This window comes from Variovorax sp. PEI5, assembly GCF_056679935.1.
Map to the genome: position 1 here is coordinate 1700053 of NZ_CM155257.1, position 56158 is coordinate 1756210.

Annotated in this window: 56 protein-coding genes and 1 other RNA gene (2 of these 57 running past the window's edge); 42 read left to right on the plus strand and 15 right to left on the minus strand. The window is 66.0% G+C overall.

What is annotated here, in order from left to right; translation table 11 throughout:
• The 21 genes from AC1MLT_RS07815 to xth all read left to right on the plus strand — a co-directional run.
• Positions 1 to 663: the 3' portion of a HupE/UreJ family protein gene (locus AC1MLT_RS07815; RefSeq protein WP_296737694.1), read on the plus strand. It extends 75 nt beyond the left edge of the window; the window shows 663 of its 738 coding nt (coding positions 76-738); its start codon lies off the left edge, out of view; its stop codon occupies positions 661 to 663.
• 20 nt (positions 664 to 683) lie between these two features.
• The gene (locus AC1MLT_RS07820; RefSeq protein ID WP_296737691.1) at positions 684 to 1337 is read left to right on the plus strand and encodes a transmembrane anchor protein; all 654 of its coding nucleotides are present in this window, start codon (positions 684 to 686) and stop codon (positions 1335 to 1337) included.
• 269 nt (positions 1338 to 1606) lie between these two features.
• Entirely contained in the window at positions 1607 to 2530 is a 924-nt protein-coding gene (locus AC1MLT_RS07825; protein WP_296737679.1) for a LysR family transcriptional regulator, read from the plus strand.
• Entirely contained in the window at positions 2527 to 2775 is a 249-nt protein-coding gene (locus AC1MLT_RS07830) for an EexN family lipoprotein (RefSeq protein ID WP_296737677.1), read from the plus strand. The genes AC1MLT_RS07825 and AC1MLT_RS07830 overlap by 4 nt, the downstream gene beginning before the upstream one ends.
• A 221-nt stretch (positions 2776 to 2996) precedes the next feature.
• The gene (locus tag AC1MLT_RS07835; RefSeq protein WP_296737896.1) at positions 2997 to 4988 is read left to right on the plus strand and encodes a conjugal transfer protein TraG; all 1992 of its coding nucleotides are present in this window, start codon (positions 2997 to 2999) and stop codon (positions 4986 to 4988) included.
• On the plus strand, positions 4985 to 5437 hold the full coding sequence (locus AC1MLT_RS07840) for a CopG family transcriptional regulator (protein ID WP_296737674.1): 453 nt from the start codon (positions 4985 to 4987) through the stop codon (positions 5435 to 5437). Before AC1MLT_RS07835 ends, AC1MLT_RS07840 begins: the two co-directional genes overlap by 4 nt.
• On the plus strand, positions 5434 to 6477 hold the full coding sequence (gene trbB, locus AC1MLT_RS07845) for a P-type conjugative transfer ATPase TrbB (protein ID WP_296737672.1): 1044 nt from the start codon (positions 5434 to 5436) through the stop codon (positions 6475 to 6477). Before AC1MLT_RS07840 ends, trbB begins: the two co-directional genes overlap by 4 nt.
• Positions 6474 to 6848 carry a TrbC/VirB2 family type IV secretion system protein gene (locus tag AC1MLT_RS07850; protein WP_296737669.1) on the plus strand — a complete coding sequence of 125 codons (375 nt, stop codon included), beginning with the start codon at positions 6474 to 6476 and terminating at the stop codon, positions 6846 to 6848. Before trbB ends, AC1MLT_RS07850 begins: the two co-directional genes overlap by 4 nt.
• Complete coding sequence (locus AC1MLT_RS07855; protein ID WP_296737666.1) at positions 6845 to 7129, plus strand: VirB3 family type IV secretion system protein; 285 nt, start codon at positions 6845 to 6847, stop codon at positions 7127 to 7129. The genes AC1MLT_RS07850 and AC1MLT_RS07855 overlap by 4 nt, the downstream gene beginning before the upstream one ends.
• Positions 7130 to 7150: 21 nt before the next feature.
• A complete protein-coding gene (gene trbE / locus AC1MLT_RS07860) occupies positions 7151 to 9625 on the plus strand; it encodes a conjugal transfer protein TrbE (RefSeq protein WP_371434466.1) in 2475 nt (824 codons plus the stop codon).
• Positions 9622 to 10350 (plus strand): P-type conjugative transfer protein TrbJ, encoded by a 729-nt coding sequence (gene trbJ, locus AC1MLT_RS07865; RefSeq protein WP_296737652.1) that lies wholly within the window; start codon positions 9622 to 9624, stop codon positions 10348 to 10350. The genes trbE and trbJ overlap by 4 nt, the downstream gene beginning before the upstream one ends.
• Positions 10351 to 10360: 10 nt before the next feature.
• Positions 10361 to 10660: an EexN family lipoprotein gene (locus AC1MLT_RS07870; protein WP_296737649.1), complete on the plus strand. Its 300-nt coding sequence runs from the start codon at positions 10361 to 10363 to the stop codon at positions 10658 to 10660.
• On the plus strand, positions 10657 to 12033 hold the full coding sequence (trbL, locus tag AC1MLT_RS07875) for a P-type conjugative transfer protein TrbL (protein ID WP_296737646.1): 1377 nt from the start codon (positions 10657 to 10659) through the stop codon (positions 12031 to 12033). Before AC1MLT_RS07870 ends, trbL begins: the two co-directional genes overlap by 4 nt.
• Positions 12034 to 12045: 12 nt before the next feature.
• Positions 12046 to 12750 carry a conjugal transfer protein TrbF gene (gene trbF, locus AC1MLT_RS07880; protein WP_371434465.1) on the plus strand — a complete coding sequence of 235 codons (705 nt, stop codon included), beginning with the start codon at positions 12046 to 12048 and terminating at the stop codon, positions 12748 to 12750.
• A complete protein-coding gene (gene trbG / locus AC1MLT_RS07885) occupies positions 12747 to 13745 on the plus strand; it encodes a P-type conjugative transfer protein TrbG (RefSeq protein WP_371434464.1) in 999 nt (332 codons plus the stop codon). Before trbF ends, trbG begins: the two co-directional genes overlap by 4 nt.
• A 2-nt stretch (positions 13746 to 13747) precedes the next feature.
• The gene (locus AC1MLT_RS07890; protein ID WP_296737631.1) at positions 13748 to 15040 is read left to right on the plus strand and encodes a TraB/TrbI/VirB10 family type IV secretion system protein; all 1293 of its coding nucleotides are present in this window, start codon (positions 13748 to 13750) and stop codon (positions 15038 to 15040) included.
• Entirely contained in the window at positions 15037 to 15312 is a 276-nt protein-coding gene (locus AC1MLT_RS07895; RefSeq protein WP_296737623.1) for a DUF2274 domain-containing protein, read from the plus strand. The genes AC1MLT_RS07890 and AC1MLT_RS07895 overlap by 4 nt, the downstream gene beginning before the upstream one ends.
• Positions 15313 to 15372: 60 nt before the next feature.
• Positions 15373 to 15657 (plus strand): helix-turn-helix transcriptional regulator, encoded by a 285-nt coding sequence (locus AC1MLT_RS07900; protein WP_296737620.1) that lies wholly within the window; start codon positions 15373 to 15375, stop codon positions 15655 to 15657.
• Between the two features lie 102 nt (positions 15658 to 15759).
• Positions 15760 to 16749, plus strand: coding sequence for a hypothetical protein (locus tag AC1MLT_RS07905; protein WP_296737618.1), 990 nt, complete (start codon positions 15760 to 15762; stop codon positions 16747 to 16749).
• Entirely contained in the window at positions 16743 to 17522 is a 780-nt protein-coding gene (locus tag AC1MLT_RS07910; protein ID WP_296737612.1) for a hypothetical protein, read from the plus strand. Before AC1MLT_RS07905 ends, AC1MLT_RS07910 begins: the two co-directional genes overlap by 7 nt.
• A 150-nt stretch (positions 17523 to 17672) precedes the next feature.
• The gene (gene xth / locus AC1MLT_RS07915) at positions 17673 to 18461 is read left to right on the plus strand and encodes an exodeoxyribonuclease III (RefSeq protein WP_481034798.1); all 789 of its coding nucleotides are present in this window, start codon (positions 17673 to 17675) and stop codon (positions 18459 to 18461) included.
• Positions 18462 to 18486: 25 nt separating this feature from the next.
• Here the strand turns inward: xth and ntrC are convergent, their stop codons facing one another.
• The 11 genes from ntrC to ggt form a co-directional block, all read right to left on the minus strand.
• Positions 18487 to 20112 (minus strand): nitrogen regulation protein NR(I), encoded by a 1626-nt coding sequence (gene ntrC, locus AC1MLT_RS07920; protein ID WP_481034799.1) that lies wholly within the window; start codon positions 20110 to 20112, stop codon positions 18487 to 18489.
• A gap of 25 nt (positions 20113 to 20137) precedes the next feature.
• Entirely contained in the window at positions 20138 to 21214 is a 1077-nt protein-coding gene (glnL, locus tag AC1MLT_RS07925; RefSeq protein ID WP_481034800.1) for a nitrogen regulation protein NR(II), read from the minus strand.
• Between the two features lies 1 nt (position 21215).
• On the minus strand, positions 21216 to 21737 hold the full coding sequence (locus AC1MLT_RS07930) for a hypothetical protein (protein WP_481034802.1): 522 nt from the start codon (positions 21735 to 21737) through the stop codon (positions 21216 to 21218).
• Between the two features lie 168 nt (positions 21738 to 21905).
• Positions 21906 to 23321 carry a type I glutamate--ammonia ligase gene (gene glnA, locus AC1MLT_RS07935; protein ID WP_481034804.1) on the minus strand — a complete coding sequence of 472 codons (1416 nt, stop codon included), beginning with the start codon at positions 23319 to 23321 and terminating at the stop codon, positions 21906 to 21908.
• 148 nt (positions 23322 to 23469) lie between these two features.
• Positions 23470 to 24270: a competence/damage-inducible protein A gene (locus AC1MLT_RS07940; RefSeq protein ID WP_481034805.1), complete on the minus strand. Its 801-nt coding sequence runs from the start codon at positions 24268 to 24270 to the stop codon at positions 23470 to 23472.
• Positions 24267 to 25193: an EI24 domain-containing protein gene (locus AC1MLT_RS07945; RefSeq protein ID WP_481034806.1), complete on the minus strand. Its 927-nt coding sequence runs from the start codon at positions 25191 to 25193 to the stop codon at positions 24267 to 24269. Before AC1MLT_RS07945 ends, AC1MLT_RS07940 begins: the two co-directional genes overlap by 4 nt.
• A gap of 36 nt (positions 25194 to 25229) precedes the next feature.
• Positions 25230 to 26174 carry a sterol desaturase family protein gene (locus tag AC1MLT_RS07950; RefSeq protein WP_481034808.1) on the minus strand — a complete coding sequence of 315 codons (945 nt, stop codon included), beginning with the start codon at positions 26172 to 26174 and terminating at the stop codon, positions 25230 to 25232.
• A 51-nt stretch (positions 26175 to 26225) separates the two neighbouring features.
• Entirely contained in the window at positions 26226 to 27041 is an 816-nt protein-coding gene (locus AC1MLT_RS07955; RefSeq protein WP_481034809.1) for a polysaccharide deacetylase family protein, read from the minus strand.
• Complete coding sequence (locus tag AC1MLT_RS07960) at positions 27038 to 28084, minus strand: YncE family protein (RefSeq protein ID WP_481034810.1); 1047 nt, start codon at positions 28082 to 28084, stop codon at positions 27038 to 27040. Before AC1MLT_RS07960 ends, AC1MLT_RS07955 begins: the two co-directional genes overlap by 4 nt.
• A 71-nt stretch (positions 28085 to 28155) precedes the next feature.
• Positions 28156 to 28893: a 16S rRNA pseudouridine(516) synthase gene (locus tag AC1MLT_RS07965; protein WP_481034811.1), complete on the minus strand. Its 738-nt coding sequence runs from the start codon at positions 28891 to 28893 to the stop codon at positions 28156 to 28158.
• Between the two features lie 21 nt (positions 28894 to 28914).
• Complete coding sequence (gene ggt, locus AC1MLT_RS07970; protein WP_481034813.1) at positions 28915 to 30660, minus strand: gamma-glutamyltransferase; 1746 nt, start codon at positions 30658 to 30660, stop codon at positions 28915 to 28917.
• Between the two features lie 57 nt (positions 30661 to 30717).
• Here ggt and AC1MLT_RS07975 point away from each other — a divergent pair, with 57 nt between their 5' ends.
• Positions 30718 to 31011 carry a hypothetical protein gene (locus AC1MLT_RS07975; RefSeq protein ID WP_481034815.1) on the plus strand — a complete coding sequence of 98 codons (294 nt, stop codon included), beginning with the start codon at positions 30718 to 30720 and terminating at the stop codon, positions 31009 to 31011.
• A gap of 169 nt (positions 31012 to 31180) precedes the next feature.
• On the opposite strand, the gene ssrA is transcribed toward AC1MLT_RS07975, so the two are convergent.
• The 4 genes from ssrA to ompA form a co-directional block, all read right to left on the minus strand.
• Positions 31181 to 31565: a transfer-messenger RNA gene (gene ssrA / locus AC1MLT_RS07980) on the minus strand.
• A 12-nt stretch (positions 31566 to 31577) separates the two neighbouring features.
• Positions 31578 to 32246, minus strand: a complete 669-nt coding sequence (locus AC1MLT_RS07985) for an HAD family hydrolase (protein ID WP_481034816.1) — start codon at positions 32244 to 32246, stop codon at positions 31578 to 31580.
• Positions 32243 to 32953 (minus strand): bifunctional 2-polyprenyl-6-hydroxyphenol methylase/3-demethylubiquinol 3-O-methyltransferase UbiG, encoded by a 711-nt coding sequence (gene ubiG, locus AC1MLT_RS07990; RefSeq protein WP_481034818.1) that lies wholly within the window; start codon positions 32951 to 32953, stop codon positions 32243 to 32245. The genes AC1MLT_RS07985 and ubiG overlap by 4 nt, the downstream gene beginning before the upstream one ends.
• A gap of 143 nt (positions 32954 to 33096) precedes the next feature.
• The gene (gene ompA / locus AC1MLT_RS07995) at positions 33097 to 33756 is read right to left on the minus strand and encodes an outer membrane protein OmpA (protein ID WP_481034819.1); all 660 of its coding nucleotides are present in this window, start codon (positions 33754 to 33756) and stop codon (positions 33097 to 33099) included.
• A gap of 226 nt (positions 33757 to 33982) precedes the next feature.
• Between ompA and gyrA the strand changes: the two genes are divergently transcribed.
• From gyrA to AC1MLT_RS08095, 20 genes are all read left to right on the plus strand, one after another.
• Complete coding sequence (gyrA, locus tag AC1MLT_RS08000; RefSeq protein WP_481034821.1) at positions 33983 to 36646, plus strand: DNA gyrase subunit A; 2664 nt, start codon at positions 33983 to 33985, stop codon at positions 36644 to 36646.
• Entirely contained in the window at positions 36643 to 37236 is a 594-nt protein-coding gene (locus AC1MLT_RS08005) for a DUF2059 domain-containing protein (RefSeq protein ID WP_481034823.1), read from the plus strand. Before gyrA ends, AC1MLT_RS08005 begins: the two co-directional genes overlap by 4 nt.
• 14 nt (positions 37237 to 37250) lie before the next feature.
• Entirely contained in the window at positions 37251 to 38369 is a 1119-nt protein-coding gene (serC, locus tag AC1MLT_RS08010; protein WP_481034939.1) for a 3-phosphoserine/phosphohydroxythreonine transaminase, read from the plus strand.
• 46 nt (positions 38370 to 38415) lie between these two features.
• The gene (gene pheA, locus AC1MLT_RS08015; RefSeq protein ID WP_481034824.1) at positions 38416 to 39549 is read left to right on the plus strand and encodes a prephenate dehydratase; all 1134 of its coding nucleotides are present in this window, start codon (positions 38416 to 38418) and stop codon (positions 39547 to 39549) included.
• A complete protein-coding gene (locus AC1MLT_RS08020) occupies positions 39546 to 40466 on the plus strand; it encodes a prephenate dehydrogenase (protein ID WP_481034825.1) in 921 nt (306 codons plus the stop codon). Before pheA ends, AC1MLT_RS08020 begins: the two co-directional genes overlap by 4 nt.
• Positions 40467 to 40473: 7 nt before the next feature.
• A complete protein-coding gene (locus tag AC1MLT_RS08025) occupies positions 40474 to 42495 on the plus strand; it encodes a bifunctional 3-phosphoshikimate 1-carboxyvinyltransferase/cytidylate kinase (protein WP_481034826.1) in 2022 nt (673 codons plus the stop codon).
• A 211-nt stretch (positions 42496 to 42706) separates the two neighbouring features.
• Positions 42707 to 44392, plus strand: coding sequence for a 30S ribosomal protein S1 (rpsA, locus tag AC1MLT_RS08030; protein ID WP_481034828.1), 1686 nt, complete (start codon positions 42707 to 42709; stop codon positions 44390 to 44392).
• Positions 44393 to 44476: 84 nt separating this feature from the next.
• Entirely contained in the window at positions 44477 to 44809 is a 333-nt protein-coding gene (locus AC1MLT_RS08035; RefSeq protein ID WP_481034829.1) for an integration host factor subunit beta, read from the plus strand.
• A 27-nt stretch (positions 44810 to 44836) separates the two neighbouring features.
• Positions 44837 to 45169: a LapA family protein gene (locus tag AC1MLT_RS08040; protein WP_481034830.1), complete on the plus strand. Its 333-nt coding sequence runs from the start codon at positions 44837 to 44839 to the stop codon at positions 45167 to 45169.
• The gene (gene lapB / locus AC1MLT_RS08045; protein WP_481034831.1) at positions 45159 to 46379 is read left to right on the plus strand and encodes a lipopolysaccharide assembly protein LapB; all 1221 of its coding nucleotides are present in this window, start codon (positions 45159 to 45161) and stop codon (positions 46377 to 46379) included. Before AC1MLT_RS08040 ends, lapB begins: the two co-directional genes overlap by 11 nt.
• 187 nt (positions 46380 to 46566) lie before the next feature.
• Positions 46567 to 46899: a ComEA family DNA-binding protein gene (locus AC1MLT_RS08050; protein ID WP_481034833.1), complete on the plus strand. Its 333-nt coding sequence runs from the start codon at positions 46567 to 46569 to the stop codon at positions 46897 to 46899.
• 184 nt (positions 46900 to 47083) lie between these two features.
• Positions 47084 to 48106, plus strand: coding sequence for a TRAP transporter substrate-binding protein (locus tag AC1MLT_RS08055; protein ID WP_481034835.1), 1023 nt, complete (start codon positions 47084 to 47086; stop codon positions 48104 to 48106).
• Positions 48107 to 48153: 47 nt separating this feature from the next.
• Complete coding sequence (locus AC1MLT_RS08060; RefSeq protein WP_481034836.1) at positions 48154 to 48687, plus strand: TRAP transporter small permease; 534 nt, start codon at positions 48154 to 48156, stop codon at positions 48685 to 48687.
• A gap of 7 nt (positions 48688 to 48694) precedes the next feature.
• Entirely contained in the window at positions 48695 to 50008 is a 1314-nt protein-coding gene (locus tag AC1MLT_RS08065) for a TRAP transporter large permease (RefSeq protein WP_481034837.1), read from the plus strand.
• A gap of 44 nt (positions 50009 to 50052) precedes the next feature.
• Positions 50053 to 50430 (plus strand): fluoride efflux transporter CrcB, encoded by a 378-nt coding sequence (crcB, locus tag AC1MLT_RS08070; RefSeq protein ID WP_481034839.1) that lies wholly within the window; start codon positions 50053 to 50055, stop codon positions 50428 to 50430.
• A 75-nt stretch (positions 50431 to 50505) separates the two neighbouring features.
• Positions 50506 to 53535 carry a monovalent cation/H+ antiporter subunit A gene (locus AC1MLT_RS08075; protein ID WP_481034840.1) on the plus strand — a complete coding sequence of 1010 codons (3030 nt, stop codon included), beginning with the start codon at positions 50506 to 50508 and terminating at the stop codon, positions 53533 to 53535.
• Positions 53535 to 53879, plus strand: coding sequence for a Na+/H+ antiporter subunit C (locus tag AC1MLT_RS08080; protein ID WP_481034841.1), 345 nt, complete (start codon positions 53535 to 53537; stop codon positions 53877 to 53879). The genes AC1MLT_RS08075 and AC1MLT_RS08080 overlap by 1 nt, the downstream gene beginning before the upstream one ends.
• Positions 53876 to 55582 (plus strand): monovalent cation/H+ antiporter subunit D, encoded by a 1707-nt coding sequence (locus AC1MLT_RS08085; RefSeq protein WP_481034843.1) that lies wholly within the window; start codon positions 53876 to 53878, stop codon positions 55580 to 55582. The genes AC1MLT_RS08080 and AC1MLT_RS08085 overlap by 4 nt, the downstream gene beginning before the upstream one ends.
• Positions 55582 to 56073 (plus strand): Na+/H+ antiporter subunit E, encoded by a 492-nt coding sequence (locus tag AC1MLT_RS08090; RefSeq protein WP_481034940.1) that lies wholly within the window; start codon positions 55582 to 55584, stop codon positions 56071 to 56073. Before AC1MLT_RS08085 ends, AC1MLT_RS08090 begins: the two co-directional genes overlap by 1 nt.
• Positions 56070 to 56158 carry the 5' end (the start) of a K+/H+ antiporter subunit F gene (locus AC1MLT_RS08095; protein WP_481034844.1) on the plus strand. 190 nt of this gene lie beyond the right edge of the window, so the window shows 89 of its 279 coding nt (coding positions 1-89); the start codon lies at positions 56070 to 56072; its stop codon lies beyond the right edge, outside the window. The genes AC1MLT_RS08090 and AC1MLT_RS08095 overlap by 4 nt, the downstream gene beginning before the upstream one ends.

A 56158-nucleotide genomic window follows, 5' to 3' on the forward strand; every position in this document is an offset into this window, starting at 1 on the left:
ACCTTCTTCATCTGTCTTTTCGTTGGCAGCACAGAGGCCTTCGCCCACGCAGTCACCGAAGGCGACAAGGGCTATATCCAGGAAATTTCGGGCGTCAATCTGCTGCCCTTCGTGTACCTGGGCGCCAAACACATGATGACCGGGTATGACCACATCCTGTTCCTGTTCGGCGTGATCTTCTTCCTCTATCGGATCAAGCACATCGGCATCTACGTGAGCCTGTTTGCGTTGGGTCACTCAACCACCATGATCCTGGGCGTTTACTTCAACGTCGGGATCAACAGCTACCTGATCGACGCGATCATCGGTCTGTCCGTCGTCTACAAGGCCTTGGACAACATTGGTGCATTCCAGCGGTGGTTGGGGTTCCAGCCAAACACCAAGATTGCGACCTTGGTGTTTGGCCTGTTCCACGGCTTCGGTCTGTCCACCAAGATCCTTGAGTACGAGATCTCGCCCGATGGACTGGTGCCCAACCTGCTCGCCTTCAACGTGGGCGTGGAAATTGGACAACTGCTGGCATTGACGGTCATCCTGATCGGCATGAGCTACTGGCGCCGCACACCCAGTTTCATCCGCAACGCCTACACCGCCAATGTCGCCATGATGAGTGCTGGCTTCATTCTTGTGGGCATGCAGCTCACTGGCTACTTCGTGTCCTGAACACCCAAGGAATCTGAACCATGTACAACAGTGAAACCCCTTTGCGCGCCGAGCTGCCGTCCTCCAAGCAGTTGTTGCGTTCCACCATCCTGGCCGCGATCTCGGCCGTCGTCCTCCTCGTTGCCGTCGTGCTGCCGTCTGAGTACGGTATCGACCCCACGGGTGTGGGCCGCATTCTGCGCCTGACCGAAATAGGCGAGATCAAGACCCAGTTGGCGGCGGAAGCCGCAGCCGACACTGCTGCCGCATCTGGCAACTCCCTGGTGGCATCGGCCCAAGCGCAGCAACCCCCGGCGGATGCCCGCAGTGCGCCGACGCAGGCCGTTGCTCCCGCAGCCAAGCCTGCCGTTCAAGAGGCACCGTGGCGCGATGAAATGACGTTCGCCCTGACACCAGGCCAAGGCCTGGAAATCAAGATGCGCATGATCGAAGGGGCGAAGGCGGACTACACCTGGGTGGTACAGGGTGGCCGGGTCAACTTCGATACCCACGGCGATGGTGGCGGAAAAAACATCAGCTATGAGAAGGGGCGCGACGTGGCCGCCGATGACGGTCAACTCGTGGCGGCATTCACCGGCAATCACGGCTGGTACTGGCGCAACCGCGGAAAGGCCGACGTGAAGGTCGTGTTGCGCACCCGCGGCGAATACACCGACATCAAACGCGCCATGTGAAAACAGGGGCGCCTCACATTTTCAGTTGCGGCGCCCCGTCGTTCGACCTCAAACACCCCCAAGATCATGCTGAAAACACAAAACGCCTTCGTCAAAACCCTTTTGACCATCTGCCTGCTGGCCGCGCTGGCCGGCTGCGAGAAAACGCCTTCTCAAGGAGGCTCTGAGTCGTCCGGTCACGGACATAGTCACGAGTGAAGGCAACGCAACAGCGCCTTTCCTGATGCCACATCAGGATCACGATTGCTTCGACGTTGAGGTACATGCATATGGAACTTCGCCACCTTCGGTGCTTCATTGCTGTAGCGGAAGAACTCCACTTCGCCCGCGCAGCCGAGAAATTGCACATCGAGCAGTCGCCGCTGTCGCGGGCGATCAAAGAACTGGAGCAGCACCTTGCCGTGCAATTGTTCGAGCGCACGACACGCCGCACGAGCTTGACCTGGGCGGGCAAGGTTTTTTTGGATGAAGCCCTTCGCATCTTCGCTTGCATTGACCAAGCCAAGGCTAGCGTAAAGACAGCAGCCACCGGCTACCACGGCCGCCTGCGCATCGCGGTGTCTGACGGCATCGCCCAGCCACATATTTCAGATCTTCTGGCACAGTGTCGAATGGAAGAACCAGAGGTGGAGATTCGACTTTCCGAAGTTCCCCTATCGCAGCAGATCAAAGGGTTGAATAGCGATTTTTTCGATGCCGGTTTCGCACAATCCAATGAAGTAGGCGAAGGTATCACCGCCGAGCCCGTCTGGAGTGATGCACTTGTGGTTGCTGTACCAGCGCGCCATCCTTTGCTGGTACACCGTCGCATTCCTTTGCGCGAGGTATTGCGCTACCCCTTGGTGCTGTGCCACCCCGATAGCTGCGAGGGCTTCTGGAAGCAGCTCAAACAGATTCTGCGAACCGTGGACGCAAAACTCATCGTGGCTGATCGTGTGCCCTCATTGGACTTGATGATGACGCTGGTAGCAGCGGGCTATGGGCTGGGCTTCGCCACGGCGGCGCACATTGCGGGAGCCCGCAATCCCGACGTGATTGCCCGGCCGCTGGCAGGTCGATCGCCGATGCTGACCACCTACCTGCTGCGGCCGGACAGCGAACCTTCGGAGCAACTGAGCCGGTTCATCGACAGGGTGAGCCCCTTGGACGGGCCCGCCGCCAGTTCCATCACCCAACGAGAGGTCATGCCATGAAGACGATTCCTGTATTGACGCTTGCCATGCTGCTGGCGGCGTGCGGCCAGTCCGCGCCAACCGAGACGGTCGATTCATTGGCTGCCAACCCCGAACGATTGAAGGAACTGCGCCAGCAATGCAAAGCCGACCGCGCGAAGCTTGGGGATGTGCTGTGCAACGCGGTGGCCGAAGCGACGAGGAAGCGCTTCATGGGCGATGGCAAAGTCCCCTATACGCCACAGAAAGAGCCACCGAAGTTCTGATTACCGGCCCATCACCAAAAATCTTCCACCAAATCTCCATACACGCCGCAATGCGCATCTGCTTGCGGCGTTTTTCTTGTCTACGCCCCTGCTTGCAATCTTTCCTTTTCTCCTTGGATTGTGCCGATAACGGTCTTTGACCGGCACTGATCCGACACCGAACCTCGCATATGCGGCACGTCTTCGTGCTTGCGATGTGCAGGAGAAATTCGGAGGTCGGCATGCAGGGAACCAGTGTGTTGTTCGGTCAGGTGCTGACGGTGTTCGGCATCGTCATTGCCGGCGTGTGGGGCGCCACGCAGTGGACGGCGGCTGCACTGGGCTTTCAGCTACGCCTGGGCACGCCCTGGTTCGACTTCTTCGGTACACCCGTCTACCACCCGTGGCGCCTATTCGAGTGGTGGTTCTTCTTCGATGCCTACGCGCCGAAGGTCTTCGACATCGGTGGCGCCATCGCGGGCGGCAGCGGCCTGGTGGCCGTGGTGGTTGCGATCGGTATGTCGATCTGGCGCTCACGGCAATCGAAGCTGGTCACGACCTATGGTTCCGCGCGCTGGGCCGATACCAAGGAAATCCGCAAGGCCGGGCTAACCGGCTCGACCGGTGTCTTTCTCGGCCTGCACGACGGTCAGTACCTGCGCCATGAAGGCCCCGAACACGTCCTGACCTTCGCGCCCACGCGCTCGGGCAAGGGCGTGGGCCTGGTGGTGCCGACGCTGTTGTCCTGGCCCGCATCGGCCGTGATCCACGACATCAAGGGCGAGAACTGGAACATCACCGCTGGCTGGCGTTCGCGCTTCTCGCACTGCCTGCTGTTCAACCCTACTGATGCGAAGTCGGCGGCCTACAACCCGCTGCTGGAGGTGCGGCGCGGAGCGCATGAAGTGCGCGACGTGCAGAACATCGCCGACATCCTGGTCGATCCCGAAGGCGCCCTGGAGAAGCGCAACCACTGGGAGAAGACCTCGCACGCGCTGCTGGTCGGTGCCATCTTGCATGTGCTCTATGCGAGCGAAGACAAGACGCTGCGCGGGGTCGCCAACTTTCTATCCGATCCGGCGTGCCCGTTCGAAGTGACGTTGCACCGAATGATGAGCACGCGGCATTTGGTTGATGCCACGCATCCTGTGGTCGCATCGGCTGCGCGCGAAGTGCTCAACAAAAGCGAAAACGAGCGCTCGGGTGTGCTGTCCACAGCCATGAGTTTTCTTGGCCTGTACCGCGACCCCACGGTGGCTGAGGTCACCTCGCGCTGCGACTGGCGCATTGCCGACCTCATTTCGGCCGAGCATCCGGTGTCGCTGTACCTCGTGGTGCCGCCTTCGGACATCAGCCGCACGAAGCCGCTGATCCGACTGATCCTCAACCAGATTGGCCGGCGGCTCACCGAATCTCTGGACGGCTCCGATGGCGTGGAGCGCAAGCACAAGCTGCTGCTGATGCTCGACGAGTTCCCGGCACTGGGCCGACTGGACTTCTTCGAGTCGGCCCTGGCCTTCATGGCCGGCTACGGCCTGCGCGCCTTCCTGATCTCGCAATCGCTCAACCAGATCGACAAAGCCTACGGCCAGAACCATTCGATCCTGGACAACTGCCATGTGCGTGTGACCTTCGCCACCAACGACGAACGCACCGCCAAACGCATCTCCGAGACGCTGGGCACCGCCACCGAGCTGCGCGCGCAACGCAACTATGCAGGGCATCGTCTGGCGCCCTGGCTGGGCCACCTGATGGTGTCGCGCCAGGAAACGGCAAGGCCTTTGCTGACGCCGGGCGAAGTGATGCAACTGCCGTCGGATGAATCGGTGGTGATGGTGTCAGGTCATGCGCCGATCAAAGCCAAGAAATTGCGCTACTACGCGGACGCCAATTTCAAGCGCCGTATGTTGCCGCCGCCTGTGCTCGCGCTGGGCGGATATGCGGATGTCCCACCGGCACGCGCAGACGACTGGAGTGCATTGGCTGTCCCTGCCATACCGGCCGCTTCTGCGATGGCTGGGCTGGGCGGATCGGCCGATGACGGCGGCCCGCGCCAGCAGCCGGAGCTGTCCGAAGTCGCCACCTACAGCCCTGAAGCCGAACAGCCCAGCAGCGACCTGTCGCTGCTCGATGACGACGACTTTGCGCTTCCCCTCCCGAGCCAGCTTGATCCGACGCTACAGCGCAGGGCCCGGCTGGCATCCCTCGACCCTGACGACGGAATCCAGCTATGACCCAAGCTCGCCTGAATCTCTTCATCCAACCCGACCATGCCAAGCGCCTGGACGAGCTGGCCGCCAAGAAAGGCGTGTCCAAGTCCTCCATTGTCGCGGCAGCACTGGCCTCCTGGCTGTCGCCGGACGCTGGCGACCAGCGCGAGGCAGCGACGGCCAAACGGCTGGATCGGCTGTCGCGCCAGTTCGAACGACTGGAGCGTGACCAGAACATCCAGATCGAAACGCTGGCACTGTTCGTCCGCTACTTTCTCACCGTGAGCACACCGGTGCCGGAAGCACATCAGGAAGCGGCCAAGGCCCAGGGCAAGGCGCGCTTCGAGCAGTTCGTCGAACAGCTCGGTCGCCACCTGCTGCGCGGTCGCAGCCTGGTCAAGGACGTGGTTCAAGAGATTCAACCGGATACAGCGAAGCTCGCGGAAGCCGCACTGCAGGAGGACGGATCATGAGCACCGTCCCGAAGTTGCCTCCGGAATCGCCACCCGAGCTGCCACGCTCGTCCGCTGCGACTTCGCTGGACCGGCGCATCCGCATGCTGCGCACCGCCATGGGGCCGCTGATTGCCGCCGCGCTCGATGACCCGGACGTGGTGGAGATCATGCTCAACCCGGACGGCTGCCTATGGATCGACCGGCTTTCGTCGGGACGTTCGCCAGTGGGTGTGTCACTGTCCGAGGCCGATGGCGAACGCATCATCCGGCTGGTCGCAGCCCACGTCGGTACGGAAGTCCATCGCGGCCAGCCGCTGCTGACAGCCGAGTTGCCCGAGACCGGCGAGCGCTTCGAGGGCATCCTGCCGCCCGCCGCACCGGGGCCAGCCTTCGCGCTACGCAAGCGCGCCGTGAGCATCATCGGCCTGGATCGCTATGTCGCCGATGGCATCCTGACCGAGGAGCAGGCCGAGTTCCTGCGCCGCGCGGTGCGCGAGCGGCAGAACATCGTCATCGCCGGTGGCACCAGCACCGGCAAGACCACGCTGGCCAATGCGCTGCTGGCCGAGATCGCCGCCACGGGCGACCGCGTGCTGGTGCTTGAAGACACGGTAGAGCTTCAGTGCGCCGCTCGCGATCACGTATCGCTGCGCACGCGGTCTGGCGTGGTGTCGATGGCGGAGCTGGTGCGCGCCACGATGCGCCTGCGCCCGGATCGCGTGATCGTCGGCGAGGTGCGCGGCGGTGAAGCACTGGACCTCATCAAGGTCTGGGGCACCGGGCACCCAGGTGGCATCGCCACCATCCACGCCAGTTCTGCCCATGGTGCCTTGCTGCGCCTGGAACAACTGATTCTGGAAGTCGCCTTGACCCCGCCACGCGCCCTGATCGCCGAGGCGGTGAATGTCGTCGTCTTCATTGCCGGACGCGGCCGCGCCCGCCACGTCCAGACCATCGCCCGCATCACCGGTTTCGACGGGCACGGCTACCAGCTCGACGACGCGCTTGCGCCGCCGCTGCCCTCGCTTTCCTCAACCACCCCTGGAGAACTGCCATGACGCATGCCCATATCCCTGCCTCCCGTACTTCCGCAAATCCGCATCCACGGCTCCACTCGCTTCTGCAACCAGCACAACAAGGGCTGCTGCTGGGTGTCCTGATGCTGTGCCTGGCGACGACCGCGCAGGCGGCGGGTTCCAGCATGCCCTGGGAAGGGCCGTTGACCTCCATTCTGGAATCGATCCAGGGGCCTGTGGCCCGGATCGTGGCGGTGATCATCATCATTTCCACCGGACTGGCACTCGCCTTCGGTGACACGTCGGGCGGCTTTCGAAAGCTGATCCAGATCGTGTTCGGCCTGTCCATCGCGTTCGCCGCGTCTTCGTTCTTCCTGTCGTTCTTCAGCTTCTCCGGCGGGGCCGTCGTATGAGCGCGGGACCCGATGGCAGCAGCGAGTTCGCACCGGGCTTTGAGGTGCCGCTGCATCGCTCGCTCACCGAGCCAATTCTGCTGGGTGGCGCGCCGCGCACCGTGGCGATTGCCAATGGCACGCTGGCCGCCGCCGTCGGGCTGGGCCTGCAGCTGTGGATTCCCGGTCTGGTGCTCTGGATCGTCGGCCACTCGCTGGCGGTCTGGGGCGCACGGCTCGATCCGCAGTTCATGGCCGTGTTTGCGCGGCACATCAAACACCGCGCGCTGCTGGACGTTTGAGGCGAACAGGGAGAACACGCCATGATGAATCTCGCGGAATACCGCAAACGGCCTGCGCTGCTAGCCGACTGGTTGCCCTGGGCTGGGTTGGTCGCACCCGGCGTGGTACTGAACAAGGATGGATCGTTCCAGCGCACGGCACGCTTTCGGGGGCCGGACCTGGACAGCGCCACGCAGGGCGAACTGATCGCTACGTCGGCTCGATTGAACAACGCACTGCGCCGGTTGGGTTCGGGCTGGGCCTTGTTCGTGGAAGCCGAGCGGCGCGCCGCCGCTGGCTACCCGCGCTCGGAGTTTCCCGAGCCGCTGTCGTGGCTGGTGGACGAGGAAAGGCGTGCGACCTTTGAAGAGGACGCCAGCCACTTCGAGAGCAGTTACCACCTGACGCTGGTGTACCTGCCTGCCGAAGAATCCCGCGCCCGCGCCGCGAAGCTGCTGTATGAGAACACGCCGCAGGGCGGCGTGGACTGGCGCGAGCGGCTGGAGACCTTCATGTCGGAGACGGATCGCTTCTTCGACCTGCTTGATGGCGTGATGCCCGAGATCGTGTGGTTGGATGACAGCCAGACGCTCACCTACCTCCATGCGACCATTTCCACACGCCGCTATCGCGTGGGCGTGCCCGAACATCCCTTCCACATCGACGCCTTGCTGGCGGACTCCGCGCTGGTGGGCGGCCTCGCACCGATGCTGGGCGACCAACACCTGCGCGTGGCGTCGGTGCGGGGCTTTCCGACCTCGACCTGGCCCGGCTTGTTGGATGACTTGAACCGCCTGGGTTTCGCCTACCGATGGTCCACACGCTTTCTGTGCATGGACAAGGCGGAATCAGAGAAGGAGCTGGGGCGCCTGCGACGCCAGTGGTTCGCCAAGCGCAAGAACGTCGTGGCCTTACTGCGCGAAGCCATCTTCCAGCAGGAAAGCCCGCTGGTCGATACCGACGCCTCGAACAAGGCATCGGACGCCGATGCCGCCTTGCAGGAACTGGGCAGCGATCAAGTCGCCTTCGGCTATGTCACCGCGACCGTGACGGTGCTTGATGCCGATGTCGGCGCGGCCGACGAGAAGCTGCGGCGGGTGGAGCGCGTCATCCAGGGCCGGGGCTTCGTCACCATTCCCGAGACCTTGAACGCGGTCGATGCGTGGCTGTCGTCCATCCCTGGCAACGCCTACGCCAACGTCCGCCAGCCCATCATCTCGACCCTGAACCTGGCGCATCTGATGCCGGTGTCGGCGGTGTGGGCCGGGCCGGAGAAGAACGCGCATCTCGATGGTCCGCCGTTGATCGTCACCCGCACCGATGGCGCAACGCCGTTCCGGCTGGTGACGCATATCGGCGACGTGGGCCATACCTTGGTGGTCGGGCCGACGGGCATGGGCAAGTCGGTATTGCTTGCGACGCTGGCCATGCAGTTCCGCCGCTATGCCGGCTCGCGCATTTTCGTGTTCGACATGGGGCGCTCGATGCGCGCCACCATCCTGGGACTCGGCGGCGAGCAGTACGACCTGGGCGCCGATGGCGACATTGCATTCCAGCCGCTGGCACGCATCGATCAGGAGCGCTACCGAGCCTGGGCCGCCGAATGGCTGGAAGGCCGCTTGCTGCATGAAGGCGTGACCGTCGGCCCGGATGAGAAGGCGGCGATCTGGTCGGCGCTCGGGAGTCTGGCCGGAGCGCCTGTAGAGCAGCGCACGCTAACCGGCTTGTCCGTTCTGTTGCAGAACAACGCGCTGCGCCAAGCCTTGCAGCCCTATGTGCTGGGCGGCGCCCACGGCAAGCTGCTGGACGCGGATTCGGATCGCCTGGGCTCCGGCTCCGTGCAGTGTTTCGAGATGGAAGAACTGATGCACAGCAAGGCAGCGGTGCTGGCCGTGCTGGGCTACCTGTTCGCCCGCTTCGACGAACGTTTCGACGGCGCGCCGACCCTGCTGATCCTCGACGAGGCTTGGCTATTTCTCGATGACCCGGTATTTGCCGCGCGCATCCGCCAGTGGCTCAAGACGTTGCGCAAGAAGAACGTCAGCGTGATCTTCGCCACGCAGTCGCTGGCCGACATCCAGAACTCCAGCATCGCCCCGGCCATCGTGGAGAGCTGCGCCAGCCGCATCTTCCTGCCGAACCCGCAGGCGACCGAACCGCAGATCAGGACGATCTACGAAGGCTTCGGTCTCAATCGCCGGCAGATCGACATCGTCGCCGAGGCGGTGCCCAAGCGCGACTACTACTACCAGTCGCGGCTGGGCAACCGGCTGTTCGACCTGGATCTGGGACCGGTGGCGCTGGCCTTTGCCGGTGCTTCGTCACCGCAGGACCAGCGCGACATCGACGCGGTGCGCGACGACGTGTCGTCTTCCACCCCGTCCTTTGCTTCGTCCGCTGCGTCGTCGTCCAGTTTCACCGCCGCCTGGCTGCGCCATCGCGGCCTCGACTGGGCCGCCGATCTTGTTCCGTCCTTTCCATCCCCTTCGTCCATTCCACAGGAGCACACGCCATGAAGAAGACCTTGCTTGCCCTTGCCGCTGCCGCGCTGTTGGGCGCCTTGCCCGTCGCCCATGGGCAATGGGTGGTGATCGACCCCACCAACCTGGCGCAGAACATCATGACCGCCGCCAACACGCTGCGGCAGATCAACAACCAGATCACGCAACTCCAGAACGAAGCGCAGATGTTGATGAATCAGGCGCGCAATCTGGCGAAGCTGGATTTCGATGTGGTCAACCGCTTGCGCTCCACACTGACGGCCACCGAACGCCTGATCGCCGAGGCGCAGGGATTGGCCTACGACGTGCAGAACATGGACCGGGAATTCGCCCGGCTGTACCCGGACCAGTACGCCGCCACCGTCAGCGGGGACCGCATGGCGCAGGATGCCCGTCAGCGCTGGAAGCACACGCTCGACGGCCTGCACACCGCCATGCGGATGCAAGCGCAGGTCTCGCAGAACCTGGCCTCCGACGAAGGCGTGCTGACTGACCTGGTGAGCCGCAGCCAATCGGCCACCGGTGCGCTGCAGGCGGCGCAGGCCACGAACCAACTCCTGGCCTTGCAGGCCAAGCAGTCGATCCAGGCACAGCAGTTGCAGATCACGCAGGACCGCGCGGCCTCGCTGGAACTGGCACGGCAAGCGGCGGCGACCGAACGCGCCCGCGAGGTGCGGCGGCGCTTCATCGGCACCGGCACGCCGTACACGCCGCATGCCGTCGATTTCTACGGCAACTGAGGGGCATGCCATGAAACCCCTCTTCGCCGTGGTCACGGTGGTCGCGGTGCTGGTGCTGGCGGGCTGCAAGCCGCCGGCACCAGCCTATGGCATCGATGCACTGGTGGCCGATCCGGTGCGGCTCAAGGCCGTGCGCCAGCAGTGCCAGGCGGATCGCGCGAAGACAGGGGACGCCGCTTGCCAGGCGGCGGCCGAGGCCTTTCGCCGCCGCTTCTTTGCCGGAACGGCCGGTCCCGATGAATACCGCACGCTGGCTGAGCTGCCGCCGATTCCGCCGAGCTTCGATGTCCCCGTGGAGGTGACGCCATGAATGATGTCACGGTCATCGACCGCTTCCTCAACGTCTTCTCGACCTACATCGATTCCGGTTTTGGATTGCTGGGCAGTGAAGTCGCCTTCCTGACCGCCACGCTGGTGGTGATCGACATGACGCTGGCCGGTCTGTTTTGGGCCATGAGCCATGCATCGGGTCAGGGCGACGACATCATGGGCAAGCTGATCAAGAAGGTGCTGTACGTCGGTGCCTTCGCCTACATCATCGGCAACTTCAACATGCTGGCGGGGATCGTGTTCCGATCTTTCGCCGGGTTGGGGCTGGTGGCGTCGGGCTCCACCATCACGCAGGCCGAGTTCCTGCAACCCGGCAGGCTGGCCAAGGTGGGCATCGATGCCGGCGCGCCAATCCTGGAGCAGATCGGCGACATGGCCGGGTTCCCCGAGGTGTTCGTGAACCTCGATCCCATCGTGGTGTTGTTCCTGGCGTGGCTGGTTGTGGTGATGAGCTTCTTCGTGCTGGCGATCCAGCTTTTCATCACGCTGATCGAATTCAAGCTGACCACGCTCGCCGGCTTCGTGCTGGTGCCGTTCGCACTCTGGAACAAGACCTCGTTCCTGGCGGAGAAAGTATTGGGCAACGTAGTGTCCTCGGGCATCAAGGTGCTGGTGCTCGCCGTGATCGTCGGCATTGGTACCGGCTTGTTCGCCGAATTCCAGGTGGTGCCCGACGAACCCTCCATCGACCATGCCCTGGTGGTGATGCTGGCATCGCTCACGCTTCTGGCGCTGGGGATCTTCGGTCCGGGTGTTGCCACCGGCCTGGTATCCGGTGCGCCGCAATTGGGTGCGGGCGCAGCCGCTGGCACGGCCCTGGGTGTGGCCGGCACCGCCGTCGCCGCTGGCGCGGTCGCGACGGGAGTGGGTGGCGCCGTCGTGGCCGGTGCGCGCATGGCGCCGGCTGCCGCCAAGATGGCTGTGAGCGGTGCCCGCGCCGCCTCTTCCACGGCCAGCAGCGCGAAGTCGGCGTTCCAGGCCGGCTCCGCTGGCGCAGGCGGCGGCATCAAGGGCGCAGCCGCTGGCCTGGGCAACGTCGCCAAAACTGGTGCGCAGTCGGTCGGACAGAAGGTCGCCGCCGGAGCCCAGTCGATGAAGGCGCGGGCTGCTGCCGCAATCACACCTGATGCCTCTTCGTCCGGTGCGGGCGGTGCGGGTGCTGCCGGCGGCCCAGCCGCCCAAGGCGGCGCCGAAGCAACCTCCACCAACACCGAGCAACCCGCGTGGGCCAAGCGCCTGCATCGCAAGCAGCAGATCAGCCATGCCGCCACGACCGTCGCCCACACGCTGCGCGGTGGGGACGGCGGCGGCGCTGGCTCCGCGCCCAGTCTGCGCGACCCCTCGGATTCCTAAGGAGAAGACTTTATGCGATTCAAACGACCCCAGGTGCGCTACGCGGACACGCCGCAGCCCGCCACCCCGTACCAATCCGCCGAACAGGTCTGGGACGACCGTATCGGTTCGTCTCGCGTGCAAGCCAAGAACTGGCGGCTGATGGCCTTTGGTTGCCTCACGTTGGCCCTGCTGATGGCCGGTGGCCTGGTGTGGCGCTCGGCACAGTCCATCGTCACGCCCTTCGTGGTGGAGGTGGACAGCGGCGGGCAGGTGCGCGCTGTCGGTGAAGCGGCCACACCGTACAAGCCCAACGATGCGCAGACGGCGCACCACTTGGCGCGCTTCATCAGCCTTGTGCGCTCGCTGTCCATCGACCCCATCGTCGTGCGGCAGAACTGGCTCGACGCCTACGACTACACCACCGACCGCGGCGCGGCGGTGCTCAACGACTACGCACGGGTGAACGATCCCTTCGCCCGTATCGGCAAGGAGTCGGTGACGGTGCAGATCACCAGCATCGTGCGCGCCAGCGATGCGTCGTTCAACGTGCGCTGGACCGAGCGCCGCTATGTCAACGGTGCGGCCGCCGGGCTGGAGCGATGGACGGCGGTGGTTTCCATCGTCCTGCAAACACCGCGCACCGAAGAGCGCCTGCGCCGCAATCCGCTGGGCATCTACGTCAATGGGTTGTCGTGGAGCCGTGAACTCGATTCTTCCGAAGGAACCAAACCATGAAACCGACTTTGCGCATTTCCGTATTCGTGTCTCTGCTGGCCGCCCTTGCGGGCTGCGCCACACAGGGCAAGCCGCCGCCGACCATCACCCTGGACGAGCCGGTCGCGGCACAGGTGTTGCCCGAATTACCCACGCCCATCGAGGTGGTGACCGTGCCAGAACCATTGCCACTGCCCGCGCAGATGAAGCCGTTGCCCATGCTGGCCGAAGAAAAGGCCGCTCCCGAATCAAACGATGAGAAGGTGCGCGTCTCGCGCGCCAATCAGGAAGCCCGCATGGCGCCCACCCGCGAGGGCTACGTCAATGCGATTCAGGTCTGGCCGTTTACGGACGGTGCGCTGTACCAGGTCTATGCCAGTCCAGGACGTGTGACGGTCGTGTCACTGCAACCCGGCGAGGAACTGGTGACGGTGGCCGCAGGCGATACGGTGCGCTGGATCGTCGGCGACACCTCCAGCGGCAGCGGTGCCGACCTGCGTGTGAGCGTGCTGGTCAAGCCCACACGCAGCAATCTCAAGACCAATCTGGTCATCACCACCAGTCGGCGCACCTATCTGATCGAACTGACCTCGACCGCGAAGACGTGGATGGCGTCGGTGTCCTGGGACTACCCCAAGGATCGGATGCTGGCTTTGCAGCGACAGGCGCAAGCCGCACAGACCGCCGCGCCAGTCGATGCGGGCCTGTCGTTGGAGCGCATTCGCTTTCGCTATGCGATCAGCGGCAGCAATCCACCATGGAAACCGTTGCGCGCCTTCGATGACGGCGAGAAGGTCTACATCCAGTTCCCCGGCGGTATTGCGCAAGGTGAACTGCCGCCGTTGTTTGTGATTGGTGCGCAAGGGGATGGGCAATTGGTCAACTACCGCTTCCGCTCGCCGTACTACATCGTGGACCGGCTGTTCGGTGCCGCCGAATTGCGGCTGGGGGCGGACAAGGGGGACGTGGTGCGCATCGAGCGCACGGACGGGATCTCTGGAGCGCGGAGGAACTGACCATGAACCAGGACACCACTGCCGCTGTTCCGATGCCGGACGTGCCGTCCAAGGCGGCCCCCGAAGACGTGACATTGCGTGCACAGCCGCGTGCGGTCACACGCTTGAACCGACGCATGCTGGCCGCACTCGCCGGGGGCCTGTCGGTTGCCGTACTGGGGGCCTTGATGTGGTCGCTGCAACCGCAGCGGCGCAACGCAGGCGAGACCACCGAGTTGTACAACGTCGATCGCGTGTCGCGCTCCGAAGGGCTCGACCAATTGCCAGCCGACTATTCCAAACTGCCGCCTGCGGTACCGCAGTTGGGTGCCCCGCTGCCGGGCGACCTTGGAGGCCCGATCCACAAAGCCGAGCAGCAGGCGCAGGGGTACGGCTACCAGCAGCCTGGACACGATCCGGCCGAAGCGGATCGTCTAGCGCGCTTGAAAGAGGCAGAGGAAGCGGCGGCCTCGTCAGTGTTCTTTCGCTCAGGTGGAGCGAAGGTGGCCGCCCCTGTGGCAGCAGCACAGGGCGCGCCTGCGGCTGGACTGGCTGCGAACGCGGCCTTCGATCCAATGGCCGCTGGACCCGCTTCAACGGCTGCGCAGCCAAGCGACCCCACGGCAGTGCAAAACCGGCAGGACCAGAAGGAAGCGTTTCTGTCCAACGCCGGTTCTGCGCAAACCCGCAATTCCGGTTCCCTGCAATTGCCCGTTTCGCCGTACCAGGTGATGGCCGGCACGGTGATCGCGGCAGCATTGGTCACAGGTATCAAATCCGACCTGCCGGGCGATGTCATTGCCACGGTGACAGAGCCGATCTACGACACAGCCACCGGCAAGTTCCTGCTGATCCCGCAAGGCGCGCGCCTCATGGGCAAGTACAACAGCCAGGTCAGTTACGGCCAAAGGCGCACGCAGGTGGTGTGGAACCGGATGATCCTGCCGGACACGTCTTCGTTCCAGCTCGACAATCTGGTGGGCGCCGACCCCGCCGGCTACGCCGGTCTGGAGGATGGGGTCGATTGGCATTGGGATCGCATTCTTGCGGGCGCGGCGATGACGACCTTGCTGGGCATCGGCGCCGAGCTGGCGGCGCCGGAGAACCGCCAGGATGGAGATCGCGTCATCATCGCCGGGCGCGACGGCTTGCAGGACACCGTGAATCAGGTGGGCCAGGAGATGACCCGACGCAACATGAACATCCAGCCGACGCTGACCAGTCGCCCCGGCCTGCCGGTGCGCATCATCGTCAATCGAGATCTGGTGCTGCGGCCGTATCAGCCGATGTTCTTCGTCAAGGAGACATCGCGATGAGCGCGAACAAGCTGCGTCTCGGGCCGCTGCCGAAGACCGAGACTCTCAAACTGACCTTCACCTGTTCGGCGAGCTTGAAGGTGAAACTCGACCGCTATGCCGCACTGCATGCGCAGACCTACGGCGAGGCGGTGGATGCTGTGGCGTTGATTCCGCACATGCTGGAGGCGTTCATGGAACGGGATCGGGGGTTCAAGCGATTGCACAAGGCCCGATCCGTCGTCGCTCCGGCAGACTCTTCCGATCATCTTCGCCGCAGTACGCCCACGTGAGTTTTCAGCAAAGACCTTCTGAGGCAATCTGAGGACATGGTTACTTTCTCAGGATTCGCCATGTCACTCACGTCCCCCACCGGCCATCGCGACACGCTTCACATGCCTATGGCGTCTCCCGCATTTTTTCGTATGGTTGACGTGATGCGCATCACGGCGTTGAGCCGCGCCACCTTGTATCGGCGAATCGCCGAAGGCAAGTTCCCGCCGCCCGTTCACCTCGGAGGACGCGCATGCGGCTGGGCGCCAGCCGCGCTGCAGGCCTGGATCGACGATCCCGAAGGTTATGTGGTTGCCGGGCCGACCAGGCATCTCGGGTCGACTCAGATGGGCGGCAGGCCCTGATCCACCACCTTGCCTATGGCTGGCGGTCAATAATAACTTCGATTTGCACGATAACACTAACAATGTTATCGTGCGATCATTGAGTTATGAATCCCAATTGTCGTGCCCGCCCTTGCCACCAGCGCTCAGAACTACCTGCATGAAACACTCGGCGTCTCCACGTCGAGCCATGAGCCGTGGGCGGGCCTGGAGAGCCTGCCCTACTTTTTGCGCGACGCCTTCGATTTCTGGCAATTGGACATCCTTGGCCACAAGGTCTTGCTGGCCCTAGAGCGAAATCCAGACAAACCGTCCATTGGCGATATCCGGAATCGGTTGGACAAGTTGAGGTCGGTAGCGGGACAGCCTGTGGTCTATGTGACGGAGGCACTCGCCTCCTACGAGCGTAAACGCCTGATCGCACAAAAAGTGCCGTTCGTTGTTCCTGGCAACCAGCTCTATCTGCCCGACCTCGGGCTGGACCTACGCGAATACTTCCGCCAGCGCCCCAGCTCGACGGACGTTCCGCTCAGCCCTTCGGCTCAGGCCATGTTGATAACCGCCTTGCTGCGTCCTCGCTGGGAGGCCGAATGGCATCCTGCACAGACAGCCGCCACTCTGGGCTACACCCCTATGACGCTCTCGCGCGCCGTGCGGGAACTGGTGGCGGCAGGACTCGCACAGGCACACAAGGCAGGCCGGTCCCAGTACCTGAACATGACATATTCTGCACATGAGACGTGGGAGCAAGCACTGCACCTGCTGCGCAGTCCCGTGCAGCGCACCGTCTGGATATCCACGCAGACACGGACGGAACTGCCCGTGCGGGTGGCGGGCCTGAGCGCGCTCGCTCGCCTTTCGATGCTCACGGAACCCAGATCGCCGGTATTCGCCGTGAGCCGCACCGCATGGCAGGCACTGAAGGCAGACATCGTCGAACTTCCGGAAGCTATGCCAGGCGCATGCGAATGGCAGTTGTGGAACTACACCCCGACACTGCAGCCGGACAGCGACACGGTGGACCCTCTCTCGCTCATACTGAGCTTGCGGGATAGCACCGATGAACGTGTCCAAAGCGCGCTGGAGGCACTGAAGGAACAATTGCCATGGTGAAGGGGCTGGATGTTTTCCAGGCATGGTTCGCCGACTACCCGGACCAGTACATCCTGATCGGCGGCACTGCGGCCACCTTGGCAATGGAAGAGGCAGGGCTGGACTTCCGCGCCACCAAGGACCTTGATGTCGTGCTGCATGTCGAGGCGCTGACGCCGGCATTCGGCGAAACCTTCTGGAGATTCATCGAAGCGGGCGGCTATGAAATCCGGCAGGCCAGCGACACAGGCAAGCCGGCCTTCTACCGGTTTCAGAAGCCGACCGACAACAGCTTTCCGGTCATGGTCGAACTGTTCTCCCGTGCGCCCGACAGCCTGCGGCCCATCGAGAACGGACAGCTCACGCCGATCCCTTTCGACGAAGCGGTTTCAAGCCTGTCGGCCATCCTGCTCGATGACGCCTACTACGCATTCATCATGGCCGGCCGCCGCGAGATTGATGGCTTGCCCTGGGTCGGCGAGGATCGCCTGATCCCGTTGAAAGCCATTGCCTGGCTGGACCTGAGTGCCCGCCGGGAGCAAGGCGAACAGGTGGATGCCAAGAGCATCCGCAAACACGCCAACGATGTTCTGCGACTTTCGCAATTACTCGCCCCCGCAACGCGCATCCCTCTCGACGCGAAAATCGCCGATGACATGAGAAGATTTTTGAATGCAGCGGTAGCCGACGACTCTCTCGACCCCAAGGCCCTGGGGCTCGGCCGGGCACCCCTCGCCGATTTTCTGGACCGGATCGCACAGGCCTATGAACTCCAGGATGGAGAGGCCTCATGAACGGGCTTGATGGTCGCAAGGACAGAAGCGCAGGTTGCCCTCGGCTCGTTAGCCAAAGGGTTTTAAGAGATTTCATTTGGGGGCCTCTTTGGGGGCCTCAAAACAACCAATAAGAAATTAATTATTTAAAATCAATAGGATATATTACTTATGAAAATTGCCACCTGGAACGTCAACTCCCTCACCGCCCGCCTGCAACACGTGCTCGACTGGCTCGCCACCAATCCGGTCGACGTGCTATGCCTGCAGGAGCTCAAGATGAGCGACGACAAATTTCCGCTGGAGGTCCTCGAGGCCGCCGGTTACACGGCGGCTGTCTTCGGGCAGAAGACCTACAACGGCGTCGCGATCCTGAGCCGCACGTCGCTGCGCGACGTCGCGCGCAACATCGGCGGCTTCACGGACGAGCATTCGCGCGTCATCAGCGCGACCGTCGACACCGCACGCGGACCGCTGCGCATCGTCAACGGCTATTTCGTCAACGGCCAGGCGCTGGACAGCGAGAAGTTCGTCTACAAGATGAAATGGCTCGACGCCCTCCACGCCTGGTTGCGGAGCGAACTCGTCACGCATGCCGATCTGGTGCTGCTGGGCGACTTCAACATCACGCCGGAGGATCGCGACAGCTTCGACCCCGAGGGCCTGCGCGAGACCATCCACCACTCGACGCCTGAGCGGGCGCATTTCCAGGCGCTGCTCGACCTGGGATTGACCGATGCCTTCAGGCTGTTCGACCAGCCCGACAAGAGCTATTCGTGGTGGGACTACCGCATGCTGGGCTATCCCAGGAATCGCGGCCTGCGCATCGACCACATCCTGGTCACCAAGCCGGTCGTGCCACGCGTCGCCGCCTGCACGATCGACCGCGTGCCGCGCAAATGGGAGAAGCCGAGCGACCATGCCCCGGTGACGGTGGACATCGATCCGGCCGCCGGCTGAGCGCGGCGCCAGCCGCCCTCTGGGCTCACTCCAGTCCGAGTTCCTGGATCTTGCGCGTGATCGTATTGCGCCCGATGCCCAGCTTCTGAGCCGCTTCGATGCGCCGGCCCCGCGTGTTGGCGAGCGCGGTCAGGATCAGGCGCGACTCGAAGCGGCGCGACAGCGCGTCCCAGACGTCGTGGCGGCCCGCCGCCAGCAGCGTCTGCGCCTCGCGTTCCAGGCCACTCTCCCAGGTCGACGGATTGACCTCGACCACGGGGTCGTCGACGGGGGCGACGCCCGCATCGAAGGCAGCGGGGGCACCCTGGAGGGGAAGCACGGAACCCGCCAGCGCGATGTCGCTCGTGGCGGGCAGCACTGCGGCGGCGGCTGGCATCGCCGTGGTCGCCGCCACCGGTGGTACCGACGCGGCAGCCGGGCCGGCCGGCGCCAGGACCGTGGGGGTCTGCGAGGACGATGCCGGGCCCTCGGCGGCGGGGACCACCGCCATCACCTCGGGCGGCAGGTCCTTGACCTCGACGAGCTGCGCCGGCGCCATGACGGTCAGCCAGTGGCAGATGTTCTCGAGCTGGCGCACGTTGCCGGGAAAACCGAAGGTCGCGAGCTGCGTCAGTGCCGCATCGGAGATGCGCTTGGGCTCGACGCCGAGCTGCTTGGCGCTCTCCTGCAGGAAGTGCCGGGTGAGCGCGGGCACGTCCTCGCCGCGCTCACGCAGGGCCGGCAGGCGCAGGCGGATCACGTTCAGGCGATGGAACAGGTCCTCGCGGAAGCCGCCGAGCTTGACGCGCTGCTCGAGGTCCTGGTGCGTGGCGGCGATGACGCGCACGTTGGCCTTGACCGAGTTGTGGCCGCCGACACGGTAGAAGTGCCCGTCGCTGAGCACGCGCAGCAGGCGGGTCTGCAGGTCGAACGGCATGTCGCCGATCTCGTCGAGGAACAGCGTGCCGCCCTCGGCCTGTTCGAAGCGGCCGCGACGCATGGTCTGCGCGCCGGTGAAGGCGCCGCGCTCGTGGCCGAAGAGTTCGCTCTCCAGCAGATCCTTGGGGATGGCGGCCGTGTTGATGGCCACGAACGGGCCATCCGTGCGCGGCGAATGCTTGTGCAATGCACGCGCCACGAGTTCCTTGCCCGAGCCCGACTCGCCGGTGATGAGCACCGTGACATTGCTCTGCGAGAGCCGGCCGATGGCCCGGAACACGTCCTGCATCGCCGGGGCCTGGCCGAGCATCTCGGGCGCGGCGGCCATGCGTTCCTCGGCCACCTCCTCGCGCTGGCTCTCGTCGACGGCGCGGCGGATGAGCTCGACCGCGCGCGGCAGGTCGAAGGGCTTGGGCAGGTATTCGAAGGCACCGCCCTGGAACGCCGAGACGGCGCTGTCGAGATCGGAGAACGCCGTCATGATGATCACCGGCAGGCCGGGATGACGGGCCTTGATCTTGTCGAGCAGGTCGAGGCCCGAACCGCCGGGCATGCGGATGTCGCTCACCAGCACTTGCGGCCCGAGCGTCTCGTCGCCATTGGCCGCGTCGAGCGCGGCGAGGACGTCGCGCGTGTTGGTGAAACTGCGGGTCGGCAGGTCCTCGCGCAGGAGCGCCTTCTCCAGCACGAAGCGGATGGATTGGTCGTCGTCTACTATCCAGATCGGCTTCATGCAGCTCCTTGTCGCCTTGCTGCTGCTAGGGCAGCGGTATCAATAACTTGAAATCGGTCCGGCCCGGGACGCTGTCGCATTCGATCACCCCATGGTGCTGCTGCACGAAGGTCTGCGCCAGTGTCAATCCGAGTCCGGTTCCACCTTCCCTGCCCGAGACGAGCGGATAGAAGATGCGATCCTTGATGGCACTGGGCACACCCGGACCGTTGTCGATGACATGCAATTCCAGTGCCAGTCGATACCACTGCTTGTTGAAGATCACCTGGCGCGCGACGCGGGTCTTGAGCGTGATGCACGCATCGCCGGCGGCGCGGCGCTCCGACAGCGCCTGCGCGGCGTTGTGGACGATGTTGAGCGTGGCCTGGATGAGCTGCTCGCGGTCGCCGCGGAATTCCGGGATCGAGACATCGAAATCGCGCTCGATGTGCAGGTCGCGCGGGAACTCCGCCAGGATCACCGAACGCACCCGCTCGCACACCTCGTGGATGTTGACATCGCCCACCACGTGCGGACGGCGGTGCGGCGCGAGCAGCCGGTCGACCAGCGTCTGGAGCCGGTCGGCCTCGTGGATGATGACCTGCGTGTATTCGATCAGGTCGCGCGACTCGACCTCCATCTGCAGCAGCTGGGCCGCGCCCCGGATGCCGCCGAGCGGGTTCTTGATCTCGTGCGCGAGGTTGCGGATCAGTTCCTTGTTGGCCTGGGCCTGATCGAGCAGGCGCTCCTCGCGGTCCTGCCGCGCCTGGTGCTCGAGCGGGGACAGCTCGACGATCAGCTCGCCACGCCGATCGGTCTGCGCCAATGTCACCTGCACGGGCAGCAGGTCGTGATTGACGCGCCGCAGGAAGGCCTCGTAGCGCAGGGTCGCGAAGTCGTTGGTGCTGGCGCCCTCGAGTGCGGTACGCAGCACCTGTGGCTCCTGGAAGCAGGCGCCGAACTGAGAGCCTTCGAGCGTGCGGCGCGAGGTGCCCAGCACGTCCTCCAGCGCCGCGTTGGCGAACAGCACCGAGCCATCGCGCTTGACCACGGCGATCAGCGTGGCGAGCAGATCGAAGGGCTGGAAGCGCCGGGGCGGCGAGGAGATCTTGCCGAAGGCCATGTCAGGGCGTGGCCGCGGGCAGCCGGCCGAGCTCGCGCCGGATGCCGGCGATGTCGCTCTCGTTGCGCGCCAGCTCGGCCTTCATCTGCTCGACGCGGTCTAGATATTTCTGGTAGTTGCGCGCTTCGCCGCCCTGCTTCTCCGGCTCGCCATTGTTGTAGTCGCGCAGCAGCTCGGCCTGGCGCGCCTCGGCGCGGCGCAATTCCGACTGCAGGACCGAACGCGCCTCGCCATCGCGGGCGCGCTGATCGCCGCCATCGACGCGCGGACTGCCCGCGGGAGAAGATCCGCGGTTGGCCGAACTGGCGCTGCCAGCGGCCGGGCTCGCCTGCTGCGCACGCGGTGTCTGGACCACCGTGACATTGCCGCCCTCCATCACCTTGCAGCCGCGCTGCTTGGCCTGGGCGGCGTTGTTGGTGTATTCGTTGCCACAGCGCCAGACCTGTTCCTGGGCCTGCGCGTGGAGGTGGACCGCAACGAGCGGAAGCGCCAGCGCGAGAAAAAGCGGGGAGTGAATCTTCATGAGCAAGGATGAAAGTGACAGCAACAGGACATTCTCAGCCAATTCGAAGACACGACCGGAGCGAGGTTCCCGGCCCATGAAAAAGACGGCCGAAGCCGTCTTTTTCCGAATCATCGACCCGCGCCGCATCGCCCACGGATGGGCGCGACGCCGGGTCGCGCAACGCGATCAGAGCGAGTAGTACATGTCGAATTCGCACGGGTGCGTCGCCATGCGGAAGCGCGTGACTTCCTGCATCTTGAGCTCGATGTAGGCATCGATGTACGAATCGGTGAACACGCCACCCTTGGTCAGGAACGCGCGGTCCTTGTCGAGATACTCCAGCGCCTGGTCGAGGCTGTGGCAAACGGTCGGGATCAACGCGTCTTCCTCGGGCGGCAGGTGGTAGAGGTCCTTGGTCGCGGCTTCGCCCGGATCGATCTTGTTCTCGACGCCGTCGAGGCCGGCCATCAGCAGCGCAGCGAAACCGAGGTACGGGTTCATCAGCGGATCGGGGAAGCGCGCCTCGACGCGGCGACCCTTGGGGTTGGCCACGAACGGGATGCGGATCGAGGCCGAGCGGTTCTTGGCCGAGTAGGCCAGCTTCACCGGGGCTTCGAAGCCGGGCACCAGGCGCTTGTAGCTGTTGGTGCCGGGGTTCGTGATGGCGTTGAGCGCGCGGCCGTGCTTGATGATGCCGCCGATGTAGTGCAGCGCGAATTCCGACAGGCCGGCATAGCCGTCACCGGCGAACAGGTTCTTGCCGTCCTTCCAGACCGACTGGTGCACGTGCATGCCCGAGCCGTTGTCGCCGACGATGGGCTTGGGCATGAAGGTGGCGGTCTTGCCATAGGCATGAGCCACGTTGTGGATCACGTACTTCTGCAGCTGCACCCAGTCTGCGCGCTGGATCAGCGTGCTGAACTTGGTGCCCAGTTCCATCTGGCCGGCGTTGGCCACTTCGTGGTGATGCACCTCGACCGGGATGCCCAGGGCTTCGAGCACCAGGCACATCTCCGAGCGCATGTCCTGCGCGCTGTCGACCGGGGGCACCGGGAAGTAGCCGCCCTTGACGGCCGGGCGGTGGCCCGTGTTGCCGTGCTCATATTCCTTGTCGGTGTTCCACGAGGCTTCTTCGGAATCGATCTTCACGAAGCAGCCCGACATGTCGTTCTTCCAGCGGACGCTGTCGAAGACGAAGAATTCGGGTTCCGGTCCGAAGTAGGCGGTGTCGCCCAGGCCGGATGCCTTCATGTACGCCTCAGCGCGCTTGGCGAGCGAACGCGGATCGCGCTCGTAGGCCTTGCCATCCGCCGGATCGATGACGTCGCAGGTCAGGATCATCGTCGTCTCTTCGAAGAAGGGATCGATGTTGGCGGTGTTCGGGTCGGGCATGAGCTGCATGTCCGAAGCCTCGATACCCTTCCAGCCGGCGATGGACGAGCCGTCGAACGCATGGCCCGAGGTGAACTTGTCTTCGTCGAAATGCGACACCGGCACGGTCACGTGCTGTTCTTTGCCACGGGTGTCCGTGAAGCGGAAGTCGACGAACTTGACCTCGTTGTCCTTCACGAGCTTCAGTACGTCGGCGACGGTCTTTGCCATCAATTTCTCCTGGTTGGGTGGTGAGTGGAATACAGGTGGGAGGGAATGCAGTTTCTGTGCCATTGGCGGGGCGATGCGCCCCGCCGGGCTCCAGGCGCCGCCACGGTGCGTTCGTCGCCCCGGAAAGCTCTATTCTGGTGCAAGCAGATCAGCGCACCAATTCGGGGCCCAGGCGTGCATCGAAACCGTGCAGACCTTCGAGAAGCTGCGCATAGGCCGGATGGATGCGCTCGGGATCGCCCTTGACACCAAGCTCGATGTGGCGTCCATGCTGGGGATGATCGACGCTCGGCAGGCTGAAGACCTTGATACCAGGATGCGCCGCCTCGACGGCCTCCATCAGAGGCGTGAGCGTCGCTTCCATGGCGCCGTAGACGATGACCGACTTCTCCATCGTCTGACCCTGGGAGAACAGATCCGCATAGCGGGTGTCGAGCACGGTTTCGACCATCGGCCAGGCCATGACCGGAAAGCCGGGCACGAAATGCACGTCGTCGACGCTGAAGCCGGGGATCTTGTTGTAGGGGTTGGCGATGATGCGTGCACCGACAGGGAACACGCCCATGTTCAGGCGATGCACGTTGTCGGGGCGGTCCGGCTCGTAGGCCACGCCCTGCTCGCGCGCGGTGTCCTGGATGCGTTCCTGGATCAGCGTCCTGGCCTCGGGGTGCAGTTCCAGCGCGACGCCCAGGGCAGCGGCGGCGCATTGGCGCGTGTGGTCGTCGGGCGTGGCGCCGATGCCGCCGGTCGAGAAGACGATGTCGCCCGAGGCGAAGGCGCGCTTCAGCGCGGCGGTGATGCGCTCGGGCACGTCGCCGACGTATTCGGCCCAGCCGAGCTGCAGGCCGCGCGCGCCCAGCAGTTCGATGACCTTGGGCATGTGCTTGTCGACGCGCTTGCCCGAGAGGATCTCGTCGCCGATGACGATCAGGCCGAAGTTGCGGCTCATGGCTGGTTCCTTGGAGTCGAGGCACCCGGGGCACCATCGGAGGGGGTGGAGGGAAGGATCGGGAGCGTCCGCGACGCCGCCGGCTGCATGCTCGCCGCCATCGGCTCGCGGGCGACGAGCTCGGCGGCGTCCCGGGCGCGCAACCGCGCCAGCGCATCGAGCGTGTAATGGGCGAACCACAGCGCCGAGAACGCGAAGACCAGGGTGTAGATCCAGATCGCCAGCGGCACCAGCACGAGGAAGGCGGCCGCGAAGACCACGCCCGAGGCCCAGACGATGCTGGGCGCGGCGCCGAGCAGACCGCACAGCACGCCGATGCCCAGGAGTGGCAGGCGATGCGCGCGCAGCACGTCGGCCCGCTCGGCGGCGCTCGCATGCTCGGCCAGCGCGTCGAAGCTCATCACGCGATAGGTGAGCCAGCCCCAGATGAGGGGCGGCAGGATCAGCACCAAAGGCGGGATCAGCCACAGCGGCATCGACACCAGCAACGCCACCAGCGCCAGCAGGGTGAGCCCGATCGAGCGCGTGATGCCGACGACCAGCGAGGCACCCTTCTTCTCCTCGAGCGCGGGGAAACGTCGCTGCGCGACCAGTCGCGTGAGCGCCGGCGCCATGAAGGCGGCGACCACCAGCAGCACCGCCAGCACGATGACCGGGGTGGCGGCCAGCACGACCACCAGGGGCGCCAGGAAGGATGTCACGTCGGCGGAGAACAGGCTGCCCAGCCAGCCCCAGAAGCTCGCCAGCAGGGGCCAGGCGTCGAGCGCGTCGCGCGTCCACGCCACGGCCGGCGTCCAGAGGAAGTAGCCCAGTCCGGCGGCCACCACCATCATCACGACCAGCGGGATCAGCGACAGCACGATCACGCGCGGCAGCATGCAGTAGGCGACGGCGCGCCAAAAGGAATCGACGAGGAGACGCATGGGGCCCAGAGGATAACGCCCCGCCGTGGCCGAACCTCAACCGCGGCCGACGATGCGTCGCAGTCCCAGCCACTGCTGGGCCCAGAAGCCGCGGCCGTAGTCGCGCACGCGACCCTGCGCGTCCGGCTCGACCTGGTCGATGATGCCGGTGGGCTCGTAGGTGGCGCGGAAGTCGCCGGTGCGCAGCAGGATGTCCCACCACGGCAGCAGCACGCCATAGTTGCTGCCCTGGGCCGCCGCGATGCGATGGTGCGTGCGGTGGAAGCGCGGACTGACCCACAGGCGCTCGCCGATGCGCCCGAACGACAGCCGCAGGTTGGCGTGCTGCAGGCTCTCGCTGAGCCGCGCAAGCACCACCAGCGCGATGAACTGTCCCGGCGCCACCCCGATCAGCTGCGCCACGATCACGATGATCGCGTCGTGGAGGATGCTGTCGAGCAGGTGGTTGCGGTTGTCGCTCCACATCGTCATCTGGCGTTGGGAGTGATGCAGCGAATGCAGGCTCCACCACCATTCGAAGCGATGCTGCCCGCGATGGATCAGGTACTCGACGAAATCGAGCACGACGAGGTACATCACGAAGGACACCCAGGGCACGTCGGTGACGCCGGGTACCAGCTCGTCGATGTGCAGCGTGCCCCAGCCGGCCGCGCGCAGCGCTCCGAGGCCATGGTCGAAGACCGGCTGCAGCAGGAAGAAAATCGCCAGCCGGAACAGGCCCAGCCGGTGGATCAGGGTGTAGACGATGTCGGTGCGGATGGCACCCCGGTCGCTCACCGCCTCGGCCGGACGCCAGCGCTGCAGCGGGCCGATGACGGCCAGCAGCACCAGGACCTCGATCAGCCCGATCAGCAGCCAGCCGGTGGCGTCGAACGCGTCCTCGCCCCAGCCACCCAGGCCCACGGCATAGACCAGCGGCTGCACGGCGGCCTCGAACACCCACTGCTGCAGCGCCACGAACTGGTCGGTGATCCACTCCATCGTCCTGCCCTCTCTTCCTTCGTCTCTCGATGCGACCGCTCGATTCCGGTCTCAGGGATGCGCGGCGATCCAGGCCGCATAGGCCGGATGCTCGCGCAGCGTACGGAAACAGAAACCCCTGGCCTTCAGGCCGGCGACGAGCGGCTCCAGCACCGCCGGTGCCCACGGCTCCTGACGCGACCAGATGCCCAGGTGAGCGATCAGGATGTCACCGGCCCGGACCCCTTCGAGCGCCTGCCGAAGCAATCGTTCGTTGCTGAACTTCTCGCTCGGGAGCTCGTCGCCCAGGAAACCGGCCGGCGCCCAGCCGACATGCTCGTAGCCGCAGGCCCGGGCCGCCGCCAGCAGGCTGGGCGAGGTCCTGCCGCCCGGCGCGCGGAAGAGCGGCAGCGGCTTCTTGCCGGTGATCAGCGCCAGGCGCGCATTCGCCTTGGCGATGCTCTCGCAGTACTGCGCCGCGCTCCAGCTGAAGTCGCGGCCCGCCGAGGGACCGGCCGAGGGCCGGACCTTGAAGCGCGGCCCGGCGCCGGGCTCGTCGCCACGCCAATAGACGTGGTCGTAGGTGTGCGAGGCGAATTCGTGGCCCTCGGCCGCCCTCGCCTTCCACCAGGGCGCCCAGTGGTCGTCGAGGCTGTCGCCATCGGTGCGGGTGCGTTCGGCCGCGCCGAAGAAGGTCACGCGCACCTGCTGGCGCGCCAGCACTTCGGCCACCAGCGGCGCGACGCCCATGTGGCCGGTGTCGAAGGTCAGGTACAGCGGCTTGGCGCACGCCTCGGCCGCGCCCGCGCCCGTCGCCGGCGCGAGGCCACCCAGCAACGCGCCGCCGACCAGCAGCGCGAGACCGCGTCGGCGCGTCGTCCCGGTCATCGCTTGGCGTGGTCGATCGTCCAGACGCCGTGAGGCGAGCGGCCGACATTGACCTGGCGCACCACCTGGCGGGTCGTCAGATCGACGACGCTGAGCTTCTTGGCCCAGCGAGAGGTGACGTAGAGCAGCTTGCCATCGGCCGACACGTCCATGCAGTCGGGGCCGCCGGGCACCGGATAGGTGTCGGTGACCTGCAGGGTCTTCAGGTCGATCCGGCTGATGCTGTTGCCCGCCCGATTGCTGACGAACACGCCGCGCCCGTCGCCGGCGGCGCGGAACGCGTGCGCGCCCTTGCCGGTCGGGATGTGGCCGATCGCCTTCGGCTGGGCGCCCGAGACATCGAAGACCTGCACGTTGTCGCTGCCGGTCAGGCCCACCAGCAGGGTCTTGTCGTTGTTGACGCCGAAGATGTCGGCCGGCATGTTGCCCGTCGCCGTGCGCCAGCGGATCGTCTGCGTGGCGAGGTCGACGGCGATCAGCTCGTTGCTGTCCTGCATGGTCACGTAGGCCACCGTGCTGGCCGCGTCGATCCAGATGTGGCTGGGCGTCTTGCCGGTGACGATGCGCTTGGCGAGCTTGAGGTCCTTGCCGTCCCAGCGGTAGATGTCGACATGGTCGAGCCGGTTGGCGGCGGTCACGAACCATTTCATGTCGCGTGAGAACTGCAGCTGGTAGGGATCGATGATGCCGTAGACCACGCGCTGGACCTCGGCGGTGCGGGGGTCGAAGAAGGTCAGCGAGTCGCCGGCGGAATTGGCCACGATCACCGAACGCTCGTCGGGCGTCATGTAGATGTGGTGCGGCTCCTTGCCGGTAGGGATGCGCTGCTTCTCGGTCCAGGTGACCGGATCGATCACGCTGACGCTGGCATCGAGCGAGTTCAGCACGAACAGCGGGTGCGGCCCCGCCGGAGCGGCAGCGGCGGCCGGCGCGGACGCCGCGATGCCGGGAGCGGCCGGTGGCGCGGCCAGGGTCGGAACGGTCGCGCAGGCCAGCAGCAGGAGCGCCGCGGTGCGGACGTGGGTCGGGAATGAGAGACGCAAGGGAAGAGTCCGCGAAGGGATGAAAACAGGCAGCTTAACGCCCGAAGGTGACCCCTGGCTGACTCCGGATGTCAGGCGCGGCCGAAGGTGCGCAGGGCCTCGACCTCGGCGCCCGACAGCCAGCGCCACTGGCCGGGTGCCAGATTCTCGTCCAGGCGGAGATCGCCGATGCGCGAGCGCCCGAGCGCCTCGACGCGGTTGCCCACCGCAGCCAGCATGCGCTTGACCTGGTGGTACTTGCCCTCGGTCAGCGTGAGCCGCAGCTGCAACGGCGCCACCGCCTCGCAGGCGGCGGCACGGACCGGCTTCGGATCGTCGTCGAGCACCACGCCGGCCAGCAGCCGGTCGACCTGCGCGGCATCGACCGCATGCTTGGTGGTCACCTCGTAGACCTTGGGCACGTGGTGCCGGGGCGAGCCCATGCGATGGATGAACTGGCCGTCGTCGGTCAGCAGCAGCAGTCCGGTGGTGTCCTGGTCGAGGCGCCCGATGGCCTGCACGCCCTGCACCGCGCCCTTGTTGGGGCGCAGGCGCAATGGCGAAGGCAGCAGCGTGTAGATGCTCGGATAGGTCGACGGCTTCTGCGAGCACTCGGTGCCGGCGGGCTTGTGCAGCATCAGGTAGGCCTTGTCGTGGTATTCCCACGGCGTGCCCTGGACGACGAAGGGCAGTCCCTCACGGACCTCGACATCGGCGAACGGATCGCGCACGGTGGCGCCCTCCACGCTCACGAAGCCCTGCTGGACGAGTCCCGCGCACACGCGGCGGGTGCCGAAGCCCTGGGTATAGAGAAGTTCCTGCAGCTGCATCTTCGAATCTTCGTTGCGGTTTCAGTACCCCAGCGCCAGGCCGCTGTTGCGGCGCGGGTCGTTGGCGCCGTAGAAGCGGTTGCCGCCGACCGGCTTGCCGCCCAGCGCCGGCGCGCCGACGATGATCGCCGCCACGTGATTGGCCGGCTGCGGCACGCCCAGGTTGTGGCCCATGCCGACCAGCAGCGCGCGCGTGTCGGGACTGAGCGCGAAGGTCTCGACGTTGGTGACGTCGGGCAGCCACTGCTGATGGAAGCGCGGGGCGTCCACGGCCTCCTGCACGTTCATGCCGTAGTCGACCACGTTGAGGATGGTGTGCAGCACGGCCGTGATGATGCGGCTGCCGCCGGGGGTGCCGACCACGAACACCGGGGCGCCGTCCTTGCTGACGATCGTCGGGCTCATGGAGCTGAGCGGCCGCTTGCCCGGCGCGATGGCGTTGGCCTCGCCCTGGACCAGGCCATAGAGGTTGGGCACGCCGATCTTGGCGGTGAAGTCGTCCATCTCGTTGTTGAGCAGCACGCCAGTGCCCGAGGCCATCACCTTGGCACCGAACCAGTCGTTGAGGGTATAGGTCATCGAGACGGCGTTGCCCCACCGGTCGGTGATCGAATAGTGCGTGGTGTTGCTGCCCTCGTGCGGCGCGACGCCCGGCTTGATGTCCTTGGAGATGCCGGCCTTGTTCGGATCGATGGCGGCACGGACCTTCGCGGCATAGTCCTTGTCGAGCAACCGGCCGAGCGGGTTCTTGACGAAATCCGGGTCGCCCAGGTAGCTGTTGCGATCCACGTAGGCATGGCGCATGGCCTCGATCTGGTAGTGCACCGACTGCGCCGAGCGGAACCCGAGGTCCTTCAGCGGATAGCCCTCGAGGATGTTGAGCATCTCGCAGATCACCACGCCGCCCGAGCTCGGCGGCGGCGCCGAGATCACGCGAAAGCCGCGGTAGTCGCACTCCACCGGCGGCAGCTCGCGCGTGCGGTACTGGTCGAGATCGGCCTGCGTGATGATGCCCTTGCCCGCCTGGCTGGAGGCCACGATGGCGGCGCCGACACGACCCTTGTAGAAGCCGTCGGTGCCCTTCTGGCTGATGGCGCGCAGGGTGCGTGCCAGGTCCTTCTGCACCAGCTTCTGGCCGACCGCGAAGGGCTGGCCCTTGTTCAGGAAGATCGCGCCGGAATCGGCATCCTTCCTGAAGTCGGCGGTGGCGGTGGCCAGCATGTCGATGTCGCCCTGGTCGAGCGTGAAGCCCTTGTCGGCCAGGGCGATGGCCGGAGCGATCAGCGCCGCACGCGGCAGCGTTCCATAGCGCTCACGGGCGAATTCCAGACCCGACACCGTGCCTGGCACGCCCACGGCCAGGTGACCATTCGTGCTCAGACCCTTGATGACGTTGCCGTCCTTGTCGAGGTACATGTCGGCGGTCGCGGCCAGTGGCGCCTTCTCGCGGAAGTCCAGGAAGGTCTTGCGGCCGTCGGCGAGCTGGGCCGTCATGAAACCGCCACCACCGAGGTTGCCGGCGGCCGGGTACACCACAGCCAACGCATAGCCGACCGCCACGGCTGCGTCGACGGCATTGCCACCGCGCCGCAACACGTCGACGCCGACCCGCGTGGCCAGTTGCTGGGCCGTGACGACCATGCCGTGCTCCGCCGCCACCGGCGCCATCGATGCCGCATGCAACGGCGCAACGGCCACGGTGGACAGGCAGAACACCGCGACGACGGCGGTCGCGCGCCAGGACGGGAAAAGATTCGCGTGCTTCATGGATGGAGGCTCCTCGGGCTCGGAGGGGAGGAAGGATCGGAACGAAAGAACGAAACCATGAAAGCCGGCGGACGCCGTCGGGTGACGCCCTCCTCGACCGATCGGGGATCGGACTATAGCCTCGCGGCAGGGCATCGAAAGCCGTCGGATGGTCGATCCGTCGACATCCATGTCGATGCCGCCATCGTCGGTCGGAAAGACAGGGCGAGTCAGCTTGTCGACCGTGCCACCTCGCGCGGCAAGGCGGGCGTGCCGGAAAAAGTGACATGGTCCGGCCGAATGTCGCATGCTCGAAGGATGATCATGCCGATCATTCGAACCTCGCCAGCTTCTCTCACGGGCGCGGCCTGAATCCTGCGGACAGCACGGCGCAATGCGGTGCATGGGAGAGAAACAGAAAAGCCGAAGACGGAGCTTCGGCTTTTCAGGCGGCAAGGACACCCGGCGACCCATGGAGTCGTCATGGACGATTCCATTGGCCCGGTGCCTTCACAGGTCTCTCGTCGAGACCCTTGGGATGTGGTGGAGCTGGGGGGATTTGAACCCCCGTCCGCAAGCCTTCATCGCGCAGTTCTACATGTTTAGCGATCTGTTTTGATCTCGCTTCCGGAGTCGCGCAGTCGCACGCTAAACCAGACGCCAGTACCCTATTTTCTCGTTCCCACCCAAGGCACCCGGGCGGAAACCAGCCGATGTAATTATCTTTGCAGCTCGAAGTCAATGGATTGCTCCATCGACCCTTCACCCAGCCCATCGGCGTGCTGTTGCAAAGTCACCGGCAATTAAGCGGCGAGTGCGTACGAGTTATCGTTTGCAGTTAGTTTTTTTGAATCTGATTAACGAGCGCATTCAGCTCGACATGCACCACAGCGACTCCGAACCCACGTCGAAACCAGTGCAGCCCCAAGACTCCGATTTTAGGCCACATTCAGCCATTGCAAGACCCCTAGGGGAGATTCGACCTGGCCATCGGCTTGCCATCGCGTCGCGTCGGCGTTCGCGCCCATGTAGCCATACGTGGCGGCCAGTGTCAGCATGCCGGCCGCGCGTCCAGCCACGATGTCGCGTTCATCGTCGCCGACGTAGAGACATCGAGTCGGGTCGACCTTCAGACGCCGCGCGGCCTCCAGCAATGGCTCGGGATGCGGTTTCGAATGCGGCGTCGTGTCGCCGCTCACGACAGCGCCCGCCGTCGCGAACTCGGGAATGGCGGCGACCAGGGGATCGGTGAAACGCGCGGCCTTGTTCGTCACGATGCCCCAGGCCAGACCCCGCGCCGCCAGCTTCTGGATCAGCTCGATCACTCCGGGGAAGATGCGCGTGTCGAGCAGCATGCGTGACTCGTAATTCCGGAAGAACTCCTCCCGCAGGGCCGCGAAGCCGGGTGATTCCGGCGTCAGTCCGAATGCGATGCCGAGCATGCCGCGAGCACCCGCACCGGCCATCGGACGATAGTCGCTCAGCGGCAGGGATGCCTGCTGACGGTCGGTGCGCATCTTGTCGGCCGCAGCACCGAGATCGGGCGCACTGTCGATCAAGGTCCCATCCAGGTCGAACAGCACCGCTTCCAACGTCATGGCCTTCATGCCGGCTTTCGCAACGCGAACATGTAGTTCACGCTGGTGTCGTCGCTCAGCCAATACCGGCGCGTGAGCGGGTTGTATTGCAAGCCACGTGTGTGGCGCAGGTCGAGACCGGCAGCACGGCAGTACGCCGCGAGTTCCGCCGGTCGTATGAACTTCCGATACTCGTGCGTGCCCCGAGGCAGCATCCCCAATACGTATTCCGCGCCAATGATGGCGAAAAGAAACGATTTCGGATTGCGATGGATGGTCGAGAAGAAGACCCATCCACCCGGCTTGACGAGATCGGCGCACGCCTTGACGACCGAAGCGGGCTGCGGGACATGCTCGAGCATTTCCATGCAGGTCACTACATCGAAGCTGCCGGGTTGTTCCGAAGCCAGCGTCTCGACGCTGACTTCGCGGTACTTCACGCCCTTCGTCGCAGCTTCCAGGGCATGGAGTTGCGCCACCTTGAGCGCCTTGCCGGCCAGATCGATCCCCAGGACAGTGGCGCCCTTGCGTGCCATGGCATCGGCCAGGATGCCACCTCCGCAGCCCACGTCGAGTGCCTGGCGACCGACCAATGGCGCGATGCTGTCGATCCATTCGAGACGCAGCGGGTTGATTTCATGCAGCGGACGAAATTCGCTTTCGAGGTCCCACCAGCGGTGCGCGAGTTCGGAAAATTTCGCCAGTTCCGCTGGATCGGCATTGACGTTGCTATTCATGACTTTAATTTATTTCAACTTATCCTGAAGGATGATTGCAGACTTTATGGCAATGCAATTGAACTGGAAATCCACACGGCAATAAATGCAAGCCAAAAAAAACCCCGCCGAGGCGGGGTTTTTCCATCGAAGCTGCTGAGAGCTTAGCGAGTGGCGCGCGTGCCGACCACTTCGATTTCCACGCGGCGGTTCTTGGCGCGGCCAGCGGCGGTGCGGTTGTCGGCCACCGGTTGCTTCTCGCCCTTGCCTTCGGTGTAGACGCGATTGCGTTCGATACCCTTGGTCACCAGATAGGCCTTGACGGCTTCTGCGCGGCGAACCGACAGACGCTGGTTGTAAGCGTCCGTGCCGACGGAGTCGGTGTGACCCACGGCAATGATGACTTCCAGGTTGACGTCACGGATCTTCGAGACCAGATCGTCAAGCTTGGCGCGGCCTTCGGGCTTGAGCACCGACTTGTCGAAGTCGAAGAACGCGTCGGCAGCGAAGGTCACCTTCGAAGCGGCGACCGGCGGCGGCGGCGGGGGCGGTGCGACCGGCGCGGGCGGCGGCGTCACCATCGGTGCAGCAGCGACGGGAACCAGTGCGCCATCGCAGCCGGTCGTGGCAGTCGCGGGCGTCCAGGAGGCATCACGCCAGCACAGTTCGTTCGTGCCGTTCTTCCAGACGAGTTCACCGGTACCGTTCTGCCAATTGTCATTCACCGGGCCGCCATTCGCAGCGGTGACACGAGTCTGCGCGCCGGCGGCAGTGGCGAGCGCAGCGACTGCAAACATCATCGCCACTTTATTGAGTTTCTTCATGGTTCTCCTCTTGGGGAAAAAGCCGCAGACGCGCTGCGAATCAAGGACGCTTTAAGTGACCACCACCCAAAACGTTGAGACGATTGTGCCATAGGGCCTTTCTCAAACCGGGCGAGGGCGCGGCTCGAATCGTAGGACTGCAGCGGAATACGGCGCTTGTGTTGTGGCATAACGACACCCGGCGAAGCGTAAAATTCCACCTTCCTGCCGCCTGCCTGCCCTGCCCATGACCTCGTTCGCCAAAGAAACTCTCCCCATCAGCCTAGAAGAGGAGATGCGCCGCAGCTACCTCGATTACGCCATGAGCGTGATCGTCGGCCGGGCCCTGCCGGATGCCCGCGATGGACTCAAGCCTGTCCACCGGCGGGTGCTGTATGCCATGCACGAGCTGAACAACGACTGGAACCGCCCTTACAAGAAGTCGGCCCGCATCGTGGGCGACGTCATCGGCAAATATCACCCGCACGGCGACCAGTCGGTCTACGACACCATCGTGCGGCTCGCGCAGAATTTTTCGATGCGCCACATGCTGGTGGATGGACAGGGAAATTTCGGTTCGGTCGACGGCGATATGGCCGCGGCAATGCGATATACGGAAATTCGTCTTTCCAAGATCGCGCATGAAATGCTCGGCGATATCGATAAGGAGACCGTCGATTTCCAGGACAATTACGACGGATCGGAAAAAGAGCCGGTCGTGTTGCCGAGTCGGCTGCCCAATCTCCTGGTCAATGGAGCAGGCGGAATTGCAGTGGGCATGGCCACCAACATCCCGCCCCACAATCTCAACGAGGTCGTCGACGCCTGCCTGCATCTGCTGCGTCACCCCGAAGCGACAGTCGACGATCTGATGGAATTCGTGCCGGCGCCGGACTTCCCCACCGCCGGGATCATCTACGGCATCAACGGCATCCGCGACGGCTATCGGACGGGCCGCGGCAAGGTGGTGATGCGTGCCCGTTGCCATTTCGAGGACATCGACCGCGGCCAGCGACAAGCGATCATCGTCGACGAGCTGCCCTACCAGGTCAACAAGAAGACGCTCCAGGAGCGGATGGCCGAGCTGGTGCACGAGAAGAAGATCGAGGGCATCAGCCACATCCAGGACGAGTCCGACAAGTCGGGCATGCGCCTGGTGATCGAGCTCAAGCGCGGCGAAGTGCCCGAGGTGGTGCTCAACAACCTCTACAAGCAGACGCAGCTCCAGGACACGTTCGGCATGAACATGGTGGCCCTGATCGACGGCCAGCCCCGCCTTTGCAACCTGAAGGACCTGATCGAGGTCTTCCTGCAGCATCGTCGCGAAGTCGTCACGCGTCGCACCGTCTTCACGTTGCGCAAGGCGCGCGAGCGCGGCCATGTGCTGGAAGGCCTCGCCGTCGCGCTGGCCAACATCGACGACTTCATCGCCATCATCCGCAACGCACCGACACCGCCGGTGGCCAAGGGCGAGCTCATGAGCCGCGCCTGGGACAGTCCGCTGGTGCGCGAGATGCTCACGCGTGCGCGCGCCGATGGCGGCACGATCAATGCCGACGACTACCGCCCCGATGGACTGGAGAAGAACTTCGGCATGGGTTCGGATGGCCTCTATCGTCTCTCGGAGACCCAGGCGCAGGAGATCCTCCAGATGCGTCTGCAGCGTCTGACGGGCCTCGAACAGGACAAGATCGTTGCCGAGTACCGTGAGGTGATGGCGGAGATCGACGACCTGCTCGACATCCTGGCGCGATCGGAACGGGTCTCGGTGATCATCGGCGACGAACTGGGCACGATCCGCCACGAGTTTGGCCAGACGAAGCTGGGCGCACGCCGCAGCCAGGTCGAGCACAGCGCCTACGACCTGTCCACCGAGGACCTCATCACGCCGACCGACATGGTCGTGACGCTGTCCCATACCGGCTACATCAAGAGTCAGCCGCTGGGCGAGTACCGGGCGCAGAAGCGCGGCGGCCGCGGCAAGCAGGCGACGGCGACGAAGGAAGACGACTGGGTCGATCAGCTCTTCATCGCCAACACCCACGACTACATCCTATGCTTCTCCAATCGGGGGCGTCTCTACTGGCTGAAGGTCTGGGAGGTGCCGGCGGGGTCGCGCGGATCGCGTGGCCGCCCCATCGTCAACATGTTCCCGTTGCAGGAAGGCGAGAAGATCAATGTCGTGCTGGCCCTGACCGGCGAGAAGCGCACCTTTCCGGCCGACCAGTACGTCTTCATGGCGACCTCGATGGGCACGGTCAAGAAGACCACGCTTGCCGAGTTCAGCAATCCGCGCAAGGCCGGCATCATCGCCGTCGACCTCGATCCGGGCGACTATCTGGTGGGTGCCGCTCTCACGGATGGCCAGCACGACGTGATGCTGTTCTCCGATGGTGGCAAGGCGGTCCGCTTCGACGAGAACGATGTCCGTCCCATGGGCCGCAACGCCCGCGGCGTGCGCGGCATGATGCTGGAGGACGGCCAGGGCGTGATCGCCATGCTGGTGGCGGAGGACGAGCAGCAGAGTGTGCTCACCGCGACCCAGAACGGCTATGGCAAGCGCACCAGCATCACCGAGTACACCCGCCATGGCCGGGGAACCAAAGGCATGATTGCCATTCAACAGAGCGAGCGCAACGGCAAGGTGGTCGCGGCCACGCTGGTGCATGCCGACGACGAGATCATGCTGATCACGGACAAGGGTGTGCTGGTGCGTACCCGGGTGGCGGAAATCCGTGAACTCGGCCGGGCTACCCAGGGCGTGACCCTCATCGGTCTCGACGAAGGCGCGAAACTCAGCGGTCTGCAGCGCATCGTCGAGAACGACGCCAATGTCGACGCGGCTGAAAATGGTGGCGACTCCACCGACGTCGACGGCACTTCCTCATCTTCAACGGAGAATCCTCAGTGAAAAAAATCAAGCTTGCGGTCCTGACGGTCGCACTGGCAGCCAGTTCGATCGCGATGGCGCAAGACAAGTCGGCGCTGGTCAAACAGTTGCTCGACGTCCAGCGTCCCGCCGTGGAAGGCATGGCGCGCATCCTCGTGAACGACTCCGTGCAGCCCATCGTCCAGGCCGGTGGCGAATACCTGCAGACTCGCGTGGCGCCCGAGAAGCGCGACGCGCTGGGCAAGGCGGCCGAGGCCGAGATCCAGAAATATGTCCAGGACGCCTTTCCCATCGTGCGCGACAAGGCGGTGCAACTCGCGCCCAGCACCGTCGGCCCCCTGCTGGAACAGAACTTCAGCGAAGATGAATTGCGTCAGCTCGTCGCCTGGCTGAGCTCGCCCCTCAGCAAGAAATTCTCCGAGCTCAATCCGCAGCTCGGCTCCGCCCTGACGCAGAAGCTCGTGACCGACGTGCGGCCGACCATCGATCCCAAGCTGCAGGCCCTGAACGTCAGCGTCGCCAAGGCGCTGGGCGCACCGACCGACGGCCAGGCGGCGCAGCCCGCGGCCAAGGCGCCGGCCGCCAAGGGCGCCGCCCCCGCCAAGAAGTGAGTCGCGTCATGGGCATGACGTCGGGCCTCGAGCGCCCCTACAACTTCTCGGCCGGCCCGGCCGCCATGCCGGAGGAGGTGTTGCGCGTCGCTGCGGCCGAAATGCTCGACTGGCACGGCAGCGGCATGGGCGTGATGGAGATGAGCCACCGGGGCAAGGAATTCGGCGCCATTGCGGCCAAGGCCGAAGCCGACCTGCGTCAATTGCTGGCGGTCCCCGATCATTTCCACATCCTGTTCATGCAGGGTGGCGGCCTGGCCGAGAACGCCATCGTGCCCATGAACCTGTCGCGCGGTACCGCCGCCGACTTCGTCGTCACCGGCAGCTGGAGCGCCAAGTCGCACAAGGAGGCGCAACGCTATTGCCAGGCGCGCGTCGCGGCCAGCAACGCGGACGACCGTCACACGCGGCTGCCCGACCCGGCGGGCTGGAACCTCTCCGCCGATGCCGCCTATGTGCATCTGTGCACCAACGAGACCATCCATGGCGTCGAGGTGCAGGATCTGCCCGATCTGGCGGCGCTCGGCAGCAAGGCCCCGCTGGTGATCGACTTCTCCTCGCACGTCGCTTCCCGGCCGATCGATTGGCAACGCGTCGGACTGGCTTTCGGTGGCGCCCAGAAGAACCTGGGACCGGCGGGCCTGACGCTCGTGATCGTGCGCGACGATCTCCTGGGCCACGCGCTCGAGATCTGCCCGAGCGCGTTCGACTACAAGACCGTGGCCGACAACGGCTCGATGTACAACACGCCGCCGACCTGGGGCATCTATGTCGCCGGCCTGACCTTCGACTGGCTGCTGCGACAGACCGAAGGCGACGCCCATGGCATCGAAGCGATGGCGCGGCGCAACATCGCCAAGGCGAAACTGCTCTATGGCTTCATCGACGGGTCCGGGTTCTACGAGAACCGTGTCGACCCAGCCTGCCGCTCGCGCATGAACGTGCCGTTCTTCCTGCGCGACGAGAGCCGCAACGAGGCCTTCCTCGCCGGCGCCAAGGCGGCCGGTCTGTTGCAGCTGAAGGGCCACAAGTCGGTCGGCGGCATGCGCGCCAGCATCTACAACGCCATGCCGCTCGCGGGTGTCCAGGCGCTGGTGGACTACATGCGAGAATTCGAGACATTGCAGGCCTGACCAGAGACGCCGCGCCGGTCGCGCGGCGCGACGGGCCGTTCGAACGATGACTGCCTCCGCTCCGCCTCCTCCCGTGCCTTCCGTTCCCGACTCCGCGGACCATTCCGCCAGCCTCGCCGACCTGCGCGTGCAGATCGATTCCCTCGACCAGCGTCTGATCGACCTGCTGAACCAGCGCGCACGCGTCGCCGAGGCGGTGGGCGAAGTCAAGAAGCGCGAGGGCACGCCCTACTTCAGGCCCGATCGTGTGGCGCAGGTCATCGAGAAGATGCAGCGCAGCAATGGCGGACCGCTCAAGAGCAATCACATCGCGGCGATCTGGCGCGAGATCACCTCGGCCTGCCTGGCGCTGGAGTCGCCGCAGCGCGTCGCCGTGCTCGGCCCCGAGGGCACGTTCTGCGAACAGGCGGCCGTCGAATATTTCGGTGGCGCCGCCGACCTGATCTACTGCGCCAGCTTCGACGAGGTGTTCCACGCGACGGCCGCCGGCAGCGCGCAATATGGCGTGGTCGGCGTGGAGAATTCCACCGAGGGTGTCGTCACGCGCTCGCTCGATCTGTTCCTGCATTCACCCACGCACGTGGTCGGCGAAGTCAGCCTGCTGGTGCGTCACCATCTGCTGCGCACGACCAATTCGCTCCAGGGCATCGAGGCGGTGCTGGCGCATCCGCAGGCCCTCGCCCAGTGCCAGACCTGGCTGTCGAAGCACCTGCCCGATGCCGAACGCCGCGCCGTCTCCAGCAACGCCGAGGGCGCGCGCCTGGCGGCCGGCAATCCGGCCTGGGCCGCCCTGGCCAGCGACCGTGCCGCCACCCGGTTCGGCCTGCACATCGTGGCGCATGCCATCCAGGACGACTCCTACAACCGCACGCGCTTCGCCATCATCTGCCTGCCGCAGACGCTGTCGATGCCACCGGCATCGAACCGCGACTGCACCAGCCTGGTGGTGTCCGTGCCCAACCAGCCCGGCGCCGTGCACGACCTGCTGATGCCGCTGAAGGCCCACAACGTGTCGATGACGCGGTTCGAGTCGCGCCCCGCCCGCACGGGTCAGTGGGAGTACTACTTCTACATCGATCTCGACGGTCACCCGTCCCAGCCCAACGTGGCGGCGGCCCTGACTGAATTGCGCGCGGCATGCGCTTTCTACAAGGTGCTGGGCGCATATCCCGTGACATGAGCACCCCGCTCCGGTCCGAAGAAGACATCGTCGGGTTCGAACGCCTGGGACTCATCGGCTGCGGTCTGATCGGCGGCTCGTTCGCCATGGCCCTGCGGCGCGCCCAGCTGGTCCGCCACATCGTCGGTTACAGCGCCTCGCCCGGCACCACCGAGCGCGCGCGACAGCTCGGCGTCGTCGATGCCACGGCGCCTTCGGCGCTGGCCGCGGTCGCCGGTTGCGACATCGTCCTGCTGGCCGTGCCCGTGGCTGCCACCGAAGCCACCCTGCTGGCGATCCGCGACGGCCTCGAACCCGGCGCGCTGGTGATGGATGTCGGATCGACCAAGGGTGACGTCGTCGAGGCGGCACGGCGCGCCCTCCCGGCTTCCCAGCTGGCGCATTTCGTGCCGGCGCATCCGATCGCGGGCAAGGAGGTGGCGGGCGTCGACCATGCGGAAGCCTCGCTCTTCGATGGGCGCCAGATCGTGCTCACGCCGCTCGACGTCACCGCACCAGCCAGCCTGCAGCGTGCCACGGACACCTGGAGCGCCATCGGGTCGCGCGTCGTCGCCATGACGCCGGACGCGCACGACAGCGCCCTGGCCGCCGTCAGCCATCTGCCGCATCTGCTGTCCTTCGCCTTCATCAACAGCCTCGCGGCCCAGTCGGGCGCGCCACAGGCCCTGTCCATCGCGGGTCCCGGGTTCCGCGACTTCTCGCGCATCGCGGCGAGCAATCCGGCCATCTGGCGCGACATCCTGCTGGCCAATCGCGAACAGGTGCTCGCGCATTCGAAGGCATTTCGCGAGACGCTGCTCGACCTGGAAACCCTGATCGCGCGCGACGACGGACCGGCGCTCGAATCCGCCATCGCCGCCGCGCGAGGGATCCGCGCGCCCTGGCGTCCCGGCGCCCTTCCCTCATCGACCGACTGACGACGCCATGTACGCCACGCCCTTTCTCGACATTCCCGCGCTGGTCTCGGCAGCGGGCACCGTGCGTCTGCCGGGCTCCAAGAGCATCTCCAACCGCGTGCTGCTGCTGGCCGCGCTGGCCGAAGGCGTCACCACGGTGCACGACCTCCTCGATTCCGACGACACCCGCGTCATGCTCGACGCCCTGCGCATCCTGGGCTGCGGCATCGTCCGCGATGGCGCGACCCTGCGCATCGAGGGACTGGGCGGCATGCTGCGCACCCCCCGCGCGGCGCTGTTCCTGGGCAATGCCGGCACCGCCATGCGGCCCCTGACCGCCGCCCTGGCCCTGCTGGGTGGAGACTTCGACCTCAGTGGCGTGCCACGCATGCACGAACGCCCGATCGGCGACCTGGTCGATGCCCTCACGCAGATCGGCTGCCGCATCGACTACCTGGGCAATCCGGGCTATCCGCCGCTGCGCATCCATCGCGTGGCCATCGACACGCTGGCGCTCGATGCACCGATCCGCGTGCGCGGCGACGTCTCCAGCCAGTTCCTCACGGCGCTGCTGCTGGCGCTGCCCCTGGCCTCGGGCCATGGCGAAGCGACACCGCGCGACATCGTGATCGAAGTGGTCGGCGAGCTGATCTCCAAGCCCTACATCGAGATCACGCTGAACCTGCTCGCCCGTTTCGGCATCACGGTGCGCCGCGACGGCTGGGAACGCTTCACCATCCCCGCGTCGAGCCGCTATCGCTCGCCGGGCGACATCCACGTCGAGGCCGATGCCTCGTCGGCGAGCTACTTCATCGCCCTGGGTGCCCTGGCCGCCACCGGAGCCGAGGGTTTGCGCATCGAGGGCGTCGGCGCGGACTCGATCCAGGGCGACATCCGCTTCATCGACGCCGCCCGCCAGATGGGCGCGCGGATCGACAGCGGCCCCAACTGGCTGCGGGTGGCGCGCGGCGCCTGGCCGCTCCAGGCGCTCGACATCGATGCCAACCACATCCCCGACGCCGCCATGACGCTGGCGGTGATGGCGCTGCACGCCGATGGTCCGAGCACGCTGCGCAACATCGCGAGCTGGCGCGTCAAGGAGACCGACCGCATCGACGCCATGGCCGCCGAGTTGCGCAAGCTCGGAGCCCGGGTCGAGGACGGCCCGGATTTCCTGCGCGTGCATCCGCTGCCGCCCGCGGCCTGGCGCGCCGCGGCCATCGAGACCTATGACGACCATCGCATCGCCATGTGCTTCTCGCTGGCCGCCTTCAATCCGGCTGCGCGTCCGGTGCGCATCCTCGACCCGCATTGCGTGGCCAAGACCTTCCCGGACTATTTCGAGGCGCTGTTCGGCGTCGTCGAGGCCGCCCGGGTCCCGGTGATCTGCATCGACGGCCCATCGGCCTCGGGCAAGGGCACGCTGGCCGTCGAGGTCGCCCGCCACCTGGGCTACCACTACCTCGATTCGGGCTCGCTCTACCGGGTCGCCGGCCTGGTCATGCGGCGCGCCGGCCTCGAGCCCGAGCCCCGGCACGAGGCCCGCATCGCCGAGATCGTGGGCGCCCTCGCATTGCGCTTCCAGGATGGCACTCTCCTGCTGGGCGAGGAGGACATCGGCGAACTCATCCGCACGGAGGCCGCCGGCATGGACGCCTCCCGCGTCTCCGCCCTGCCGGCGGTGCGCGAGGCGCTCGTCGGCCTGCAGCAGCGCTTCCGGCGGCTGCCCGGACTGGTCGCCGATGGCCGCGACATGGGGACCGTGCTCTTTCCCGACGCGCCACTCAAGATCTACCTGACGGCCAGCGCCGCGCAACGCGCCGAGAGACGCCATAAGCAATTGATTTCAAAGGACATTTCGACTACAATCGACAGTCTTCGTGCCGACCTGGAAGCACGCGACCTCCGGGACTCCTCCCGCAGCGTCGCGCCCCTGAAGCCGGCACAGGACGCACGCCTCCTGGACAACTCCACGCTCTCGATCGAAGACTCGGTCGAACGTGTGCTGGACTGGTGGCAACAGCAACAGCCTTTCGGAACCCCTTCCTGAAGGTCGTACACGGGCAACCGGCCTGAAACCGGTGCATCCGTTTCCGGTCCGGCGAGCCGCCCTCCGCGCGACAAGCGCATCGGCCCACCGGTTTTTTTCCAACCCGACCCGGGCGACAAGCCCACCAACCGCCGTCTCCAGATCCCCGCGCAGCCACACGCAATTTCGCATGACGTGGCCGCCAACCCTGGCCTGACGGAAGGAACCATCAATGTCTGAATCTTTTGCCGACCTGTTCGAAGAATCCCTGAAGCGCTCCGAGATGCGCAGCGGTGAGGTCATCACCGCCGAAGTCGTGCGTGTCGAACACAACCACGTCGTCGTCAACGCCGGTCTGAAGTCCGAAGCGTATGTGCCGATCGAGGAGTTCAAGAACGACAAGGGCGAACTCGAAGTCCAGGCCGGCGACTTCGTCTCCGTGGCCATCGGCTCCGTCGAGAACGGCTATGGCGACACCATCCTCTCGCGCGACACGGCCAAGCGCCTCGCGTCCTGGATGAGCCTGGAGAAGGCCCTCGAATCCGGCGACTTCGTCACCGGCACCACCAGCGGCAAGGTCAAGGGCGGCCTCACGGTGCTCGTCAACGGCATCCGCGCCTTCCTGCCGGGCTCGCTGATCGACACGCGTCCGATCAAGGACCTGACCCCCTACGAGAACAAGACCCTGGAATTCAAGGTCATCAAGCTCGACCGCAAGCGCAACAACGTCGTGCTCTCGCGCCGTGCCGTGGTCGAAGCCAGCATGGGCGAGGAACGCGCCAAGCTGATGGAGACCCTGAAGGAAGGCGCCGTCGTCCGTGGCGTGGTCAAGAACATCACCGAGTACGGCGCGTTCGTCGACCTCGGCGGCATCGACGGCCTGCTGCACATCACCGACATGGCCTGGCGCCGCGTCCGCCACCCGAGCGAAGTCGTTCAGGCCGGCCAGGAAATCACCGCCAAGATCCTCAAGTTCGACACCGAGAAGAACCGTGTCTCGCTGGGTCTCAAGCAGATGGGCGACGACCCGTGGATGGGCGTCTCGCGCCGCTATCCGCAGTCGACCCGCCTGTTCGGCAAGGTCACGAACATCGCCGACTACGGCGCGTTCGTCGAACTCGAACCCGGCATCGAGGGCCTGGTGCACGTCTCCGAGATGGACTGGACCAACAAGAACATCGCTCCGAACAAGATCGTCTCGCTGGGCGACGAAGTCGAAGTCATGGTCCTGGAGATCGACGAGGACAAGCGCCGCATCAGCCTGGGCATGAAGCAGTGCAAGGCCAACCCGTGGCAGGAATTCGCGCAGAACACCAAGCGCGGCGATCGCGTCAAGGGCCCGATCAAGTCGATCACCGACTTCGGCGTGTTCGTCGGCCTGGCCGCCGGCATCGACGGCCTGGTGCACCTGTCGGACCTGTCCTGGAACGAGACCGGCGAAGCCGCCGTGCGCAACTACAAGAAGGGCCAGGAAGTCGAAGCGCTCGTGCTGGCAGTCGACGTCGACCGCGAACGCATCAGCCTGGGCATCAAGCAGCTCGACAGCGACCCCTTCACCACGTTCACCACCGTGAACGACAAGGGCCAGGTCGTCACCGGCAAGGTCAAGACCGTCGACGCACGTGGTGCCGAGATCGATCTGGGCGAGGACATCATCGGCTACCTGCGTGCCAGCGAGATCTCCCGCGACCGCGTGGAAGACGCCCGCAACGTGCTCAAGGAAGGTGACGAAGTCACGGCCGTGGTGGTGAACGTGGATCGCAAGACCCGCAACATCCAGCTGTCCATCAAGCAGAAGGACATGGTCGACGAGCAAGGCGCGATGGCCAACCTGAGCCAGCAATCGGCCCGCGAGAACGCCGGCACGACCAGCCTGGGCGCCCTGCTGCGCGCCAAGCTGGACAACAGCGACAAGTAAGTCGTCCAGGAGAAGACAGGCGTGGCCGCGAGGCCAGCCTGTCTTTTTTTTCGTCCTCCGCACGCCCACTCTCACCGAGACGCCATGACCCGCTCCGACCTCGTGGAAGAACTTGCCGCCCGTTTTGCGCAACTTACGCATCGCGATGCCGAATTCGCCGTCAAGACCATCCTCGACGCCATGAGCGACGCCATGGTGCGCGGCCACCGCATCGAGATCCGTGGTTTCGGCAGCTTCTCGGTCAATCGGCGACCTCCCCGCATCGGACGCAATCCGCGTTCGGGAGAGAGCGTCCAGATCCCGGAGAAGCGCGTTCCCCACTTCAAGCCCGGCAAGGCCCTGCGCGAAGCGGTCGACGCCCGGACCGCCGAGCTCGACGCCGGCGGTGGCGGCCATGCCGATGGTCGTCAAAAGTAGAATGCGCCCGGGTTACCGGGGATGCGCATGAAGTACCTTCTGTGGCTGCTCAAGGCAGCCCTTTTTTTCACCCTCTTCGCCTTCGCGCTGAACAACCAGCAGGACGCGACCGTCTATTTCTTCTTCAGCACCTACTGGCGCGCGCCACTCGTGCTGGTGGTCCTGGCAGCCTTCGCCGGTGGCGTCGTCGTCGGTGTGCTGGGCATGCTGCCAGGCTGGTGGAAGCACCGCAGCGCCGCGGTGGCCAACTCGCCCTCCAACGAACCCTCCGCGACGGTCGTCGCCAGCACCGCGCCAGCGCCGCTCGAGGCCCTCGCCACCGTGACCGACGTTCCAGCCGCCCGACAACATGGACTTTGATTTCAGCTGGCTCCTGCTGGGCTTCCCGGTCGCCTTCGTCCTCGGCTGGCTGGCTTCGCGCTTCGATCTGCGCCAGCTGAAGCTGGAGAACCGGCAGGCGCCCAAGGCCTACTTCCGCGGGCTGAACTTCCTGCTCAACGAGCAGCAGGACCAGGCCATCGACGCCTTCATCGAGGCGGTGCAGAACGACCCCGACACCCAGGAACTGCATTTCGCGCTGGGCAACCTGTTCCGGCGCCGGGGCGAATACCAGCGCGCCGTGCGGGTGCACGAGCACCTGCTCGGACGCGGCGATCTCTCGCGCGTCGATCGCGAACGGGCCCAGCACGCGCTGGCCCAGGACTTCCTGCGCGCCGGCCTGCTCGACCGCGCCGAGGCCGCCCTGCAGAAACTCGAAGGCACGCGCTACGAGAACGAGGCGCGGCTGTCGCTGCTCGCCATCTACGAGCGTTCGCGCGAATGGACGCAGGCCGCGGCCGTGGCCGAGAAGCTCGACACCGCCGGCCAGGCGAGCTATGCGGCACGCCGCTCGCACTACCTGTGCGAGCAGGCGGCCGAGCAACTGGCCAAGGGCGACGATCTGGCCGCGGCCGGTGAACTGCTGCGCCAGGCCGTCGCGCTCGCGCCCACGGCTCCGCGCCCCGCCATCGACACCGCGGTGCTGCAGCTGCGCACCGGCCAGGCTTCGGCCGCCGTCGACACGCTGCTGGCACTGGGTGAACGCGCGCCGCTCGCGCTGCCCTTGTGCGCGGCCACGCTGCAGCAGGCGGCCAGCGCCGCGCAACGCACCGGCGAAGCCCTGGCGCTGCTGCAGCGCCGCTATGCGGACCAGCCATCGATCGACCTGCTCGAAGCCATCATCGCCCTGGGTGGCCTGCCCGCGCTGGTCGACGACGGAACGCCGGTGTTCGAGGCGGCGGCCGTCGACCCCGCCATGGCGCCACCGGCGCGGGCGACGCCGCGCGACGGCTACATCGCGCACCTGGCGAAACAGCCGTCGCTGGTGGCGGCCTCCCGCTGGCTCGCCGGCGAGACCTTCGCCAACGAGCAGTTCCATCCCCAGGTGCAGCGTGCGCTCGACCAGGCGACGCGACCGCTGATGCGCTACCGCTGCGCCGCCTGCGGCTTCGAGGCGCACCAGTACTTCTGGCACTGCCCGGGCTGCCAGGCCTGGGACAGCTATCCGCCACGGCGCGTCGAGGAACTCTGAGCCGCCTCGTGACGAGGCACGCGGCGCCTCGCGGGCGTCGTCGCCCGCCACCCTCCTCCCTTGTTCGATTCGGAAAGAAAGCGGTCGTCCGACCCGGCTACAGTCCGCCCCGCGCCGATGCGAAAGCGGCTGGCGCGATCAAGCTGTCAATCACATCCATCATCGAGAATCAGGGAGATTCATTCACATGTTCAAGAAAGTTCTGGCCATCACGGCCATGATGCTGACGATGTCGTCGTTCGCCGCGGTCGATGTCAACAAGAGCAATGCCGCCGACCTCGACGGCATCAAGGGCGTCGGCCCCGGCATGTCCAAGCGCATCGTGGATGCGCGGGCGCAGGGCGAGTTCAAGGATTGGGGCGACTTCATGAGCCGCGTCAAGGGCGTCAAGGCCAAGACCGCCACCAAGCTGTCCGGACAGGGCCTGACGGTCAACGGCAAGAGCTTCGACGACACCGCCGTCGCCGACCGGATGGCCAAGGGGGAAGCCAAGTCCCACCCGATGTCCAAGACCAAGTAGATCGCACGCAGGGCACGCTGGCCACCCGCGCGCGACGCCCCATCGAACCTCAGCCGCCTACGGGCGGCTTTTTCATGGCCGGGCGGGATCCGGTTCCGTAGGGAAAGACCTCAATGGTGGCCCGATATTTGCACGTAGGCTGCACTGCGTTTTTCCTCCGTCTTTTCTCCTGGACTCCCATCCCATGCATCACTCCTGCGTTCCCGCCGTGAAGGCCTCCACCGTGCGGCCGTCCTTGCTGGCCACCTCGATCGCGACGGTCGCCGCGCTCGCCCTGAGCGGCGGCGCGGCCTTCGCGCAGCAGGTCAAATGGGACCTGCCCACCGCCTATCCCGCGACCAACTACCACACCGAGAACATCACCCAGTTCGCCAAGGACGTCGAAGCGGCGACGGGCGGCAAGCTGCGCATCACGGTGCACGCCAACGCATCGCTCTTCAAGGCGCCGGAGATCAAGCGCGCCGTGCAGAGCGGCCAGGCCCAGGCCGGCGAGATCCTGCTGGCCAACTACGCCAACGAGAACCCGATCTACGCGCTGGATGGCGTGCCCTTCCTGGCCACCACCTACCCCGAGGCGAAGAAGCTCTACACGGCCTCCAAGCCGGCCATGGACAAGCTGCTGGCCGCGCAGAACATCAGGATCCTGTTCACGGTGCCATGGGCACCGCAGGGCATCTACGCGAAGAAGGAGATCGCCTCGGTGGCCGACCTGCGCGGCATCAAGTGGCGCGCCTACAGCCCGGCCACGGCCAAGATCGCCGAACTCATCGGCGCCCAGCCGGTGCAGATCCAACAGGCCGAACTCAGCGCCGCCATGGCCACCGGCGTGATCGAGAGCTACATGAGCTCGGGCTCGACCGGCTACGACACCAAGACCTACGAGCACATCAAGAATTTCTACGACACGCAGGCCTGGATCCCGAAGAACGCGATCCTGGTCAACGCCAAGTCCTTCGACGCCCTGGACGCGCCGACCAAGGCAGCCGTGCAGAAAGCCGCCGCCGATGCCGAGGCGCGCGGCTGGAAGGTGGCCGAGGAGAAGAACGCCGAATACAAGCGCCTGCTGGCCGAGCGCGGCATGAAGATCCACAAGCCCTCGCCCAAGCTCGACGCCGACATGCGCCAGGTCGGCGGCATCATGCAGGCCGATTGGCTCAAGGCCGCCGGCGCGGATGGCGCGGCGATCATGGACGCCTACAAGAAATGAGAGCCGCCCGAACGAGGCTCCGAACGCTCCGACGGAGCGCCTGAACCATGCGCCGCTTCCTCGATCGCCTGTACGACGGTGCCGGCGCGCTGGGCGCTTGCTGCGTCTTCCTGATCTTCGTGCTGATGATCGTCGCCGGCGTCGGCCGGCAGATGAACTGGCATGTGAGCGGACTCAACGACGTCGTCGCGTGGCTGTGCGCGGCCGCGGCGTTCTTCGCCATGGCGCATGCCTTCCGCCACGGCGACTTCGTGCGCGTCACGCTGCTGCTGGACAAGGTGCCGGCGCCGGTGCGGCGCGTGCTCGACGTCACCTGCCTGCTGATCGCCTCGGTGGCGGTCGCCTACCTCACCTACTGGGCCACCAGCTTCACCTGGGAGAGCTACGAGTTCGCCGAGATGGCCACCGGCCTGGTGGTGATCCCGATCTGGATCCCGCAGTCGACCTTCGTGATCGGCTGCTGGCTGCTGCTCATCGCCATGGTCGACGAACTCGTCGGCGTGGTCCGCGGCGACAAGCCGAGCTACCAGCGGGCCCTCGAAGAGCGCCACGCCGCTGGCGACTTCTCCTCCGACATCTGAAGGCCGCATGACAGAAACTCTTTGGATGGGCGCGCTGCTGCTCGTCATCATGCTGGTCCTGCTGGCCGGCGGCGTATGGATCGCGATGACGCTGGCCATCGTCGGCTGGGTCGGGCAGGCCTTCTTCACCAACACGCTGCCGGGCAAGAACCTGTTCTCCGCCTTCTGGGAGAGCAACGCGAGCTGGGAGCTGGCGGCGCTGCCGCTGTTCATATGGATGGGCGAGATCTTGTTCCGGACCAAGTTGAGCGAGGAGATGTTCGAGGGCCTGCGGCCCTGGCTCAACCGCGTGCCGGGCCGGCTGATGCACACCACCATCCTCGGCTGCGGCGTGTTCGGCTCGGTCTCGGGCTCGTCGGCCGCGACCTGCGCGACCATCGCCAAGGTGGCCCTGCCCGAACTCAAGCGGCGCGGCTACGACGAGCGGCTGGCCATCGGCTCGCTCGCCACCGCCGGCACGCTGGGCATCCTGATCCCGCCGTCGATCACGATGGTGGTCTACGCCGTGGCGGCCGATGCCTCGATCATCCGCATCTTCCTGGCCGGCTTCCTGCCGGGACTGCTGCTGATGGGATTGTTCTCCGGCTACATCGGCTGGTGGAGCCTGCGCAACCCGGACAAGGTGCCGGCGGCCGATCCGCCCACGACACTGCGCGAGAAGATCCGCCTGTCGGGCAACCTGATCCCGTGCGCGCTGCTGATCGTCTTCATCGTCTGGGTGCTGGTGGCCGGCTGGGCCACCGCCACCGAGTGCGCCGCCTTCGGCGTGCTGGGTTCGCTGGCCATCGCCGCCAAGGGACGCAGCCTGACGTGGCGCAACTTCCGGGAGGGCCTGATGGGCGCCACCCGCACCAGCTGCATGATCATGTTCATCCTCGCCGGCGCGGCCTTCCTGACCAAGACCATGGCCTTCACCGGCATCCCGCGCGAGCTGGCCGAATGGGTCGACGCCATGCACCTGTCGCCCTATGCGCTGATCGGCGCGCTGGTGGTGGTGTACCTGGTCCTGGGCACGGCGCTCGATGGCATCTCGATGATCGTGCTGACCAGCGCGGTGGTGCTGCCGATGATCCAGAAGGCCGGCTTCGACCTGGTGTGGTTCGGCATCTTCATCGTGCTGCTGGTGGAGATCGCGGAGGTCACGCCGCCGGTGGGCTTCAACCTGTTCGTGCTGCAGAACATGACCGGCAAGGACAGCAACCTGATCGCCAAGGCGGCGATCCCGTTCTTCCTGTGCCTGGTGGTGTGCATCGCCTTGATCACCCTCTTCCCGGGTATCGTCACCAGCGTGCCCAACTGGGTGATGGGCGTGGAGAAATAGGCGGTGGTGACGGCTGGCGACAGGGTCCGCGAGGACGACGGGGCATGCTGACCAACGCGCTGGCGATCTGCGCCGCCGCCTGCGTCGGCGCGCTGCTGCGCTGGGGCATCTCGCTGTGGCTCAACCCGGGCGGCGTGATCCCCTGGGGCACGCTGGTGGTCAACCTGGTGGGGGGCTACCTGATCGGCGTGGTCATCGGGGTCCTGAGCGGCCTGCCCGACATCCATCCGGCGTGGCGGCTGATGGTCGTGACGGGTTTCCTGGGTAGCCTGACGACCTTCTCCAGTTTCTCGGCGGAGACGGTGGGCATGCTGACGGGAGGTCGACCCGGACTGGCGCTGCTCACCATCGCCCTGCATCTGGGAGGCTCGCTCTTTCTCACCTGGCTGGGTCTGCGCACCGTCCAGACCTTCGCATCCTGAATCGGTAGACAAACCCCCGCATGGCGCCTGGCGCAGGGCGGGACCGAACGCACCCCGTCGATAGAATCCTGCGCAATGCCCCTGGTCCTCCTCGTCGTCCTCCCCTTCATCGCCAGCGCGATCGCGGCCTTCCTGCCGTCCAACGCTCGCAACCGGGAGTCGACCCTCGCAGGACTGGTGGCGCTGGGCTGCGCGGTCCAGGCGGCCTGGCTGTTCCCACGCCTGGCCGATGGCAACGTGATCCGCGAGCGCATCGAGTGGCTGCCCTCGCTCGGCCTCGACCTGGTCTTCCGCATGGACGGCTTCGCCTGGCTGTTCTGCATGCTGGTGCTGGGCATCGGCGCGCTGGTGGTGCTCTATGCGCGCTACTACATGTCGCCATCCGATCCGGTGCCGCGCTTCTTCTCGTTCTTCCTGGCCTTCATGGGCGCCATGATGGGCGTGGTGCTCTCCGGCAACATCGTGCAGATGGTGCTGTTCTGGGAACTCACCAGCCTGTTCTCCTTCCTGCTGATCGGCTACTGGCACCACCGGCGCGATGCCCGGCGCGGAGCCCGCATGGCGCTGACCGTGACCGGCGCGGGCGGGTTGTGCCTGCTGGCCGGCGTGCTGGTGCTCGGGCGCATCGCCGGCAGCTATGAGCTCGACGTCGTACTGGCCTCGGGCGAGTTGATCCGCGCGCACGCGCTCTATCCGCTCACGCTGGTGCTGATGCTGCTGGGCGCCTTCACCAAGAGCGCCCAGTTCCCATTCCATTTCTGGCTGCCGCGCGCCATGGCGGCCCCGACGCCGGTCTCGGCCTACCTGCATTCGGCCACCATGGTGAAGCTCGGCGTGTTCCTGATGGCGCGGTTCTGGCCGGCGCTCTCGGGCACCGAGGAATGGTTCTGGCTGGTCGGCGGCGCCGGCGCGATCACGCTCACGCTCGGCGCCTACATCGCGATGTTCCAGCGCGACCTGAAGGCGCTGCTGGCCTACTCAACCATCTCGCACCTCGGCCTCATCACGCTGCTGCTCGGCCTGAACAGCCCGCTGGCGGCCGTCGCGGCGGTCTTCCACATCATGAACCACGCGACCTTCAAGGCCTCGCTGTTCATGGCCGCGGGCATCATCGACCACGAGAGCGGCACGCGCGACATCCGCAAGCTCAGCGGCCTGATCCGGCTGATGCCGATCACCGGCACCCTGGCCATCATCGCCAGCGCCTCGATGGCCGGCGTGCCGCTGTTGAACGGCTTCCTCTCGAAGGAGATGTTCTTCGCCGAGACGGTGTTCATCCAGTCCACGCCCTGGGTCGACTTCACGTTGCCGGTGATCGCCACCATCGCGGGCATCTTCAGCGTCGCCTATTCGGCGCGCTTCGTGTTCGATGTCTTCTTCGGTCCGCCCTGCGGACCCGACGTGCCCAAGACGCCGCACGAGCCGCCGCACTGGATGCGCGTGCCGGTCGAGCTGCTGGTGCTGGTCTGCCTGGTGGTGGGCGTCGCGCCGGCCTGGTCGGTCGGGCCGCTGCTGGCGGCGGCGGCGGCGCCGGTGGTGGGCGGCGAGCTGCCCGAGTACAGCCTGGCCGTCTGGCACGGCTTCAACCTGCCGCTGCTCATGAGCTTCATCGCGCTGGCCGCCGGCGGGGCGCTGTACATGCTGCAGCGGCGCGGCCGCGCGCAGGGCCAGCTCGAACACACCCCGGGCCTGCGCCGCTTCGACGGCCAGCGCATCTTCGAGAACCTGCTGGCGCGCCTGAGCGAGACGGGGCGCCGCAGCCGGCGCCTGCTGGGCACGCAGCGGCTGCAGTCGCAGCTCCTGCTGCTGGTGCTGGTGGCCGTGGCCGGCGCCGCGACGTCGCTGTGGCTGATGCCGGCGGCCAGCGGCACGCGCCCCCCGCTGGCGTTCTCGCCGATGTTCGCCATGACCTGGCTGATCGGCGCCGTCTGCGCCCTGGCGGCCGCCTGGCAGGCCAAGTTCCACCGCCTCGCCTCGCTGATGCTGGCGGCGGCATCGGGCCTGGTGTGCTGCATCACCTACATCTGGTTCTCCGCGCCCGACCTGGCATTGACGCAGCTGGTGGTCGAGGCGGTCACGACCGTCCTGATCCTGCTGGGCCTGCGCTGGCTGCCGATGCGCCAGCAGGAGGTGCAGCGCGCGCGCGAACGCCTGCGCCCCTGGGGCCGGCGCGGACGCGACCTGCTGGTGGCGACGCTGGCCGGTGGCGGCATGGCGGCCCTGGCCTGGACCGTGATGACCCGGCGCTTCCCCGACAGCATCTCGCCGTTCTTCCTGGACCGCGCGCTGACCGAGGGCGGCGGCACCAACGTCGTCAATGTGATGCTGGTGGACTTCCGCGGCTTCGACACCTTCGGCGAGATCACCGTGCTCGGTGTCGTCGCGCTCACGGTGTACGCGCTGCTGCGCCGCTTCCGCCCGGCCATCGAATCGATGGCGCTGCCGGCGCAGCAGCGGGCCCAGGCCGACGACGGCAGCAGCGACCTGCTCAACCCGCGCCGCGCCAAGGACACCGCCGTCGGCTACCTGATGGTGCCGGCGGTGCTGGTGCGGCTGCTGCTGCCGCTGGCGGTGCTGGTGTCGGTGTATTTCTTCATGCGCGGCCACAACGCGCCGGGCGGCGGCTTCGTCGCCGGACTGGTGATGTCGGTGGCGCTGGTGCTGCAGTTCATCGTCTCGGGCACCGAGTGGGTCGAGGAGCACCTGCGCATCTACCCGCGCCGCTGGATCGCCGTCGGACTGCTGCTGGCGCTGGCCACCGGCGGTGGCGCGGTGGCGCTGGGCTATCCGTTCCTGACCACCCACACCGCCCACCTGCACCTGCCGGTGCTCGGCGAGATCCACGTGCCCAGCGCGCTGTTCTTCGACATCGGCGTGTTCTCGCTGGTGCTGGGGGCCACCATGCTGATCCTGACCGCGCTGGCCCACCAGTCGGTGCGCAGCCATCGCTGGGCCGACGAGCAGGCCGAGCGCGAATCCGAGATGCATTCGAAGTCCGACGAGAAGAAGGTGGCGCTCTCGGAAGCCGCCGATCCGCGCCTGGTGATCGAGGAGGACGTCCCCCACCCCGCCGGCCTCGCGCCTCCGGCGTCCGGAGACCACTGATGGAAATCGTTCTCGCCATCGCCATCGGCGTGCTCACCGGATCGGGTGTCTATCTGCTGCTGCGCCCGCGCACCTTCCAGGTCATCATGGGACTCACCTTGATGTCCTATGCGGTCAACCTGTTCATCTTCAGCATGGGACGCCTGAAGGTCGACAGCGAGCCGGTGCTGATCCCCGGCTATGCCTCGACCCTGGCCAACACCGCCGACCCGTTGCCGCAGGCGCTGGTGCTGACCGCCATCGTGATCGGCTTCGCCATGACGGCGCTGTTCCTGGTGGTGATGATCGCGCTGCGCGGCCTCTCGGGCACCGACCACGTCGACGGCAAGGAGCGCGCGGAATGAACGACATCGCGCACCTGCTCGACCGCCTGCTCGACTTCACCATGCCGCATCTGGTGGCGGTGCCGATCCTGGTGCCGATGTTCACCGCCGCGCTGATGCTGCTGCTGGGCGAACAGCGCCGGCGCATCAAGTCGGCGCTGACGGTGATCTCCGGGCTGGTCGGCCTGATCGCCGCGCTGGCGCTGCTGCGCTGGGTCAACGCGCCGGACACCGGCGGCGGACCCGGCTCGATCGGCGTCTACCTGGCGGGCAACTGGCGCGCGCCCTTCGGCATCGTGCTGGTGGCCGACCGGCTCTCCACGCTGATGGTGGCGTTGACCGGCGTCGTCGCCTTCGCGGTGTCGATCTACTCGACCTCGCGCTGGGACCGCGCCGGCGTGCACTTCCACCCCCTGCTGCAGCTGCAGCTGATGGGCCTCAACGGCGCCTTCCTCACGGGCGACCTGTTCAACCTGTTCGTCTTCTTCGAGGTCATGCTGGCCGCCTCGTACGGCCTGCTGCTGCACGGATCGGGCCGGCTGCGGGTGCGAGCCGGGCTGCACTACATCGCCATCAACCTGGCGGCCTCGTCGCTGTTCCTGATCGGGGCGGCCCTGCTCTATGGCGCGACCGGCACGCTCAACATGGCCGACCTGGGCATCCGCATCGCCCAGCTCGATCCGGCCGATCGCGGCCTGGTGCATGCCGCCGCGGCCATCCTCGCGACCGCCTTCTTCGCCAAGGCCGGCGCCTGGCCGCTGAACTTCTGGCTGGTGCCGGCCTACAGCGCGGCCGTGGCGCCGGTGAGCGCGGTCTTCGCGCTGCTGACCAAGCTGGGCATCTACACCCTGCTGCGGCTGTGGACCGTGATGTTCGCACCCGACACCGGCGTGTCGGCGCAGTTCGGCCAGGGCGTGCTGGTGGCGATGGGGATCGCCACGCTGTGCGCCGCCGCGCTGGGCGTGGTCGGCACGCAGCGGCTGTCGAACCTCGCGGGCTTCAGCGTGCTGGTCTCCGCCGGCACCCTGCTGGCGGCTGTCGGCCTCGGACTGCCCGGGGTCTGGGGCGGAGCGCTCTACTACCTGCTCAATTCCACGCTCGCGGCGAGCGCGTTCTTCCTGCTCATCGACATGATCGAGCGCTGGCGCAACGAAGGCGCCAGCATCGCGCCGCACGAGGACGCCGGCAGCGCGCCGTTCCTGGCCGAGGACCTGACCGTGCACGCGCACGTGAACCTCGACGACGAGCAGCAGGCGCTCTATGGCCGCGCCATCCCGGCCGGCGTCGCCTTCCTGGGCCTGGGCTTCATGGGCTGCACGCTGCTGCTGGCCGGCCTGCCGCCCTTCTCCGGCTTCGTCGGCAAGTTCGCCATGCTCTCCAGCCTGCTCGACGCGCCGGTGGTCGGCCCGGCCGGCTGGATCTTCCTGGCGATGCTGCTGATCTCGGGCTTCCTGACGCTGGTGGCGCTCAGCCGCACCGGCATCCGCCATTTCTGGACCCAGGACCATGCCACCATGCCCTCGCTGCGCGCGCTGGAGGTGCTGCCCGTGGCCGCGCTGCTGGCCGCCTGCCTGGCCCTGACCATCGAGGCCGAGCCGGTGATGCAGCATGCCCGGGCCACGGCCGAGGGCCTGTTCCGCCCCGATGCCTATCGCGAGGCGGTGTTCGGCGCCCGCCAGACGCCCAGCCCGACCTCGGGCGCCACCGGGAGTGCCGCTCCATGATCCGCCGCTGGATTCCCTCGCCCCCGCTGTCGGTCGCGCTGTTCGCCGTCTGGCTGCTGCTGAACCAGTCGCTCGAGGCGGCGACCCTGCTGATGGCGCTGATCCTGGCCCTGGTGGTGCCGCTGCTCACGCGCGGCCTGCGGCCGGCGGCGGTGCGCATGCGGCGGCCGCGCGTGGCGCTGGCCCTGCTGGTGGTGGTGCTGCGCGACATGGTGCGCTCGGCGCTGATGGTGGCGCGCGAACTGCTCACGCGCCGCACCGACGACATCCCCTCGCACTTCCTGCTGATCCCGCTCGACGTGCGCGATGCCAACGCGCTCGCCGTGCTGGCCATGATCCTGTGCCTGACCCCGGGCACGGCCTGGGGCGAACTGAGCCTGGACCGCTCGACCCTGCTCCTGCACGTCTTCGACCTGAAGGACGAGCAGGGGATGATCCGCATGATCAAGGATCGCTACGAGAAGCCGCTGATGGAGATCTTCGAGTCATGACGCCCGTGCTGCTCTGGGGCCTGAAGGCCGCCCTCTTCCTGCTGGCCATCGCCATGCTCTGCGCCCTGTTCCGGCTGCTGGCCGG

Excerpts from the sequence above, each read along its gene's own strand:
- AC1MLT_RS07890 (WP_296737631.1), top strand. The coding sequence starts at position 13,748 with ATGAACCAGGACACCACTGCCGCTGTTCCGATGCCGGACGTGCCGTCC.
- serC (WP_481034939.1), top strand. The coding sequence starts at position 37,251 with ATGACGTCGGGCCTCGAGCGCCCCTACAACTTCTCGGCCGGCCCGGCC.
- AC1MLT_RS07910 (WP_296737612.1), top strand. The coding sequence starts at position 16,743 with ATGGTGAAGGGGCTGGATGTTTTCCAGGCATGGTTCGCCGACTACCCG.
- AC1MLT_RS07870 (WP_296737649.1), top strand. The coding sequence starts at position 10,361 with ATGAAACCCCTCTTCGCCGTGGTCACGGTGGTCGCGGTGCTGGTGCTG.
- AC1MLT_RS07830 (WP_296737677.1), top strand. The coding sequence starts at position 2,527 with ATGAAGACGATTCCTGTATTGACGCTTGCCATGCTGCTGGCGGCGTGC.
- AC1MLT_RS07855 (WP_296737666.1), top strand. The coding sequence starts at position 6,845 with ATGAGCGCGGGACCCGATGGCAGCAGCGAGTTCGCACCGGGCTTTGAG.
- ntrC (WP_481034799.1), bottom strand. The coding sequence starts at position 20,112 with ATGAAGCCGATCTGGATAGTAGACGACGACCAATCCATCCGCTTCGTG.
- trbJ (WP_296737652.1), top strand. The coding sequence starts at position 9,622 with ATGAAGAAGACCTTGCTTGCCCTTGCCGCTGCCGCGCTGTTGGGCGCC.
- AC1MLT_RS08055 (WP_481034835.1), top strand. The coding sequence starts at position 47,084 with ATGCATCACTCCTGCGTTCCCGCCGTGAAGGCCTCCACCGTGCGGCCG.
- xth (WP_481034798.1), top strand. The coding sequence starts at position 17,673 with ATGAAAATTGCCACCTGGAACGTCAACTCCCTCACCGCCCGCCTGCAA.
- glnA (WP_481034804.1), bottom strand. The coding sequence starts at position 23,321 with ATGGCAAAGACCGTCGCCGACGTACTGAAGCTCGTGAAGGACAACGAG.
- AC1MLT_RS07840 (WP_296737674.1), top strand. The coding sequence starts at position 4,985 with ATGACCCAAGCTCGCCTGAATCTCTTCATCCAACCCGACCATGCCAAG.
- pheA (WP_481034824.1), top strand. The coding sequence starts at position 38,416 with ATGACTGCCTCCGCTCCGCCTCCTCCCGTGCCTTCCGTTCCCGACTCC.
- AC1MLT_RS08040 (WP_481034830.1), top strand. The coding sequence starts at position 44,837 with ATGAAGTACCTTCTGTGGCTGCTCAAGGCAGCCCTTTTTTTCACCCTC.
- AC1MLT_RS08035 (WP_481034829.1), top strand. The coding sequence starts at position 44,477 with ATGACCCGCTCCGACCTCGTGGAAGAACTTGCCGCCCGTTTTGCGCAA.
- AC1MLT_RS07940 (WP_481034805.1), bottom strand. The coding sequence starts at position 24,270 with ATGAGCCGCAACTTCGGCCTGATCGTCATCGGCGACGAGATCCTCTCG.
- crcB (WP_481034839.1), top strand. The coding sequence starts at position 50,053 with ATGCTGACCAACGCGCTGGCGATCTGCGCCGCCGCCTGCGTCGGCGCG.
- AC1MLT_RS07945 (WP_481034806.1), bottom strand. The coding sequence starts at position 25,193 with ATGCGTCTCCTCGTCGATTCCTTTTGGCGCGCCGTCGCCTACTGCATG.
- AC1MLT_RS07985 (WP_481034816.1), bottom strand. The coding sequence starts at position 32,246 with ATGAAGGCCATGACGTTGGAAGCGGTGCTGTTCGACCTGGATGGGACC.
- ggt (WP_481034813.1), bottom strand. The coding sequence starts at position 30,660 with ATGAAGCACGCGAATCTTTTCCCGTCCTGGCGCGCGACCGCCGTCGTC.
- AC1MLT_RS07820 (WP_296737691.1), top strand. The coding sequence starts at position 684 with ATGTACAACAGTGAAACCCCTTTGCGCGCCGAGCTGCCGTCCTCCAAG.
- ompA (WP_481034819.1), bottom strand. The coding sequence starts at position 33,756 with ATGAAGAAACTCAATAAAGTGGCGATGATGTTTGCAGTCGCTGCGCTC.
- trbF (WP_371434465.1), top strand. The coding sequence starts at position 12,046 with ATGCGATTCAAACGACCCCAGGTGCGCTACGCGGACACGCCGCAGCCC.
- trbB (WP_296737672.1), top strand. The coding sequence starts at position 5,434 with ATGAGCACCGTCCCGAAGTTGCCTCCGGAATCGCCACCCGAGCTGCCA.
- AC1MLT_RS07965 (WP_481034811.1), bottom strand. The coding sequence starts at position 28,893 with ATGCAGCTGCAGGAACTTCTCTATACCCAGGGCTTCGGCACCCGCCGC.
- AC1MLT_RS07975 (WP_481034815.1), top strand. The coding sequence starts at position 30,718 with ATGAAAGCCGGCGGACGCCGTCGGGTGACGCCCTCCTCGACCGATCGG.
- trbL (WP_296737646.1), top strand. The coding sequence starts at position 10,657 with ATGAATGATGTCACGGTCATCGACCGCTTCCTCAACGTCTTCTCGACC.
- AC1MLT_RS07930 (WP_481034802.1), bottom strand. The coding sequence starts at position 21,737 with ATGAAGATTCACTCCCCGCTTTTTCTCGCGCTGGCGCTTCCGCTCGTT.
- AC1MLT_RS07895 (WP_296737623.1), top strand. The coding sequence starts at position 15,037 with ATGAGCGCGAACAAGCTGCGTCTCGGGCCGCTGCCGAAGACCGAGACT.
- glnL (WP_481034800.1), bottom strand. The coding sequence starts at position 21,214 with ATGGCCTTCGGCAAGATCTCCTCGCCGCCCCGGCGCTTCCAGCCCTTC.
- AC1MLT_RS07825 (WP_296737679.1), top strand. The coding sequence starts at position 1,607 with ATGGAACTTCGCCACCTTCGGTGCTTCATTGCTGTAGCGGAAGAACTC.
- AC1MLT_RS08080 (WP_481034841.1), top strand. The coding sequence starts at position 53,535 with ATGGAAATCGTTCTCGCCATCGCCATCGGCGTGCTCACCGGATCGGGT.
- AC1MLT_RS08025 (WP_481034826.1), top strand. The coding sequence starts at position 40,474 with ATGTACGCCACGCCCTTTCTCGACATTCCCGCGCTGGTCTCGGCAGCG.
- AC1MLT_RS08075 (WP_481034840.1), top strand. The coding sequence starts at position 50,506 with ATGCCCCTGGTCCTCCTCGTCGTCCTCCCCTTCATCGCCAGCGCGATC.
- AC1MLT_RS07955 (WP_481034809.1), bottom strand. The coding sequence starts at position 27,041 with ATGACCGGGACGACGCGCCGACGCGGTCTCGCGCTGCTGGTCGGCGGC.
- AC1MLT_RS08060 (WP_481034836.1), top strand. The coding sequence starts at position 48,154 with ATGCGCCGCTTCCTCGATCGCCTGTACGACGGTGCCGGCGCGCTGGGC.
- AC1MLT_RS08085 (WP_481034843.1), top strand. The coding sequence starts at position 53,876 with ATGAACGACATCGCGCACCTGCTCGACCGCCTGCTCGACTTCACCATG.
- trbE (WP_371434466.1), top strand. The coding sequence starts at position 7,151 with ATGATGAATCTCGCGGAATACCGCAAACGGCCTGCGCTGCTAGCCGAC.
- AC1MLT_RS07950 (WP_481034808.1), bottom strand. The coding sequence starts at position 26,174 with ATGGAGTGGATCACCGACCAGTTCGTGGCGCTGCAGCAGTGGGTGTTC.
- gyrA (WP_481034821.1), top strand. The coding sequence starts at position 33,983 with ATGACCTCGTTCGCCAAAGAAACTCTCCCCATCAGCCTAGAAGAGGAG.
- ubiG (WP_481034818.1), bottom strand. The coding sequence starts at position 32,953 with ATGAATAGCAACGTCAATGCCGATCCAGCGGAACTGGCGAAATTTTCC.
- lapB (WP_481034831.1), top strand. The coding sequence starts at position 45,159 with ATGGACTTTGATTTCAGCTGGCTCCTGCTGGGCTTCCCGGTCGCCTTC.
- AC1MLT_RS08065 (WP_481034837.1), top strand. The coding sequence starts at position 48,695 with ATGACAGAAACTCTTTGGATGGGCGCGCTGCTGCTCGTCATCATGCTG.
- AC1MLT_RS08050 (WP_481034833.1), top strand. The coding sequence starts at position 46,567 with ATGTTCAAGAAAGTTCTGGCCATCACGGCCATGATGCTGACGATGTCG.
- AC1MLT_RS07850 (WP_296737669.1), top strand. The coding sequence starts at position 6,474 with ATGACGCATGCCCATATCCCTGCCTCCCGTACTTCCGCAAATCCGCAT.
- rpsA (WP_481034828.1), top strand. The coding sequence starts at position 42,707 with ATGTCTGAATCTTTTGCCGACCTGTTCGAAGAATCCCTGAAGCGCTCC.
- AC1MLT_RS07900 (WP_296737620.1), top strand. The coding sequence starts at position 15,373 with ATGTCACTCACGTCCCCCACCGGCCATCGCGACACGCTTCACATGCCT.
- AC1MLT_RS07835 (WP_296737896.1), top strand. The coding sequence starts at position 2,997 with ATGCAGGGAACCAGTGTGTTGTTCGGTCAGGTGCTGACGGTGTTCGGC.
- trbG (WP_371434464.1), top strand. The coding sequence starts at position 12,747 with ATGAAACCGACTTTGCGCATTTCCGTATTCGTGTCTCTGCTGGCCGCC.
- AC1MLT_RS08020 (WP_481034825.1), top strand. The coding sequence starts at position 39,546 with ATGAGCACCCCGCTCCGGTCCGAAGAAGACATCGTCGGGTTCGAACGC.